Here is a 57,671-nt window from a genome sequence, read left to right as displayed (position 1 = left end):
AAATATTTGTGCTATTACCTCTGTTGATTGATAAACTGACATAAAAAATACTGACGATTTTGGTAATGTAGAAATGAATATTTTATTTGCGTAGTCATATACCCTATTTCCAAAATTATTAGTTTGTCCCCTAGAAATAAGTAATATTATATTTTTTTTACTCATATCTCTACAATCTCCCTTCAAAAATTGATTAATAAAAATTTAAACAAATTTTCATATCAATTTTCCTTTTCTTTTTTAAGTATTGTATAATAAATAAAAACTATTTAAACTTTTGTTGTGAAAGTGGGAAAAATGAAATCTAAACTTGGTCAAACACTTAGAAAAATACGCAAGAGTAAACAAGTAAGTATCTGTGCTATCGCAGACAAACATCTATCAAAATCACAGATTTCCAGATTCGAACGTGGAGAATCTGAGATATCTTGTATTAGACTTATCAACATTTTAGATAAATTACACATCTCATTGGATGAATTTCTTATTCTTCATGATACTGAATATACCCAAACGATATCATTTGGCAACTTAATGCAATATATCCGTAAAGAGTATTCCCTACAAAATGTTGATAACATTAAATCCTTACTCACTAATTCTACAATTTATCAACTCAATTCATTGGAACGAACTATGGTAAAATCAATAATCTATACATTGGATAATAAGATTTCACCATCCGAGGCAGAATTAGAATCTTTGACTGATTATTTGTTCAAAGTTGAAACTTGGGGATACTATGAAATTATATTATTAGCAAATTGTATCCGAACCATTCAATATAATTCTGCTTTTTTATTAACAAAGGAAATGATAAAAAATTTTATTTACTCAACATTGAATAAGACTAATAAAAAACTCGTTACTCAGCTGGCAATTAACTGCTTAATTGTAAGCATTGACAAAAGAAAATTTCAAAATTGTTCTTATCTAATTTACGAGATCAAAAAATTATTAAATAATGAGTTCAACTACTATGAACAAACTGTATTTCTATATGCTACAGGCTACTATGAATTTAAAATAAATAATAGAAGTGGTCTAGAAAAAATGCAACAAGCTCTAAAAGTGTTTGAAATTTTAGGAGAAAATAGTATCAAGTCACAGTATCAGCAACATTACAATGAGCATGTGGAATAATATCTTTTATTTATTAAATAGTTCGCACAGAAATTCTGTACCCATGTCTTAAAACAGGATGTATAATATAGGGTGTAGAAAAACTGTTCTTTTTTTACAAATCCAATAAATTCTATCAAAATAAAAGAATTTATTTGTTAGAATTATTCAACCATCTACAAAAACTTTCCGCCGTGAGAAAAGTGCCTGAAACTATAACGTTTCAGGCACTCGGAATTATTGAGACCTTAGGCTCAATAATTAGTCATGGAACTTCATAGAAGTTCGCTGACGTCCGTACTCACCTAAGGAAAGTTTTTAAGAAGACCTTTTCCTCAATCTGATAATATAAATTACTTTGTCCAATAAACAACTAATCTTAATAAGATTAACATCCATATGACTTTCATTACTTAAAATATAAGTCATAATATTTTCAAGACTCACTTCGGGTAAATTAAATTGTGAATTGGATTATTGTACTGTATCCAAAAAATTTGACAAATACGGTCTGTGTGTTGGCTCGGATAGAAAAAACTTAAATCTTGTTAGTTAAACTTTAATTCAATAGCTATTATGACAGTTAAAGTAGCCATTAAGTTTTTTCGAACCTTTTAAGACACAAAAAAGAAGCCTAGATCCTCTCTAAGCTTCTCTCTTCTGCTATGCTAGTTGCCGGGATTGAACCGGCGACCTCATCCTTACCATGGATGCGCTCTACCGACTGAGCTAAACCAGCAGTACCTATCTACTATATCATGGAGATAGGACTTTTGTCAATATCCTGACTCATTTTTCTGCCAAATATTCTTCCTTCGTGAGGACATAATGAACTCTCGTCACCATTCTCCCTTCTTCATGCAAGTCTAGCATCGCGTAGGGCTCCTCGTGAGAATATTTCATACCTGATTTGGCCATCACCCGTCCAGAAGCTGGGTTGTCCTGATCATGAACAGCAATGAGCTTGTTCATCCCTAACTGTTCAAAAGCCAAGGCAATGACTGCCTTGGTAGCCTCTGTCGCAAGACCCTGGTTCCAATAGTCTTTATTCAGAACATAGCCGATACTCCCCTTCTTCAGAGAAAGATCCAAATCCAGTAAATCAATCGTCCCGATAAATTTGCCATTCTCTTTGAGCTCGATCCCCCATCTTCCAAGTGGGCTCGCTAGGTAAAAGAGGGCAATATTATTACGCGTCTCTTCTAGACTTTGATTAGTTGGAAAAGTGTAGCGCGTAACTGTTTCATCAGAAGCATACTCAAACATAGCCGGTGCATCTTCAAGAGTGACCGGACGCAAGTGCAAACGCTCTGTTTCCACTTCACGATAAGCCGCTAACTTCACATATAAATTTTCCATTTGACACTCCTTCTTTAGGGATTAGTTTAGCAAATAACATAAAGGAAGGCAAGCTCAAATTTTTCTTGCTTTTTAACCCACTTTTCTATACAATAAAATCAATCAAAACAATCAGATAAGGAGTAAAAAGGTCATTGAGTCAAGAGAGCAATCTCACACCAATGGCCTTTTTACACCTAAATCTGAGCAAGGAGGCAAGAATGCTCATTGGAATTCCTAAAGAAATTAAAAACAACGAAAATCGGGTCGGTTTGACACCTGCAGGCGTACAAAGCTTGGTGAGGAAAGGTCATCAAGTTTTGGTGGAAACAAATGCAGGACTAGGTTCTGGCTTTGCGGATGAAGATTACACGAAGCAAGGGGCAACCATCGTTGCGACTGCAGCAGAAGCTTGGGCCACTGAAATGGTGGTCAAAGTCAAAGAACCCCTCGCTGAAGAATATGGCTTCCTTCGCGAAGACCTCTTGCTCTTCACTTACTTGCATATGGCTGCCGCACCTGAATTAGCGGATGCTATGGTCTCAGCTAAAACAACAGGGGTGGCCTACGAAACGGTGCGTGACCTTGATGGACAATTGCCTCTCTTGGTGCCAATGAGTGAGGTGGCTGGACGGATGGCCGTGCAAATCGGTGCTCACTTCCTGACCAAACAAGAAGGTGGATCTGGTGTCCTCCTAGGCGGAGTGCCAGGTGTTCCCAAAGGAAAAGTCACTATCATCGGTGGTGGAGTCGTTGGAACTCACGCAGCTCGGATCGCCCTTGGACTCGGTGCCCAAGTCACCATCTTGGATATCAGCGCCAAACGTTTGGCTGTTCTAGAAGATGTCTTTGGTCATCAAATCCAAACCCTTATGTCCAACCCATTTAATATTGAGGCCAGCGTCCGTGATGCCGATGTTGTCATCGGAGCTGTCTTGATTCCTGGTGCTAAAGCTCCTAAATTAGTGACAGACGATATGGTTAAACAAATGCGTCCCGGTTCAGTCATCGTGGACGTAGCTGTGGACCAAGGTGGGGTTATTGAAACAGCAGACCGTGTCACAACGCATACGGAGCCAGTTTACGAAAAACATGGCGTGCTCCACTATGCCGTTGCCAATATTCCAGGGGCCGTCGCTCGTACCTCTACCATCGCCCTTACCAATGTGACCCTTCCTTATGTTGAATCCCTAGCTGACAATGGCTTCCACAAGGCAATTGCCCTCGACGAAGGCCTGCGCCAAGGGGTCACCACTTACCAAGGTCACATCACAAGCCAACCCGTTGCTACCGGTTTAGAGAGCGACTTCACACCAATTGATGAATTGGTTTAAACTATCATAAAAAAATCACCATCGAAAAAAACAAACAACTTATTTTTTTCATATGAACTAATTAAAAATGTTTTGGAAAAAACAAGTTGTTTTGAATTTTTTAAATCATTTTCAGAGACTTTCCGCCGTGAGAAAATTGCTTGAAACAATTTAGTTTCAAGCACTCGGAATAATTGAGACCTTAGGCTCAATTATTAGTCATGGAACTTCCTGGATTGCTGAAATCATCCACTGGATAATTTCACCTAACCTCCGTTCTCACCTAAGGAAAGGCTAGGAGATGATTTTATCGTCAATTTAAGGCAAAGATCTGATGATCTTTGCCTTTTCTTTTATTCTTCTTCCACATCCAGTTTTTCTTTGACAACTGGATTCGGAATGGGTTCGTAGGCCCGGATAATCTCTGCTACTACTGGATGACGAACGACATCCTTGGCAGAGAAATGCACAAAGTCAATTTGAGAAATGTTCTTCAATTTCTCCTGAGCATCAATCAAGCCGGATTTAACATTTCGAGGAAGGTCAATCTGGCTAGTATCCCCATTGACAATCATCTTAGAGTTAAAACCAAGACGGGTCAAAAACATCTTCATCTGCATGATGGTGGTATTTTGCGCTTCATCGAGGATGACAAAGGCATCGTCCAAGGTCCGCCCCCGCATATAAGCCAAAGGCGCAATCTCGATAATCTCCCGCTCCATCATCCGAGTTGTTTGGTCTTTCCCTAAAATCTGGTAAAGAGCATCATAGACCGGTCGTAGATAAGGGTCCACTTTTTCTTTGAGATCCCCTGGTAGGAAACCAAGGCTCTCTCCAGCTTCTACAGCAGGACGGGTCAAAATGATCCGCTTGACCTGACCACGCTTGAGGGCAGTCACGGCCAAGGTCACTGCTAGGAAGGTTTTCCCAGTCCCCGCTGGTCCAATCCCAAAAGTGACATCATGGTTCTTGACACTATCGACATAGATCTTTTGACCAAGCGTTTTAACCCGAATGGGCTTGCCGTAACTATCCTTGATAATCTCTTCTTCATAGAGAGCGATGAACTTATCCAATTCCCCATTTCTCACCATGGTAATGGCGGTCACCACATCCGGCGTTCCAATGGTCATGCCACGGTTGACGAGGACCAAAAGAGCCTGGATGACTTGACGAACCTGCTCGCAGGTTTCTTCTTCCCCAATGATTTGGACGATTTCTGTCCGGGCGTGAATAGTTACCCCAAATTCTTGCTCCATCAAACGAAGATGGCGTTCGTTAGATCCAAACAAATGAAAGAGATCGTCTGGATGCGTTAATGTAATTTCAACTGAATGTTCTTGCAAATAAAGAACCTCTCTACCTGTGTTTTTCTATTATTATAACAAAGAGGCCGAGAAAAAACCATCCTCGACCTATCCTTCTCTAGTGGGCTTGGTATTCTTCCCAAATCACATCAAAATCACCAAGATTAAAGGAAAAGCTGGCATGCTCTTCTAGATAGCGACTGACCTCGTCGAAGTCATCTGTATGCTTGGGAAAAGCAGACTCGTGAAAAGCAAGATCTGCTAGAATGGCCTTAGGAGCATTGCTTTTAGGATTGCGCTCCGTCATCAGCCAAGTATAAAACGATTTTCGCATAATCCTCCTCTTAGTTCAACTCTGTTCCAAACTGGTCTTGCTTGATTTTTTTGGCCTTCATCAAACCACCCAAAGCCTTTTTGAACTGGCCTTTTGAAATCCCAAAAGTTGCTTTGATTTCTTCTGGAGAGGACTTATCATTCAAGGTCATAAAGCCTCCATTGGCTTCCAAATAGGTCAAAATCATTTGGGCATCGTTTTCCAACATCTCAAAGGAGCGTGGCTTCAGCGACAAGTTCAAGGTCCGATCCACCTCACGGAATCCAATGACCCGAGCATCTAGGACTTGTCCCAAACGAGGTTCTGCATAGCGCTCACTTGGGTGGATAAAGCCCAGCATATTGTTCTCTGGAAGGTAAACAAAGGTTCCAGACAATTTCAAGCGGTAGACAATGGCTGGCCAGTTTTGGTTTTGCATATTGTTATAGGCTGGACGAGCCAAACGCTGGAAATCTTCCTGGTAGGCTAAGATCCCCCAAATCCGATCTTTCTTATCGACTTCTAAGCGAATATAGAGACGATCGCCCTTTTTAGGCCATAGATCTTTGATCTCCGGTAGGATATCTAGTGAGACAACAATCTGCTTATCTGGAAGTCCTGTATCCACGAAGACTCCCAAATCCTTGCGCACCTCCGTGACCGTTCCCCAGCCAAAGCTTTCTTGAGTTGCTGTGACTTCAAGTGTGGTGAGTCGGAGCTTTTGCTTCATATCCGTATAGGCAAAGCCCTTGACACTTTCTCCGACTTGATGTGGGCCTTCTGCTTTATCAAGCGCGTAGGTCTGGCCATCTTTTTGAACAAAATAGAAGTGATCATTTTCATCAATGACCATTCCCATGATGTAGCTTGCTAGATTCGTATTCATGTTTCCTTCTTTCCTCTTGCCTCTTCACAAGAATAATGGAAATAAAACCCAGCCAGCAGTGCCAACTGAGTCTTTCTTTCCTGTAATGGTTGGGATGGATTAAACTTCCATCAATTCTTTTTCTTTGTGCGCTGTCATTTCATCTACATGCTTAACAGCGTCATCCGTAACTTTTTGGATCTCTTTTTCAAGACCTTTCAATTCATCTTCTGTGATTTCTTTTGCTTTTTCTTGTTTCTTCGCTTCATCCATAGCATCGCGACGGATGTTACGGATCGCTACTTTAGCATTTTCACCCACTTTTTTCACTTCTTTTGCCAAGTCACGACGAGTTTCTTCTGTCAAAGCTGGGATAACCAAACGGATAACAGATCCATCGTTGGCTGGAGTGATGCCAAGGTCAGAAGCATTGATGCTGTGCTCGATGTCTTTCAAAGATGATTTATCAAATGGTGTGATCAACAAGACACGTGCTTCTGGAATAGTGATAGATGCCAATTGGTTCAAAGGAGTCTCTACTCCGTAGTATTCTACGAAAATACGATCCAAAAGACTTGCGTTTGCACGTCCAGCACGGATGCTACCAAATTCACGTCCCAAACTTTGGTGAGACTGGGTCATTCTTTCTTTTGCTTTTTCTACGATTGGGTTTGCCATAATCTTCCTCTATTTTCTATTATTTTTCTACGTTATTTGATACGGTTGTACCGATATTTTCACCAAAGACAACGCGTTTGATATTGCCTGGTTCATTCATATTAAAGACAACCAAGTCAATGTCGTTGTCCATGGAGAGAGTAGAGGCTGTTGAGTCCATGATGCGAAGACCTTTGTTGATCACATCACGGTGAGTCAATTCCTCAAATTTCACAGCTGAAGCATCTTTTTTCGGATCGGCATTGTAAACACCATCGACCCCATTTTTAGCCATGAGAATGGCATCTGCTTCAATCTCAGCTGCACGAAGGGCTGCTGTCGTATCTGTTGAGAAGTAAGGAGAACCGATCCCTGCACCAAAGATCACGATCCGATCTTTTTCAAGGTGACGGAGGGCACGACCACGGATATATGGTTCTGCAACTTGTTGCATCGCAATCGCTGTTTGAACACGGGTATCCACGCCAACTTGTTGAAGCGAATCAGCCATCACAAGGGCGTTCATGACAGTACCGAGCATACCTGTGTAGTCTGCTTGGACACGATCCATCCCTGCTTCAGCAGCAGGTTCTCCACGCCAAAGGTTTCCCCCTCCGATCACCAAGGCAATTTCAATTCCAAGTTCATGAACTTCCTTGATTTCTTGGGCCATATTTTGGACAGTTTTGATATCGATTCCGACACCACGTTCGCCAGCAAGGGCTTCACCAGATAGCTTGATTAAGATACGTTTATACTTAGGTTCTACCATTTTCTCTCTCCTTTTTCGATCTGTATTATTTTACCATAAATTACGCTTTTTATATAGTCATATCTATCAAAATTTTTCATTTTTCCAAAGCCCTTTGACAAGTGAAAATCCCAGTCCGAAGACTGAGATTTTAATTTGCTCTCTAAAACATTATAGAAACTTTCCTTAGGTGAGTACGGACGTCAGCGAACTTCTTCGAAGTTCCATGACTTAGTTTTGAACCTAAGGTTTCAAAACTACCGAGTGCTTGAACTATTATTATTTCAAGCACTTTTCTCACGGCGGAAAGTTTCAGAACATGCTTTAACCATTATAAAAAGAATATTTTAATCTTTTGCAAAAAATCTTATTATATTTCTTGTAAAAAAGTTGTCTTTTTCAACAATTTTTTAGGCTTTTTTCTTTTCACGACGGGCGATCCAAGGCAGGATAATCCCTAAGGCAATCAGGACAAGCGGAGTCAAGATATTGGTCAATAGAGAGAATTGCCAAGCAACTGGGTCCACCTTAAAGTCGACTTTTGGAACCATCCCCAAAATACAGGCAAAAGCCGTAAACAGGAAGCACCAAGCCCCTATGATAAAACCAAGATTTGGGCTCTTGGTCATCTTGTATTCTGCATCCTTGTACTTCTTCCAAGCACGATTGAGCATAATATAGGCAAAGAAAACCCAGAGATACCGCATTGGCATCACAACAGAGTTCAGATTGGTCATCCATTTTACCAAGCCATCGATTTCTTGAATCCCAAAGAGGGGAACAATGATGAGGAGACTAACCAAAATCCCTGTCAAGAGGTAACCATTAGTCAAGACACCTTTCTTGCTGCGTTTGCGAAGCCAAGAAGGAATATATTCTTCGTCCGCATTATGGAGCAAGATTTGAAGAGGAGCATCAATCGAAAAGGCCAGGGCTGCGATTTGTCCAATCATATCTGTAAGAGCATAAATAATCACCAAGACATTCCCAACTCCCCAGTGTTTCCCAAGAATTTGGAATGCTTGGAAGGCTCCATTTCGCATCAAATCTTCTGGAATATGTCCACTGTCAAAGAGCATCCCCATAGCTAAGGAACCAAGGATGGCAGAAAGTCCAACCATGATCGCCATGACAATCATTCCTTTCGGAAATTCACGCGCAGGATTACGGGTTTGATTGACGTAAGGCGAGATCTTCTCAGCCCCACCTACCGCAAAGACTAAGAGAGAAATGGTCGTGAAATATGAAAAGTCAAAATTTGGAATATAGGTGCTCACCTGATCCATATGTTGGGTTGCAAACTTCATACCTGGATTGATGAAAGGAACTCCAACTGCCAAAAGGACAAAGAGGAAGGACATGATCAGCATGGCACTACCAGCTAAGCCACCAATGACTTTCAAGGTCGTCAAACCTTTGGTAGAGAGATAGAGAAAAATTCCAAAAATGATCAAGCAAAGGATAACCACCCATTGGATACTTAAGCCACTCACAAATTTGTCATTCCCTTGGAGAACCCAACCGAGAGAGATCAAAATCCGTTGAGGCTTTTGAGCTAAATAGGGAATGTGTACAACCCAGTAGGTCCAGGCCGCGAAATAGGCAAGGCGCTTTGTAGAGGTCTTTTCAACCCACTCGCTGACACCACCCCCACTTTCTTTAAAGGTTGAACCCAGTTGACCAACAATCAAAGCATAGGGGATGAAATAGATGGCCAAAATCAAGATCCAAGAAACAATAACAGAAATGCCTTGGGTCGAATAGTTATTCACGACATTTCCCAATCCCCACACCATATTAAAAGCAATGAGTGAGACCATGAGCCAATTTAATTGGTTGTGATCTTTCTTCATAATAGATCTCCTTATTTTTTGATAGATCTAGTATAACATTTTACTTTAAATTTGTAAGCGTTTTCTGCAATTTTTGTTAAAACTTTTTGATACAAAAAAAGCTACCCGAAGGCAGCTTTTCATTTCAATTAAAGTGAGTTAACATCCACTTTGATACCAGGACCTTGAGTTGTAGTCAAAGTCAAGCTAGTTACGTAAGTACCTTTAGCTGTAGCTGGTTTTGCTTTTTGGATTGTGTCGTTGAAAGCTTTAAAGTTTTCAACCAATTTAGTATCATCGAATGAAACTTTACCGATGATCGCTTGAACGATACCTGCTTTATCAGCACGGTAAGTGATTTTACCACCTTTAGACTCTTCAACTGCTTTCGCAACATCCATTGTTACTGTACCAGTTTTAGGGTTTGGCATCAAGTTACGTGGTCCAAGGACACGTCCAAGACGTCCAACAAGAGCCATCATGTCAGGTGTAGCGATAACAACGTCGAAGTCCAACCAACCATCGTTGATTTTCGCAACAAGGTCATCTTCACCTACGAAGTCTGCACCAGCAGCTTTTGCTTCTTCAGCTTTTGCACCACGTGCAAATACAAGTACGCGAGCTGTTTTACCAGTTCCGTTTGGCAATACCATTGCACCACGGATTTGTTGGTCAGCTTTTTTCACGTCGATGTTCAAGTTGTAAGCAACTTCTACAGTTGCGTCAAATTTTGCAAAGTTAGTTTCTTTTGCAAGAGCTACAGCTTCTTCTACGCTGTAGACTTTTGTGCTGTCGATTTTTTCAAGAGCAGCACGAAGTTGTTTGCTTTTTTTAGCCATTTTATCTTTCTCCTTGTAATGTGGTCATATCGATTTTCATCTCCCACGTCACTCGTCATTTGATCAAGTGTATTGCGGGCAAATAGGATTGTTACAATTAGTCAGTAACAGTGAATCCCATAGAACGAGCAGTACCTTCGATCATACGCATTGCAGACTCAATGTTTGCAGCGTTCAAATCTGGCATCTTAGTTTCAGCGATTTGTTGTACTTGTGCACGAGTTACAGTTGCAACTTTCGTTTTGTTCGGTGTACCTGAACCTTTTTCAACACCTGCAGCTTTTTTCAAAAGAACAGCAGCTGGTGGTGTTTTTGTAACGAAATCGAATGATTTGTCTTCATAAACAGTGATAACAACTGGGATGATCATACCAGCTTGATCAGCTGTACGAGCGTTAAACTCTTTAGTGAATCCCATGATGTTGATACCTGCTTGACCAAGCGCTGGACCAACCGGTGGAGCTGGAGTAGCTTTACCAGCAGGGATTTGCAATTTTACAAGTTTTTCGACTTTTTTAGCCATTTCTTAAATCCTCCTTTGTGGTTTTGGCGGTAATTACAGATTTTTACCTCCCACAAGTATGCTTTGTGCATACCTTTCTATTATACACGATTTCTCTTTTTTTGCAAGAAAAAATTAAAATATAGTAAACTTTTTTTTCGTTTTATGATAGAATGAAGCTATGTTAATCAAAGTTGCTTCTGTATTATTTATTTTTTTAACGCTGATTCTGAGCGGCATCATTGTTCACCTCTTTAAACTCCAAAAAAGAGGATGGCGATCCACCGATATTGCCTTTCCTTTATTTGCATTGGAGTACTACCTGATCTCAGACAGTGCCTTTTACCACAGCCTCTTACCACTGCTAGCCTTGAGCCTTTCGCTTTTGGCCTTGGGGCTAACGATTTATTTCTTAAAAAAGAAAAAGAGTTTTTATTATCCGAAATTTATCAAATACTTCTGGCGCGCTGGATTTCTGGTTACCTTCTTCCTCTATCTGATCCTAACCGCTAGTTTGTTTATCTAATACTGAAAAAGATACCATCTTGCTTCATTTCAAGGTGGTATTTTTTTGACAAACTACGACGATTTGAATAAACTAGGAAGTCTTTACCATTGTTAATGATTCATTTTTATAATTTTATGATCGACAATCTGATAAATAGAATCGTAATCTTCTTTCTGGTATTTATGAGCGATTTCTATTAAGGTACACTTTTGTTGAGCCAATATTTTTCGAATCTCTCTTGCATTTGTTTCATCTAATGCTGCTGTCACCTCATCGGCTAATAAAATCGGTTTTGGTCGGAGAATACACCGTGCAATTTCTAGTTTCATCATTTGTCCTCCAGATAAATTCTGTGGATCTACTTGATACTCTAAATCTCCAGCCAATTCGTCCCAAAGATGAACAGATTCTAAAGCTTTTTGAAGTTGGTCATCTGAGAACTCCTGAAATAGAGTCAAATTTTCTCTTACAGTCCCCTTAAATAGATAAGGTTTTTGATGAATGAGATTGACCCTGTCGTAAGAAGGATAGCAAGATTTTCCTTTTCTATTTATCAATTCAATACTTCCACTATATTCCTTATCTTCTCCACATAATAAGTGAAACAGGGAAGTTTTACCACTTCCACTGGCACCCGTGAGAAGTACTTTCTGACAAGCATCAATTGTCAGGTTTGTATTTCTAAAGATCAAATGGTCTCCAAATGTCTTTGTTAAATCATCGATCTGAATACTTAGCTTTTCTGTCAAAGGTTCTAAAATAGTTGTCGTCTCATTCACTTCAGGCATTTCCAAAATCGACACAACTTTCTTTTTGACAACCGTTGAGCCTTGCAAATTAGATGTCATTTCTAATAATTGTTGCAAAGGGGAGATTAAATTCATAGAAGCCGTCATCATGGCGATGAGTGTTGTCAAAGACAGGGCCGTAGAAGGAAGAAGCAATAAACCCGTTAACAAGGGGGCAATAAGTCCTATTCCTTTTAAGGGACCTGTCCAAAACATGACTAAATTGTGAGTCGTATAGTAGGTATATTGTTGATGCTCCGTTTCACTAATTTCTTTCAGAACATGTTGAGAAAATTCAGTTCCCGCTTGATTGCTTTGGATGGTTTGAATTCCTTTGCTAAAATCGGTGATACTTGATAAACTTTTCTTTCTTGCCTTACTTAGCTCTTCCCCACGTTTTTGTAGGAGTTTGTTAAATACAAACTGAGGAATGATCATCAAGAAACCACCTATTGTAAAGAGACAACCAATAAAAAAGTTCTGCATGATGAGATAGACTATAGATGCTAGAATGGATAAGCCAAATACTGGATAAATGAGCATAGGAGTCAAAAATTCTTGCCAAAACATCGGAATATCCTGTGTTAAAAATGAGTTTAACTCTGCCTCTGTATACTCTAATTTTTTTAGATGAAAGTAGGTTAACGTTCTCTCCGAGATCAATATATTAAATTCTTTGATGATCGATCTAACAAGAAGATTATCGACATACATACATGCATAGATCAATACAAATAGAGCAATTCCTCCTATACCAAAGACAAGTAAAGCGCCCTTATCTCGCGGATTAATCTCACCTGCAAACTGAATAATAAGCGATAACAAAAGCCCTTGAAGTGAGTACAAGACAGCAAATAGCACATATAACATCAATTTCCATTTAGATAAACTTTTTATAATGATTTGCATCTTATTTTTCTCCTTTCCCTTTTTATAGATATAGTATATAATATAAAAAAATAGTATATAAAAAATTACGGAAATCCGAACAAATGGACATTAGAGAAAAATTTAAATTGATTCGAAAACAAAGAAAAATCTCCTTAAGAGAACTTGGGAATATCGCTGGTTCTGCTTCGAGTATTTCTGATTTTGAAAACGGGAAAACCAATCTATCCAATGATATATTGCTTCAATTATTGGGGTACATGATTGTGGAGATTAATGAGATCTTTGATTGGAGTGATTTCCATAGTGCTGAGTTTTTAACCTTGAAAAAAAGAATGGATGAGGCAATGGAAAACTCGGATTGGCCATCACTTCTTCAAATAAAAAATGATTTGCAAGAATTAGCGATCTCAAAGCATCAATACATTTACCACATCCTCTCCCTCGTTTTAGAGATTATCATTGCAGAAAAACAGCACAAAACCGTTTCACAGCAGGCAATAAATGAACTGACGGATTACTTTTTTTCATTAGATTATTGGACCAATCTTGACATTGGGTTAATGGGAAGTGTGGTCTCCTATTTCACAACTGAGGCTATTGTTCTCTTTACGGATACAATTTTGGAAAATACACCGGACAAACTTAAGAACAATCTAGATCGAATCAAAATCGATACGATTTTAAATTTAGTATCTGTCTTAATCAGTAGAAAAGAAAAAAGTGCTAGCAAACAACTGCTAACACTTCTATTTGCAAAACAATTCCCTAACTATTTTGCATTTCAAAAATTATACTTACTAGAATTAAAGGCCATCTATCAAAGTATTTGGGAAGATCCAAAGCAAGGGAGATCTCTCCATGATGATGTTATCCATTCGGTTTCATTGTTACTTTCAAAAGCCGAAGCACAAGAATGGGATGCTTATTTTCTAGAACTAACTAAACCGTAAAAATATCGTCTTCCAATCGAAACTATTTTATCTGTTTTGCTCTTTTCTTTTATTTCTTCCGATGAAAGAACCAGCCCACTAACTTCTTGAAGACTTGGATCAAGATGAGAGCAAGAACGGCCATGATGGCGCCGATAACCAGCGTTTGGATCCTCAAGGAGCCCATGTTAAAGAATTTCCCTAGGATACTACTTGAAACCAGGAAGGCTAGGATATTTCCTAGAAGAACCAGTCTCTTGTAGTGATTGATAGGCTGGGATTCTTGGTAGATAATGGTAAAGCCGACGAAGGCCATCAAGCAGATGGCTGCACTTGAGAGCTCTTCCGATGTCATACCAAATGCTGAAGAGAGCAATACCAGACTGAAGATCAGTATAAAATCCGTCAAGGCAGCAGGTAGCGCATTTTTAAAGACCGTTTCGATAAAGCGCCCTTTGATGCGCTCGCTATTGGGCTCAAGCGCTAGGAAGAATCCTGGAATCCCAATCGTAAAACCACTGATCAAGGACATCTGCGACGGCATGATGGGATAAGTAAAGGCTAAAAGCGTCACTGAGATAGCCAACAAAATGGAAAAGATATTCTTGATCAAAAAGAGACTGGCTGATCGTTGAATATTATTGACCACCCGCCGCCCTTCTGCCACGATGGACGGCATCTTCCCAAAGTCAGAATCCAGTAAGACCACTTGCGCCATCTTTTTAGTCGCATCATTTCCAGATTCCATCGCAATACTACAATCCGCTGTTTTGAGAGCCAGAATATCGTTGACGCCATCTCCAGTCATGGCGACTTTATGCCCCTTTGCCTGCAAGCCTTCTACAAGGCTTTTCTTTTGCTCTGGTGTCACCCGTCCAAAGACCGTATATTGGCTCGCCGCTTGGTGCAAATCTTCTTCCGTCAGTAAGGTTCTGGTATCGATTAGATCCTCTGCTCCTTCAATGCCTGCTTTTTGTGCAATAGCTGAGACCGTTGCTGGGTTGTCTCCTGAAATGACCTTAATGGTCACTCCTTGTTCTTTAAAGTAGGCGAAGGTTTCTTTGGCATTTTTTCTCAAAGGATTGGAGAGAATGATCCAGGCCACCAAGTCTACAGGAGCCTCTAAAGTCTCTCCCAGGTGTTCTCCCTTATATTTCCCAAAGGCCAAGACCCGATTGCCTGCCTGAGTAGCAGGAGCTATCTCTTGTTCAAGCTCAGAGAAGCCCTCTCGTAAAACAAATTCTGGTGCCCCTAATACATAGATCCCAGATTCAAAGACAATGGCCCCATATTTTTTCTTGGACGTAAAGGGCTGAATGTCGAGAGCCTTCCATGGCTGGCTTACTGGTGTCTTGTGAAATTTTCGGATGGCATCCATGGTATCGTTTTGATCCATACTAGCCTCTACATACTGAGCTAGAGCTTCCAAGTCTTGAGCGTCTTTAACTGGACGAATCTCTGTTACTTCCATACCCGGCTCTGTAATGGTCCCTGTCTTATCGACACAAAGAACATCCACGCGCGATAAGGTCTCAATCCCCTTCATGCTATTGAGCAGGACCTTTTCCTTAGCCAATCTGACAGCACCCAGAGCCAGTGCCAAGGTCATCAAGAGATACAAGCCTTCTGGAATCATCCCGATCAAGGCTCCGACTGTTGAAGTCACACTGAGCTTGAGGCTATCACCTAAGCTGATATAGCTGCGAAGAAAAAGGAGCGAACCTAGCGGAATGATAAGGAGACCAATGATCCCCACGATTCGGTTGACCGCATGGACCATATCGGACTCCTCATGAGACTTGACCTGCTTGGCTTCCAGGCTCAATTGGTTGATGTAGGACTCGTTCCCAACTTTTTCCAGTCTCGCTAAACCTTTACCAGCGATCACAAAACTACCTGACATGAGTGCGTCTTGCGCTCCTTTTTTGACCTCATCAGCTTCACCTGTCAATTGCGATTCATCGACTTTTAGCTCGCCCTCCAGCAAAATCCCATCCGCATAGATCTGGTCTCCAGCTTGAAAGCGAACTAGATCGCCCTCCACCAGCTGGTCGATAGGTAGAGCGACTTCTTTTCCTTCACGAAGAACGATCGCCTCACTCATGTGTAGAAATTGCATCTGACGCAAGATCCGTCTAGAGCGGACTTCCTGCACAATTCCAACTAAGGAGTTGACCACGACGACCGGAACAAACAAGAGATTGTTCCAAGACTTCACTGCTACCAGCAAGACCGCTAAGACCAGGAAAATCAGATTAAAGTAGGTAAAGACATTGTCTCGAATGATCTGCCCAATACTTTTTTCTGTCTTAATCGTGACCTTATTTTGCTTGCCCTCTTGGATTTTTTTCGCTACTTCTTCCTGACTGAGTCCTTCTAATCTATCCATTGCTTTCCTCACTCATGTATTTCCAAGGGCAATCCTTCTGGATCGAAGAAAAATGCCATCTTCTTGCCATCAAAATCATCATAGCGAAGGCCTGTATTCTCAATACCTAGCTGATCCAATCTAGCTAGATACGTTTCTACATCGTCCACTTTAAAGGCCAGATGACGCAGTCCCGCATGCTCGGGCAGGGGAAGCTTAGGCCGTTCTGGGGCCGTCGGTTTGATAAAGAGTTCTAAAGTCAGCTCCCCCTGGCGGAGATTGATCAAGATATCTCCCCGTTCGGGACGGTCATACTCACTGACAATCGCAAAGCCCAACTGGTCCACATAAAAATGCAACATAGCGTCGCGATCCCGTCCAATGATGGCAATATGATGAATCGTGTCTAACTTCATCTGGTCCTACTTTCTATTTTCTATAAAAAGAAAAGGGAGTGGGGCATATGCCCTTTTTCCCTATCCTTATGATTGTTGCAATACTTTTCGAGGCTTGGTCCCTTCAGCTGGTCCAATCACACCCGCTGCTTCCAACTCTTCCATGAGGCGAGTCGCCCGATTAAAACCAACCGATAAGCGGCGCTGGATCATGGAAGCACTGGCTTTTTGGGTCTCGATGACGAGCGCTTTGGCCTCTTCAAAGAGAGCATCACCCTCGTCCGAGCCACCCATGCCTCCGTCAAAGTCTGACTCCGATACTTCACCTGGATCAAAGGCATCATCATAATCAGCTTCTGCCTGCTCTTTGACAAAGTTGACAATCCGCTCCACATCGTCATCTGAGATAAAGGATCCTTGTAGACGGATCGGATGATTTTCATCAATCGGTTTAAAGAGCATGTCCCCACGACCGAGCAATTTCTCTGCGCCATTTTCATCCAAGATGGTCCGTGAGTCGGTTCCAGATGATACCGCAAAAGCGACACGGGAAGGCACATTGGCCTTGATCAAACCTGAGATAACGTCAACCGATGGCCGTTGGGTCGCAAGGATCATGTGGATCCCGGCCGCACGCGCCTTTTGTCCAAGGCGAATAATAGCATCTTCCACTTCTTTACTTGCTACCATCATCAAGTCTGCTAACTCATCGACAATGACCACGATCAATGGAAGGGGCACTTGCTTCATCTCAGACTGGGCATTGTACTCCGCCACCTTGGCATTAAAGCCAGCAATATTGCGAGCCCCTACTTTCGAGAAGAGCTCATAGCGATTTTCCATCTCATCAACGACCTTCTGCAGGGCTCGACTGGCCTTGCGTGGGTTGGTCACCACAGGAATCAAGAGATGAGGAATATCATTGTAGACAGAAAGCTCCACCATCTTTGGATCGACCATCATAAACTTGACTTCGTCCGGACGAGCCTTCATCAAGATACTCGAAATAATCCCATTGACCGCTACTGACTTACCAGATCCGGTAGACCCCGCGACCAAAAGGTGGGGCATCCGGGCCAAATCAAAGGTCCGAGCCGAGCCATCTACAGCCTTCCCAAGAGGAATCTCAAGGAGTTTAGCCGGATCTGTTTTGGACTGCTCCCACAATTCACGGAAGGAAACGGTCGCTATCTCTGAGTTGGGCACTTCAATCCCGACCAGAGACTTCCCTGGAATCGGTGCTTCAATCCGCACATCCTTGGCAGCTAGGGCCAAGGCCAAATCATCTGCTAGGTTAGAGATGCGGTTGACCCGCACACCAACCGCTGGCTTGACTTCATATTTGGTAACAGAAGGACCGATTTCCGCCCGCTCCACTGTTGCCTTGATGTTAAAGCTTGCAAAGGTTTCTTCCAAAATGCGGATATTCTGGCGGACGATGTTTTTCTCTTTTGATTGATTTTTAGGCTTGTCAGGTGCAAAGAGATCAATGGTTGGAAGTTTGTATTGAAGGAGTTCCTTAGGTGTGAAATCCACTTGAACTTCTTCCCCATCGTCCTCGAATTCTTCAGCTTCCGGAAGCTCTTCGTATGCTTCAGGCTCTTCAGGCCATTCTTCATCTGGCAGGTAGATCTCTGGTGTTGCTGGTGCGACAATTTCGGCTTCTGGGAAGGACTCTGTGAACGGCTCTTCCGCCAGCACCTCTCCCGTTTCAGGGTCTACAGGATGCCCTTCCATTGAAAGGGGAGTTGGAAGAACTGCACTTGCTTCTTCTTGCTCTCTTTCAGCTGCAGCAGCTTCCTCGGCAACTCTCGCTTCCTTTTCAAGGAATTTCTGCTCGCGACGTTCCTTGCGTTTTTCCATAGAAGCGTGGAAGGCTTCCGATCCCTTTTCAAACAAATCATAGATGGAGTAAGGACTCATCAAGAGAATCCCCAATCCAATAAAGAGAAGGCCAATAAAATAAGAGCCAATATTTGAAAAGAGGAAGGAAATCGGAGCATAAAGAAGGGCACCGATCATACCACCACCAGCAAAACTCTCCACTCGCAGATGAATCAAGTCTGCCATGATTCTTGAAAAAGTGACCTTGATTCCATTATTGTCTAAATGAAGGGAGGATACAAAGAAGGCCTGAAACATCAAGAGAGCCCCAGCAAAGAAGCTTAGGAATCCTGAAATAACCCCTTCGTGTTTGTCCAGCCATTTAAAGGCATAGAGGTAGAAAAAGGTCGCTAAAATAGCCAAGTAAGCCAAACTCCCAACAAACAGTCGGATTAAGTTGTAGGCCAAGACCCCTACCGCTCCCAATTTCAAGGCCGCAAAGACTAAAACCAGACTAATCAGAATGGTCACAATCATGCGGTGAATTGCTTTTTTTCTTTCTAATTCTGCTTTGGACAGTCGTCTCGTCGACCGTGTTTTATTTGATTGATTATTGTTTGCCATAACCTTTATTATATCACATTTCCAAGCCAGTTCTCTAGTAAAATCATTTCCAAACATTTGAAACATAAAGCACAAAACAGCACCGAGTAGGCGCTGTTTTTATAAGTTTTCTTAAGCTAAACCTTTGTTAAAATATCGTATTTTTCTTTGTATTGTTCGTAGTACAAAAATAGGTAGTAACCCCCTACTATTTCTAAAAAGAAGACATAAAGAGCGACAGCCATAATAGCGGGACAGAATGGCATTAAGATGGCATCAATGCTCCCTCTTACATTTGTATGATTTGAACGATCAAACAATACCAAACTTGCTGTAACTCCACTTCCGCCCCAGATTAATAATTGATCTGTCATTTTTTCTGTTGATAGGGCAGCCAAGGAAGCATAGGGTTTTCTTTCTTCAACTGCAGTCTTTATCTTTTTAGGGACCTTCCTAAAGAGATATATCACAACAACTATCGTTAATCCAGCTGATAAAAAAACCGAGAAGTTTTCTGCAAAAAATCCCAATTAATACAAATCCTAATTCCATAAATAGTAATAGAAGGTACATATAACAATAAGTGATATATTTCAAGATCATTTTTTTCTTTCGATATTTAAACGAATAGAAAATGTAGACCAAATAAAATAAAAGTAGAACAAACAAAAGAGGTAAATTTAACCATTGATAGGCAACATCCCCATCCCCATCTCCATCTAATCTTATTCCCTTAAAGACTGCTGGAAGAAGGATATAAAGTAGATAGACTATTGCAGAAAATAAAGGCATTCCAATAAATCTTTTCCAATTTCCCTTATCGTTAAAGCGATTAATAATGGTCTCATTTACGAAAGATTGACTTTCTTCAAATGAGTAAGTAAAAAGTTTCATATATTCCCCTTTTTAGATTCAATCTGTCACTTACTAGTCCTGACTATCACTCGTAGACACTTCAATATCAGGCACATCGATTACATTATGGACTTGGATATTATCTTGTTGATCCTTCAGATTTGTCTGCTGGACTTGTGGTTTGAATGACGAAGCAAATCCTACTCCAATTACCAACAAACTCGCTCCAAGGACGCAAAGTCTTTTGACATGCCAAGCTATCGGTAAGGGAATTTTCGCTCGAATCCCTGATTTCTTGACCCAATCCGGGTGGTCTCGCATGACACGATTTGCTGCCATCAGAGGCATCAGGTAGCCAAAGAGCGCAATGACCGTTGTCAACCCAATCACCCGAAAACGATTCTGATTGGACGGAGAAACATGGTTCACTTCCATCAAGACCATTCCCGTAATCACTAAAGTAATGACCAGTAATAAGCCCAAAGATCTCCATAGACCTTCCCTACGGTAGCATTTCAATTCATCAAACGGCATCTCGTTAAAATTCTTATCCATTTTTTAATAACTCCTTGTGTTTCTTTAAGTACTTTTTCCCATACCACTCTTCCAGTGATTTTCCTTCGAACTCGCGGTATTCTTCTGAATATTTGTTTCGGTAGTAGCCGTAAAGTGAATATGGTAACAGCATCACTACTATCATACCCAAAGTGATAAGATTTCCAAAAAATATCATTCCTATAAATGAGATGGTTCCTAAAAAATCAGCTTTCACTTCCCCAACTTGGGGGAAAAGAAATTTTAAAGCTAACCAACCTACTATAATTATCCCACCTAGTCCAGTAATGACTTCTATAAACTTTTTCTGTCTAGCAGTTACACTAGGATCCTGCACTCCATAAAGACGAGTTTTTAGCGATTTCATTCTAGATTGGATAATCATAAACAATATGATTCCGGTAAGAACATAGAATAAAACCAACCCCAAAATCGTAAGGTATCTACCTATGATGGTGATAAAAAACAAATTCAGAGCAAGCACCATCCAAATCAGATACAGATTCGAATTCAAGATACTAGTATAAGGAATCTTTGCATCATATTTTCTACGCAGATTTTTTCTGCAAGCAAGAAACCACAAAAACCAGCACAAGAAAAACAGCCAAAGTGGATAGAAATTGATCCCCCAGGTTTCAAATGGTGTATCAGGATCAGGATGGTGAATTTCCGACTCCATTAATGCAGAAAATCCAAACATGAACAGCATCCCCATAAATGAAAAAAGTTTCCTCGCAATACTAAATGGCTTTGTGTAGATTTTGCGACTATTTGTGTCCTTGACCATATAATCGATAAAGCCATCATGACGCAAACGACGGCTTTCATAAAAATTGGCTTTAAAGATTGATTTCTTCATTCTTACCTTCCAATAACTCCTTATATTTTTTCAGGCTCTTTCAATTAATCTCTATTTCGATTAGAGGATTTACAGATGACTGCCCTCATCCTCCAAGTATTGTTTAGCCTTTCGAACGATATAGAGTGACTCATCTTCTGAAATCAACTTACGAAAAAGCTCTTTCGCTCTATCCTTATCACCTTTAAGAGTAGCATTCAAGGCTTGGTAGTAGATAATTTCCAACTGTTGATACTTGAAGTCATTGCTTAAGTCTTCGAAATAGTCATTGCTTTGATGCGCAATGGTTAAATCATAAAGAGCGAGACAGACTTTTTTTGTTTTCTCAGCTGGTGTAGGGTCTGTGATAGTCAATTCATTCAACCGATCCTCCAGCTCTTCCCTAGACAAATCAGTATCTGTCAGCACGATCGAGCGAATAAGATAACTCTCAAAAAAATTCTTATATTTCTGCGGATAATCCGTCTGACTAAGTGCTTCCCTAGATTCTTTTATGACAGTATCAAAATCTCCCATCATAAAAGAATAGGCAACCGATGTCAGCTTAATATCTATCTGTGAAATAGCTTTTTCACATTCTTGTTCAACTGAAGGTATTGCTGCCAAAAAGCTAAATCTAAGTCTACATGGAGCAAGGTGTTGCACTTGTTGGTGTAGCTTTTCTTGAGCAATTGGATGAATAAAATCAAGCATGCAATAACCAATAAAACGCCAGCAGTCTGAAGAAGAGTATCCCTGACCACTAATCCAATGCAAAAGATCAGAAGCATTGCTAACAAGCCTGCAGATCTAATATAGAGTCTATAGTTTTTGCGTAGAGTTTTATAATCCAATTTGTAGCCTCCTATTCATGATACGGTTTTTGAGGGAATTCGTTCATTTCCCAACAAATTAACATATCTCCCATCATACCGAATTTTCCATCTCTGCGCAACTTCCTTCTTAACTAGTAATTTTGTCCAAAAAGAAAACACCCGCGTGGGTGTTAGCATTGATAGACTGAACCGCAATATCATGGTTTAAGTTCTACTTTTCTACCACGATCTATTCTGAAGAAGTCATCAGACTATTTCCCACTATACCGACGATCACAATGAAAACCCCTAAAAATCCTAGTGGGGTTGGGATCTGATCTCCCAGAAAGAGACAGCCTCCAAATAGGGTGAAGAGGACCTCGCCGGCCTGGGTAGCTTCAACAACGGCTAACTGCTGATGGTTGTGTTTCACCAAGTTGGTTGCTTCAAAGAAGAGCATGGTCGCGATGACTCCTGAAAATACAGCTACGATCAAGGATTGGAGCATTTGCTCACCTGATGGCAAGCCTGCATCAAGTCCTGCAAAGACGGATAAGAGCAACCAAAAAGGAACACTCATTAAGGTCATCCCAAAGACCCGTTGGGTCGTTGATAATTGTTCTTCTTTACAATGAACCAGCATCTTGCGATTTCCCAATGGATAGGAAAAAGCTGCGATCAAAATTAAGATACTTGCTCTCACCACACCTTCTCCGAGCCCTCGTCCAAAATATGGAATTTGAATCAATACGATTCCTAACAAAATCAGCAAAGTCATTCCTAACTGTTTTCTTGGAATCTTTTGGCCAAAAAGTGGGGTCAGAAGGAGACCTGCTAAAATCGTAATCTGCCAGGTCGCAGCCACAAACCATGATTCTCCATAGATAGAAGCCATCGATAAGGGCGCATAAAAGAGACCAAAGCCGACCGTACTCCAGAGCAACCAAGTCCACGGGGCTCGTGCAATTGCTGACAAGACCCCCTTCAACTCGCCTTTCTGCCAGACTAAAACAGCCATCATGGGCAAACTAAAAAGGTAGCGCAAACTAGCACTCCACATCCAGGAACCACCTGCCAGGTTCATGCTTCGATTAAAAATAAAGGTAAATGCAAAAAAGAGAGCACCTAGGATACCAAACCAAAGGGCTCTCGCAAAATGTGATGATTTCATTTTTTGATGATCGTTCTCCTGTAGTCATCCTATTATACAGGAATTCGGAATTACTTTCATCTATTTTCTGCAAATTCTCATAATAGTGTTTTCGCCTTAAATTTTATCCAGATTTGAAAGTATCGTAAAATTAAGGTACAATAGAGAGAGACAACTATGTTGGAAAGGAAGAATATGAAAAAATTAATCGCACTACTATTATTTTCCGGCTTGGCTTTGACAGCTTGTTCGACCAATCAGAAAGACGCTAGCTCTTCAAGTTCAAGCAAAGAAAAGACAGAGCAGACAGCAACTTCTAGCTCTAGAGAAAAAGATCAAAAGAAAATTGAAGAAGAACAAAAGAAATTAGAACAACTGCGCAAAGATTTTAACGATGCCATGACCAATGAAAATGCAGTTTTTCCACAGCTCTCAAATGAAGTGGCTGAAGACGAAGCAGAAGTTAAAGTCACGACAACTGAAGGCGACATCACTGTCAAGCTCTTCCCTAAATATGCGCCCCTTGCAGTTGAAAACTTCTTGACCCACGCAAAAGAAGGCTACTACAATGGCTTACTTTTCCACCGTGTTATTAACAACTTTATGATCCAAACTGGGGATCCTAAAGGAGACGGTACGGGTGGCGAATCTATCTGGAAGGGCAAAGACAAATCCAAAGATTCAGGTACTGGTTTTGAGAATGAGTATTCTCCATACCTTTACAACCTTCGTGGAGCCCTTGCCATGGCCAATTCTGGTCCAAATACCAATGGTAGTCAATTCTATATCAACCAAAATAAGGATGATATTTCAAGTAAACTCCCAACTGATCGCTTCCCAGCTAAGATCATCGATGCTTATAAAAATGGTGGAAATCCAACCCTTGATGGGGGCAACTACACTGTCTTTGGACAAGTAATCGATGGCATGGATGTAGTCGATAAAATTGCGTCTGCCGAAACTGATGATAAGGACAAACCAAAAGCAGACATCAAGATTGAAAAAATCGAGATCTTAAAAGACTATAATTTCAAAAAATAATGAAAAGAGAACCAAACGGTTCTCTTTTTAAGATATTGATAAACATTTTACATAAAATTAGCTAATAGATTCATTGGTAAAAAAATGAATTCTAATTATTTAAGTCATTCATCTACTGAAACTTTCCGCCGTGAGAAAAGTGCCTGAAACAGATTTGTTTCAGGCACACGGAATTATTGAGACCTTAGGCTCAATAATTAGTCATGGAACTTCCTGGATTGCTGAAATCATCCACTGGATAATTTCACCTAACGTCCGTACTCACCTAAGGAAAGTTTCTAAGAAGAATCTTAAAAGAGAACCATGCGGTTCTCTTTTTGTCTTTAAGTCAATTCATTAAAGTCCCAGATTTGGTCCATCCATCCTTCATAGAAGTCTGGCTCGTGGCAAACCATGAGGATCGATCCCTTGTACTCTTTCAGAGCCCGTTTCAATTCTTCTTTGGCATCCACATCCAAGTGGTTGGTCGGCTCGTCTAGTACCAAGACATTATTTTCACGATTCATCAAGAGACAGAAGCGTACCTTGGCTTGCTCTCCACCGGATAACACTTGGATTTGGCTCTCGATATGTTTGGTGGTCAAGCCACAGCGGGCAAGGGCGGCACGAACTTCTGCTTGGTTGAGAGATGGAAAGGCATTCCAGACTGCTTCAAGCGGTGTCTGGCGATTGCCCCCTTCGACCTCTTGCTCGAAATAGCCAAGCTCTAGGTAATCTCCCCGCTCGACTTCACCAGCGATTGGTGGGATGATTCCCAGCAAGCTCTTCAAGAGAGTGGTTTTTCCGATCCCGTTAGCCCCGATGATGGCAACCTTTTGATTGCGTTCAAACGTTAGGTTCAAAGGCTTGGTCAAAGGACGGTCATACCCAATCTGGAGATCCTTGGCCTGGAAGATAAAGCGACCAGGAGTCCGGGCATTTTTAAATTCAAAGGATGGCTTTGGTTTCTCACTTTGTAACTCAATGAGTTCCATCTTGTCCAACTTCTTCTGACGAGACATGGCCATATTCCGTGTAGCCACACGCGCCTTATTGCGGGCTACGAAATCTTTCAAATCAGCAATCTCCTTTTGCTGACGCTCATAAGCCGCTTCCAATTGCGATTTCTTCATTTCATAGACTTCAAGGAATTGGTAGTAGTCTCCTGAATAGCGGGTTAACTGCTGATTTTCCACATGGTAGACGATGTTGATCACATCATTCAAGAATGGAATATCGTGGGAAATGAGGACAAAGGCATTTTCATAATTCTGCAAATAGCGTTTAAGCCAATCGATGTGCTCTGCATCCAAGTAGTTGGTTGGCTCGTCTAGTAGCAAGATATCTGGTTTTTCTAGCAAGAGTTTGGCCAAGAGGACCTTGGTCCGTTGCCCACCTGACAAGGAGGTCACATCCGTGTCCATGCCAAAGTCCATGACCCCAAGAGCACGCGCCACTTCATCAATCTTGGCATCCAAGGTATAAAAATCACGACTTTCTAGACGCTCTTGGAGTTCTCCTACTTCTTCCATCAAAGCATCGACATCGGCTCCCTCTTCCGCCATGGCCATATAGAGGTCATTGATGCGAGCTTCAGCTGTGAACAACTCATCAAAAGCGGTCCGTAAGACATCGCGAACCGTTTGTCCTTCTTCTAAGACCGAATGCTGATCCAGGTAACCTGCCGTCACATACTTAGACCACTCAACCTTCCCTTCGTCGGGTTGCATCTTGCCGGTCACGATGCTCATGAAGGTGGATTTCCCTTCACCATTGGCTCCAACCAAACCGATATGCTCTCCCTTTAACAAGCGGAAAGACACATCCTCAAAAATAGCCCGGTCTCCAAAGCCGTGGCTTAAATTTTTCACCTCTAAAATACTCATGATTGACTCTCTTTCATTGATTTCACTCGTATGATTATATCATCTTCACAGCAAAAATTAAAGGGACTTCAACTTCCTTTAGAAATTTAAAAAAATATTTTTTAAGTAAAATATGTTAAGCGATTTTGTAAAGAAATCAACATAAGATCTAACTTTTAAATTTGATTAAGAATATACCGAAATTTTCTGCCGTGAAAAAAATCAGAGTTTTTGCGGGTAGACGAGGATGGGGTTAAGATCTTCAAATCTATGCCCTGTCCATTTTTAGGAGGTGACAATCTCTGATCTATCTATGATATCCGTTCCAAATCCTGTCATGAGTTCTCACATACAGATCGTTAAAAAATCTATCAAATTAATAATCTGATGATCAAAAACACTTTAACCTGTCCAGCAGCCTATCTCTTTGTTGAGAAATTAAAAGAAAATATTGAATAAAAGAGCCTTAATTCGTTTTTTCTATATTTTATGATAGATTATTTGTGGATTTTACGCGTTTTTTAAATAAAAAACGAATAATTTCTTAATTTATTAGGAAATCGCTTGCAAACTAAGCGCTTATATAGTACAATGTATGTGAAAATAATATCAATGACTAGGATTTTGCTTATGCATGAGCCCTTTCATATTAAGGAGAAAAAGTGTATGAAAAAACTCACTAAATTTGGCATCATTACAATGTCTGTCTTTGTTCTAAATTTGGTTTCACAGTCAGTAGTTCAAGCTGATGAAACTAATAGCGAACCAGCAAATGTTTCAGTGACATCAGGTATTACTAATTCAACTGATGCTGAGAACACTTCTTCAGTAGACAATAAGGTTGCACCAGACCCTACTAGTGACACCTCACTAAAATCAGACGAAGAGGGTGCCAATGCTTCCTCACCAAAAACTGAAGAAATCTCAACTAATAGCGAAGCTACAACTGGCGGGAAAGAAGATTCAACTGGTAGCAATATCATTGATGAGGGTGGTTACGTCAATGTTGAAGGACTTCCAGCACATTTTAGTGAAGATGGTAAAAGTGTAGTCTATAATTACACTGTAGCCTTCAAAGGAATGCACTCAAGTGATCGCGGACAAACAGTCCGTGATATTCGTATTCGTATTCCTAAAATTGCAGGTGCGAAGGCCGATTTCACTTTGATTGGAACACGTGATGCTAATGGAAATCCTGTAGATGTCAATGTTCCAATGAAAGAGCGTTCGCATAATTATAATGAATATGTTGAGTCGTCTTCTCATGGAGAAGATGCTATTATTCCAACTGCTGAGGAACTAGCGGCTGGTAAGAAACCAACTATTGTAAATATGGAAGATCATGATTTCGATTATGGAACTGTTAATATATATGCTGTCAGTTCAAAAACATTGAGATCAACTGCTCTTCGGGTATCTGTAACCGTACCGTTGGAGGAAGCTAAGAAGATCAAGTACTTACCAATCGACGCGAGATTTGCTTGGAAATGTTCTCAAGAAGGTGGGATTGGTTCATATGAAGAAGGTTGTCAAAGTCTAGATGAGTATCATCAAATTCAAGCATATTATGTAGACAGCAATGGAGAAGCCAGTAATTTGGCCCTAGGTAATCCAAGCTTAGTAGATGATACTTATGTTCAGAATGACCATCTAATTAGGTCAGTTTCAAATCCAGCTACTCATATCACACCAAATAACGGTGACTGGAAAATTATTCCTCATGATGTTCATATTAATCCTGAGACCTTCTTTAATTATGTTAAAATTTTTAGTTTGAAATACAATCGTGCTGTTAAATACTATGCTTCAGAATTTGAAGATATGGCTGACCAGGATGTTTCTACGCTTCACTATGGAGATGTAGTGGTGGATTATGTTATTAAGGGAACAAATCAATCTATTAAGGAAACTTACAAAGACACACCATTAACTTCTATTTATGGATCTGATGGAAATCTTGTGACCTATAATGCTGCTGAAAACGCAGATGAGCGTCCGTCTTCTATCACTGTAGGTGGTCAAAAATATAATCTAGTTGGTGTTTCTTCAACATCTGCACCAGAAACAGGTCAGTTAAAAGAAGGTACAACTCATGTTATCTATGAGTATGAGAAAGAAGTAGATCCAAAACCAACTCCAGATCCAAAACCAACTCCAGATCCAAAACCAACTCCGGAGCCAAAACCAACACCAGATCCAGAGCCAGCTCCAAATCCTGTTCAACCAGAAAACGTTCAATCTACTGAGCAAAAATCAGCTCCAAAAAAAGCTCAGTTGCCAAATACAGGAACTTCTGATTCGCCATTAGCTATGGATCTTCTTGCTATTTTAGCTGGAATCTTTGGTATTTCACTTTTCAAAAAAAGTAAAAAATCAGAGAACTAAGTAGATAGTTTTACAAAAGAGTCCGGGACAATAATCTCTTGGCCCCCCAAAAAAGCAACTGATTGTACTGCACCCCAAAAGTTAGACAGAAAAAATCAAACTTTGGCACTGCACCCATAAAACGAGACACAAGAAAACACTCCTGTTGAAATCTGGTAAACTAGAAACAGGAGTGTTTTGTTATGGTCAAAGAAGCATATTCGGTAGAAACTAAGCTAGCCTGTATCGAAATGAAGAAGGCAGGTAAATCAAATAAGGTTATCATGGATACCCTCGGTATCAAAAATGCTACTCAGGTGAAAACCTGGTGGCGTTGGTATCAGAATGATGAATTGTACTGTTTCCACCAACCTGTGGGGAAACAATATACTTATGGTAAAGGGATGAAACAATTATCTGAAGTAGAACAGTTACGTTTGCAGGTAGAATTACTAAAAAAGTATCAGAGCTTGGTAAGAAAATCGACAAAGTAAGTCTTATCAAGCTAGTGGAAGAGTATAAGAAAACGTGCCCTGTATCTATTATTTTAGAGTGTTTCGGCGTCAAACGCTCCACCTTTTATCGCTGGAAACAGGAGTGTAAGAATTCTCAGAAAAGAGACGAAATAGCAGATAAAATCGAACAACTCTGTATGGCAAATCGCTTTATTTACGGCTATCGAACCATCACTCGCTTACTAAAGAAAGTTTATAACCTCGCCGTTAATCGCAAGAAGGTCTATCATATCATGAGGGAAAAGGGCTACCTTTGCCGTGTCCGTCCCAAGAAGGGACCTAAATTAGGGAAGCCTTACCATGTAACAGACAATAAGCTGGATCGTGATTTTCAGGCAGACAAGCCGATGGAGAAGCTTGTCACAGATATCACCTACCTCTACTTTGGAAACTGTAAACTTTATCTATCTTCAATCATGGATCTCTATAATCGTGAAATAGTAGCTTATAGCATCTCCGAGTGTCAAGATACGGACTTTGTGCTCGACACACTTCATCAACTTGAGCTACCTCAAGGAGCACTTTTACACAGCGACCAGGGATCTGTCTACACCTCAAAAGCCTACTATCAAGCTTGTACAGAAAAAGGCATCACCCGCTCTATGTCCCGAAAAGGAACACCAGCAGATAATGCACGTATCGAATAGTTCCATTCTGTTCTCAAGTCTGAAACCTTCTATCTCCATAAGTGGAGAAACCTAACTAAAGATAGTATAATAGATATTGTCAAAAATTACATCATATTTTATAATGAAACTAGAATTCAACAAAAATTAAATGACCAGTCTCCTGTAAATTACAGAAAACTGGTCGCATAAGAGGGGGTCTCTTGTCCCATTATTGGGGTGCAATGCCTCCAACTCCCTTTTCTTTTACAAACCTAAGTCTGCGTATGGTTTCCGGTAGCCCACTTGAATAACTTTTCCGTCTTTGACAAGCAGAGGCCGCTTGATCAGCATACCATCTGAAGCAAGGAGATCCGCCGCTTCTTTCACTGTCAGTTGATCCACCTTATCCTTCAAACCGAGTTCTCGGTATTTCATTCCGCTAGTATTGAAGAAAGACTTGATCGGTAGGCCAGAAGCTGCCATCCATTCTTGCAATTCTTGGCTAGTCGGTGTTTCTGTGACGATGTTTTGGCTTTGAAACTCACATTGGAGACCGTCCAATTCTGATTTAGCCTTTCGACAAGTCGAACATTTTGGGTATTCAATAAAGGTATACATCGGTTTTATTTCTCCTTCCAGATAATTCCTTCATGGTGTAAGAGCCAGCGTTTGCGATCGAGTCCAGACGCATAGCCCGTCAGTTGTCCATCTTTTCCCATCACACGGTGACAAGGGACTAAGATCGTCAAGGGATTGCGTCCGACAGCCTGTCCTACGGCCTGGGCTGAACCACAAGAAAGAACCTGGGCAAGCTGGCCATAGGTCCTGGTCTCACCATATGGGATCTCTCGCAATAACTGCCACACCCGCTCTTGGAAGGCTGTTCCTTGCGGTGCTAGTGGAAAACTGATAGCGATTGGATCTCCCGCAAAATAGTGGTCCAACCACTCCTTCACCTTCTCATGGTAGGGATGGATCTGCTCCAGCGCCCCATAGGGATCAGGCGCCTCCTCTTTCGGATCATAAAAATCAAGCTCTACAAGGCCTTCCTTACTGACAATGATCGAAAGAAGCCCCATAGGGCTTTCATAGAATTGTTTAAGATAGAGAGTCATTGTAGGCCGCTTCTGCTCTTTGGTCCCAGCGGTCCTCTTCTGAGACCACTTGGAATAGACTCGTTTCTGCTTTTCGTTTGATCTTTTGATAAGCCAGACGGACTCCATCAATAGGGACCTTTCCACAATAATGGTAGCCCAATTTTTCAAGCAAATGTTGCATCACCAGATTATCCGGATGGGTATCGCAACGGAAATCCGGCCCTTTTTCCCCTTCGATTAAACCTTGAAGGAAGGTCTGAGCCACCCCTTTGCCAGCAGCTTCTTTGGCTACAGCGACGCGGTGAAAAGTGACATACATATAGTTGTCATGCTCCCACTTGCCATCGTAAATCTCATTATAGGCCGCTTCGTTGCCCTTGTAGACAGCTGCATAGGCGACAACTTCCTGATCTTCAACGGCCACATAGCCACGACTTTCTAGAATATCCTCAAAAATGATCTCTTCATCTGGATAGCCATCCTGCCACTGGTCGACCTGTCTTTGAGCCAGGCTTTCCTTGGCATCTTGGATGATTTCCATAATTCGCTTGATCTCGTTGGGATAAGCCATTCTAATTTCCATCCTGCTTCCAACCTTTCCTAGTCTTGATGGTAACGAGCATAGAGCTCACTCTTTTGCAGGCCGTATTGTTTGGCGACCTGTTTAATTGCTTGATTCTTCTTCATCCCCTCTTGGACCAAGGTATCGATCTCTTGGATCAAGTCGACCTCTTCTAGGTCTAGCTCTTCTTCCTTGGCTCCTTCGACGATCAAGAGACACTCCCCTTTGAGAGGATTTTCTTCAAGAAATGCGACTAACTCAGAAATACTGCCACGAGTATATTCCTCGTAGATCTTGGTTAATTCACGAACCAGGACGACAGGACGATCCCCATAGACAGCCAACATATTCTCTAAGGTTGCCTTTACCCGATGGGGCGACTCATAAAAGATCTGGGTCTCCGGATAGGCCACTTTTTCTTGGAAAAAGGCCTTTTGTTGCCCCTCTTTGCGAGGCAGAAATCCATAAAAAATATGAGGTTGAGGGGCTAGGCCACTGGCAATCAAACCCGTTATACCTGCACTCGGACCAGGCACAGCTACGACAGGAATCTCGCGTTCAATCGCTGCCTTGACCAAATCATGACCAGGGTCAGAAATACTAGGGAGTCCTGCATCTGAGACTTGCGCTAAGTCTTTTCCAGATTCTAAATGGGCGATCAGATCTGGAATTTTCTCCATGGCATTGTGCTCATGAAAGCTGGTCTGGGGTGTCGCAATCTCAAAATGCTTGAGCAAGAGGCCTGTATTTCTAGTATCCTCAGCTGCGATCAAGTCCACATCCTTTAGGGTCTGGACCATGCGGTAACTCATATCCTCCCGGTTACCGATCGGTGTTGGGACCAAGTAAAGCACCCCAGTTTTCTTTTCCCCTTTAAAACTTCGTTGGATCTGCATGCTTACTCCCTAAATAACAACTCGTCACAAAACATACACTCTTCATCGTTCTCACGGCGTTGACCATAGGAATAAGTGCAGATATGAAAACCATCGTTGTAAATACGTTGCAAATTTTCACGACCATGGTGTTGGGACTTTGCGGATGAAGTCTTCTCAACTTCCCCCAAACGCTCTCTCAATTTATCATTTTCTAAGCGAAGAGCTGTATTTTCTTCGATGACTTGTTTCAAATTTTTCTTGATGGCTTCGACTTCAGCCAAGGTGACCAACAAATTCTGAGAAAAGCCGTCTAAAGCATCAAATAATTCTTTTTTATTCATTCTGACTCCTTAACTTTCTAAGCTCAAAACCATATATTCTAAAGTATTCTGAAAAGAAACATTGGCCTTCCACATCCTGCGAGCAAGACTCAATTTCTCAAGCAACTGCTGGGATCTACTCAAGCGCAACTGCTCTTCTAAAGCCAACTCCATCAAACGAAAGGCCTGGCTTTGTTTTTCCTTATCATCTGCTAGACTCACCAAGCGGGTCACTTCCAAATAAGCACGATTCAAATTAGATTGACAACGTTCGATGAACTGATCACAAACTTTGGCCAGTTCAAAAAAAGTAGCATTCTTTTTTTGCTGCTCTGCTTCTTCGAGACTAAAACTAAAACGAGCTACTAAATTTGCCTGTGATTTGATCAAACCTTCTTTTTCTAACAGTTCGGTTAGGTAGGCTTGCTTTTTAGGAAAATGAACCTGCTGGGCCCGACTCTTGATGGTCGGTAAGATCAAGTTTTCATCAGATGTCAACAAGAAGAGATAGATCTCACTCTGGGGTTCTTCCATGACTTTTAAGAGAGAGTTGGCCGCATTGGTATGCATCTTATCCGCATCTTGGACGATAAAGACCTGGCGACTGCCTTCAAATCCTGATTGAGAAAAGTCTTGAACCAGCGAACGAATGCGGTCAGTCTTAATGATCTGGTTGACTGGACGCACGATCTTCACATCTGAGAATTCTTCTTCTTCAATCAAACGACAGGACCTGCATTTGCCACAAGGCCAGACTCCCTGCAAATCTTCGCAAAATTGACTTTGAGCTAGCAAGAGGGCCATCTCAAAACTGGCAAAAGAACCCGTAAAGAGATAAGCATGACTAAGCTGTTTGTGTTCCAAGATCTGGGTGAAGCGCTCCACCAATTCTGGCTGGAGCTGTTGGATCTCTTCTAGCTTCATTTCAATATCCCCAAGCGATTTTCTAAAACAGCCAAGACATCTGCAAAGACTGCTTCAAAGGATTGACTGGCATCGATTTTCACAATGCGCTCTGGTTCCTTTTCATACAAGGCCAAATAACCTTGTCTGACTTTTTGGTGAAGCTCCAATCCTTCCAAATCCAAACGATTGACTTCCCGCTCTTGGTTTTTGGCAATTCGAGCGAGCCCTTCTTCGACATCCAGATCAAAGTAAAGGGTGAGATCTGGTTTAAGACCATCTGTCGCGAATTGATTGAGCCACTCGATATCTTCCACACTCAGACCGCGACCATACCCTTGATAAGCGACCGAGCTATCAATAAAGCGGTCCATCAAGACAACCTTCCCAGCTGCAAGGGCTGGCAAGACACGTTCCACCAAATGCTGCCGGCGACTAGCAATATAGAGCAACAACTCGGTCTTGGCATCCATACTAGTATGGTCTGGATCTAAAATGACTTGGCGGATCTTTTCTGCAATGTCTACACCGCCTGGTTCACGGGTTGTAATAAAAGGAATTCCTTTTTCTTCAAGTAGAGGCAAAACGGCTTCTAGGACCGATGATTTCCCCGCTCCTTCTGGACCTTCAAATGAAATTAATGTACCGTTTACCATAGTATCCTCTTTCTAGTTTTCTTCTTTTTATTTTACCAAAAATAAGGGTAAAAATCTTGTATTTTAGGAGAGAAAATTTTTCAAAGTCATTTTCATTTTTTCACTTTTTTGTTACAATGATCTTATAAAGTTTTAGGAGACAACCTATCATGTTTAAATTTAAAGATATTCTGGCTATCATCTTGGGGGCCGGCATTTTTTCATTTGGGATCTATTTTTTGGTCATTCCTTTTCACTTCTATGAAGGAGGAGCAACAGGGATTACCTTGATCACCTATTACCTCTTAAAAGTCCCCGTATCCCTGATGAACTTACTGATCAATATCCCTCTCTTCATTCTGGCTTGGAAACTTCTGGGTAAGAAATCTCTTTATCTAAGCTTACTGGGGACCTTTTCGGTTTCCGCTTGGATGGCAATTTTTGAGGCCATGCCCCTCAGTCACCGCTACCATCACTTCATCTTTGAAGCCTTTAAAGGAGATATTCTGCTTGCCTGTATTGCCTCAGGGGTTGTGCTTGGTTTGGGGCTAGGGATCATCTTCAATGCTGGAGGAACCACGGGAGGAACAGATATCCTCGCTCGCATCTTTAACAAATACACTTCCCTCAGTATGGGGAAACTCATGTTGATTGTAGATGCCATTGTTCTGACAACTGTGGTCGTTGTCTTCCAAGATGTCCGTACGGCTATGTATACCCTCTTCTTTATCCTGATTGACACCCTTGTGATCGACTTGATTGGAGAAGGTGGTTTTGCTGGAAAAGGCTTCCTTATCGTCACCTCTAAACCAGAAGAAATTGCCAAAAAGGTATCTGATGATCTAGGTCGCGGGATTACCTTTATCCGCGGGATGGGCTATTACAGCCGTAAAGATCTGGATATCGTCTACTGTGTCGTTTCGCGGAATGAGATGAAACAAATGAAAGACATCATCAATCAGATTGATCCATTCGCCTTCATCACCATTTCTGAAGCCCATGAAATTCTCGGCGAAGGCTTCACTTTAGATAAAGAAAAACAACCCATTAACCGTTAATAGAAAAAATCAGACTGGATTGTCATCCAGCCTGATTTTTTTATTAAATAGCTTTTGCGATTGTTCGAGTGATTTCATCAACTTTCAAACCGTTGGCTTCAAATTTACTACGGATTGTTTCTAGATCTGTCACCCCATCAATTTGGACTTCGATAACCACACGATCGTCTTTGGTTGGGATATTGACTGTATTGGCGATGTTATACCCCTCTTCTACAATCAAGTGAATGATTTGTTCTAGAACGCCAACCTTATCTTCTGTCACAAAGCGAACACGAACTCCTTCTTCTCCATAGCCCGATACTTCAAGGAAGGCACGGAAAATATCACGGTCTGTGATGACACCAGATACTTGGTCATTGTCCACGACTGGAAGAATTCCCACCTTGTTCTTATACATGAGGTAGGTCGCATCTTCTAAGCTGGCAAATTTAGAGACGGTAATGACATCGCGAAGCATGACATCTTTAACCTTGGTCTTGTTCAACAGATAGTTCATCTCGAAAATAGACAAGCTTGTTGCTTTAGATGGACTTGCTTCTGCAATCGTACCTTCTGTCACCAACCCAACCAATTTATCGTTTTCAATGACTGGCAAACGGTGCAAACCTTGTTCGCGCATCAAATCTGCCGCATGGGCAATTGTAGTATCTGGACTAATGTAAACCACCTTACGTGTCATAAAATCTTTAACAGCCATAACAAGTTCTCCTATGCTTTTATTAGTTTTATTATACTTGATTTTAAGAATGATTTCAAACGCTTTCAGCAGTTTTCTCTTGTTTTCAAAATTTAGAAAAATCAAACAAGAGGGATGAAAAAAGAAAGGTCTTCAGGACCTTTCTTTTTAATATTCTAGTGAACTTTAGAAATCTTATCCACCAAGGTAGGCCTTGCGGACTTCTTCTGAGGCTAAGAGTTCTTTTCCTGTTCCGGTAAGAACGACTTTCCCTGTTTCCAAAACATAACCGCGGTCTGCGATGGCAAGAGCCTTGTTGGCATTTTGTTCGATCAAGAGAACAGTTGTTCCTTGTTTTTGGATATCTTGGATGATATCAAAGATTTCTTGGATAAAGATTGGAGCCAATCCCATAGAAGGTTCATCCAGAAGCAAGAGTTTTGGCGTTGACATAAGTGCACGACCCATTGCTAGCATTTGTTGTTCCCCACCAGATAGGGTTGCTGCATCTTGGTTCTTCCGTTCTTCCAAACGTGGGAAACGAGAAAAGACTTTCTTCAAGTTAGCTTGGTTTTCTTCTCGATCTTTCTTCAAGAAAGCTCCCATCTCCAAGTTTTCCATAACAGTTAAGCCTGGAAAGACGTGGCGGCCTTCTGGAACTTGAGAGAGTCCTGCTGCTACAATCTTTTGAGCCGGAACCTTTTGAATCTCCTGACCTAAAAACTCGATTTTCCCAGCACTTGGACGCACCAAACCTGAAATGGTACGAAGAATAGATGTTTTCCCAGCACCGTTAGCACCGATAAGAGAAACAACTTCCCCTTCGTTTACCTCGAAACTGACATCACGGACAGCCTGGATCATGCCATAGTGTACAGAAAGATTTTCAACTTTTAACATAGACATTAGGCTTCACCTCCTAGATAGGCTTCGATTACGCGTTTGTTGGTCTTGATTTCATCTGGCGTACCATGGGCAATCAAGCGACCATATTCCAATACATAAATCCGTTCTGTTACTTCCATGACCAAGCTCATATCGTGCTCGATCAGCATAATCGTAATATTAAATTCTTTTTGAATGCGACGGATCAATTGGGTCAATTCTGCTGTTTCTTGAGGGTTCATCCCTGCAGCAGGTTCATCCAAGAAGAGGATTTTTGGCTCTGTAGCAAGGGCACGAACGATCTCCAAGTGACGTTGTTGTCCGTAAGCTAAGTTTTTGGCCAAGGTATCTGCTTCTTTTTCCAGACCAAAAATCGCTAACAATTCAAGGGCTTTCGCTTTCAAAGCTTCTTCATTCTTGTAATAGCTTGGCAAGCGGAAAAGACTCGCAAAGACATGTGGTTTGTGGTGATTGGCAAAGGCAATCAAGACATTGTCCAAAACGCTCAAATCTTTAAAGAGACGAATATTTTGGAAAGTTCGTCCCAGACCACCAGCAGCGATTTTATAGGGTGCTTTTCCATTTAGCAGCTGACCATCTAAGGTAATGGTCCCTTCACTTGGTTCATATACCCCTGTTAGGAGGTTGAAGAGGGTTGTTTTCCCGGCACCGTTGGGTCCGATCAAACCAACCAATTCCCCTTCATTAAGTTCCATGGTCACATCCCCAACGGCTGTCAAACCACCAAAGTTTTTTGTTAAATTTTTTACTTCAAGAAGTGCCATTAGTTAGCCTCCTTTTTTGAGAGTAGTTTTTTCAAGCTGAATTCCCATGTTCCAAGAAGACCACCTGGACGGAAGATCATCACGAGAATCAAAGCCAATGAGTAAATGATCATACGTACACTTGAGAAGTCTTGAAGCACCATATTCAAGATACCCAAGACGATGGCTGCCACAACTGTTCCTGACATTGATCCCAAACCACCAAATACGACAATGATCAAGACATTAATGGTATTGGTGAAAGAGTAATCTTTAGGAACAACAGAGCCGATAAAGCCAGCTTGGAGAGATCCAGCAATCGCCGCTGTGATCGCACCAAATACAAAGGCGATGACTTTGACTTTGGTCGTATTGATCCCAACAGATTCTGCTGCGATTTCATCTTCACGAACAGAAAGGGTAGAGCGTCCAATTGGACTGCGTAAGAAGTTAATCGTAAAGATCGTTGTAATGACAACAAAGAGGTAAACCAATTGCCAAGTTGTAAAGGCTGGCAAACCAAGGATCCCAGCAGCACCATTTGTTAGAGTACCACCATTGACGATCAAGATCCGAATGATTTCAGAAACCCCAAGTGTCGCAATAGCGAGGTAGTCCCCTTTCAAACGAAGGGTTGGAACCCCAACGATCAAGGCAACGACACCAGCAATCAAAGCCCCTAAAACCATCGCACCAAAGAAAGCCCCATAGGTTGGTGATTTAGAACCGAGAATAGCTGCAGAGTAGGCACCAATCGCCATAAATCCGGCATGCCCAAGTGAGAATTGACCTGAGAAACCAACAATGAGGTTCAAGCCAACTGCAAGGATAATATTAATTCCGATTTGTTCTAAAATTTGGATATAGAAGAGGTTGAGCACACCCGCTGCAACCAAGACTTGGATCAAGGCAAAACCTGCGACCAAAAGACCAAGCCAGACTAAATTCACTTTTAAATTTTGTTTCATGGCTTACACCTTCTCTTTCACATTTTTACCGAGGATACCTGCTGGACGGATGAGCAAGATCACAATCAAGATGGCATACACAATGGCATCACGGAAGTCTGAAAGACCGATCGCTGTAGCGAAGGTTTCCAACAAACCGATCACAAATCCACCTAGGGCAGCACCTGGAATGATTCCGATTCCTCCAAGAACGGCTGCGACAAAGGCTTTGATCCCTGGTGTCATCCCCATCAAAGGCTCGATCGAGTTGTAATACAAACCAATCAAGACACCACCAGCACCTGCCAAGGCTGATCCCAAAGCAAAGGTAAAGCTGATCGTACGGTTTACGTTAATCCCCATCAATTGAGCGGCATCACTATCGACAGATACAGCCCGCATGGCTTTCCCCATCTTTGTCTTTTGAATAATAAATTGAAGAGCGACCATCAAGAAAACAGACACTCCCAAGATCATCAACTGAATATTGGAGATTGAAATAGGACCGAAGTTGTAACGAACCGTTTTAATCACTTGCGGGAAGGAACGGGTATTGGCACCGACGAAGAAGACCATCCCATATTCGAGCAAGAAGGAAACCCCGATGGCTGTGATCAAGGCTGCAATCCGAGTCGAATGACGAAGCGGACGATAAGCCAGGTATTCAATTACAACCCCTAAAATAGCTGTCCCAACCATGGCTAGGAGCAAGGCTACAAAGAAGTTCACTTTCCATGAGTTCAATAAGAAATATCCCATAAAGGCACCTACCATGTAGATATCCCCATGGGCAAAGTTGATCAATTTGATAATTCCATACACCATGGTATAACCAAGGGCCAAGAGTGCATAGACACTTCCCAAGATTAGACCGTTCACTAATTGCTGGAGCATTTGAACCATCCTTTCTAACAATAAAGAGCGAGGCCAGGAATTTTCATTCTCCCAGCCTCTTGTACAAACAACAAATGATAATTATGGTTTAACAGACTCAACAGATTTGACTTTACCATCTTTCAAGCCAATCATAAGAGCTGATTTAACCGGGTTGTGGTTCTTGTCAATTGACATTGTACCAGTCACACCTTCCAAGTCTTTCAACTTCGCAAGGTTATCTTTCAATTCGACAGAGTTCTTAGCACCTTTAGATGCTTCTGCAACCATGTAAACTGAATCATAAGCCAAAGCTGCGAACATTGAAGGTTCTTCATTGTATTTCGCTTTGTATGCTTCTACGAATTTCTTGGCTTTATCAGTCATTTCACCTTCAGTAGAGAATCCAGCTACGTAGTAGATATCTGTAGCTGCAGCAGGTGTTGCTTGTTCAACGAACTTAGCATCGCTAAATCCATCCCCACCAATGATTGGTTGTTTGATTCCCATACCACGCGCTTGGTTTACGATCTTACCAGTTTCTGTGTAGTAACCTGGAAGAACAATCGCATCGAAGTCTTTATCTTTGATTTTTGTAAGAGCAGCTTGGAAGTCTGTATCCTTAGATTGGAATGTTTCTGTTGCTACGATTTCACCTTTGTAAGATTTCTTGAAGGCTTCAGCAATCCCTTTCGCATAGTCAGATGAGTTATCGTAGTAAAGAACGACTTTCTTCGCTTTCAAGTTATCAGTTGTGTATTTGGCAATGATTTTTCCTTGGAAGCTATCGATGAAGGTAGCACGGAAGAGGTAATCTTGACCTTTTGTCAAATCATCTTGAGTTGCAGATGGTGTTACCAATGGAACACCTGCTTTACCAGCATTGGCAACGGCTGCTGCAGTAGCACCTGAAGTCGCAGGTCCTACAAGTGCGTTCACTTTTGATTGAGTGACAAGGTTTGTAGTGACTGTAGCTGCTTCAGCTGTTTCAGATTTGTTATCTTTATCTGTGACAACGATCTTCTTACCGTCAGCTCCACCCTTAGCGTTGATTTCATCAACGGCCAATTGAGCACCTTTTTGTTCAGCGCTACCGTAGGCTGCTACTTCACCAGTTTTTTCAAAGTTAAAACCGACTTTTAGTTCTTTGCCGATTTCGTTACCAGTTGTGTTTGAACCTGAAGTAGAAACTTCACCACAAGCAGCAAGAAGAGCGACACTTGCAATGGTTAAAAATGAAAGAGCAAATTTTTTCTTCATTTGTAATGATCTCCTTAAATGAATCTTAAAATAAATACATTAAGAATATACCGAATTATCTGACAATTGTCAATAAAAAAAGCGCAATCCATCAAATGATTGCGTTTTCTAAACTTCTGTGACCACAGATGGGGTCTCCAATCGTTGTAAACTCCCCACAAAATCTGTATCTAAATCTTTGAGATGGCAAGGCAAGACCTTTTTGACATAACGTTCTTTCTTTAAGTCTTCCATGACTTGATCGGCCTTGTCACTGTCCACATACAATTGGACATAACGGCATTTCTTGGAATGGTACAAGACATCTCCTACAGATTGTAATTTTTTCCCGTCTCGATTGTAATATAATTTAACAATCAAGCCTGTTCTTTCTTGTTTCTCAAACATGGTCAATCCCTTTCTCGTTCTGTTACTAGTATATCAAATTTCAAGAAAAAGAACTACTCTTTTATGAGAGCCAAAAAGAGAGTGAGACAGAAATCGGTCATTCGTTAGAATTCGATTTCGTCGTCCCACCTCCGCACAGTTGAGTAGGGCTGTAAAAGCTGATGAAATCAGCGTAGTAGAGCCTACTCAACCACTGCGTCTTGCTCGACAATCCAAAAATCAATTAAGAGGCTAGGACTTTTGTCCCAGCCTCTTGACGGACCTTCCCATAGGATGGTTTAGTCCAATTTATTATTGGCCATGATTTCATCAATAAAGCCATATTCAAGTGTTTCTTGCGCGCTCATCCAATTGTCACGTTCCGCATCAGCATGCACTTTTTCGATCGATTGACCTGAATTTTCCGCAAGGATTTTTTCCAAGTTATTCCGTGTTTTGAGCAAGTGTTCTGCTGCAATCGCCATATCGGTTTGTTGGGTACCACCACCAGTACCACCCATTGGTTGGTGAATCATGTACTCGGCGTTTGGCAACATGAAGCGTTTGCCCTTCGCACCGCTTGAAGCGATAATAGTTCCCATAGATGCTGCCATCCCCATGACAATGGTTTGGACATCTGACTTGATAAAGTTCATAGTATCTACAATGGCAAGACCTGCAGAGACAGAGCCACCTGGGGTATTGATATACATATAGATATCTTTTGTATTATCTTGGGCATCCAAGAAGAGCAATTGAGCGATAATGGAGTTAGCCATTTGGTCCTCAACTGGTCCTGTTACCATGATAATTCGATCTTTCAACAGACGGGAATAAATATCGTAAGAACGTTCTCCACGACTGGTTTGTTCAATAACTACTGGAATCATCTATTCTTCTCCTTTAGTATCCATTCATTCTCACGATTCGTGAGGTTCAAAGTATATGTGCTATTATAAACCAATGGTCAAAAAAGGTCAAATCTTAAGCACCTTTCGGACGAATCATGAATGGTTTCTTATTTGGTACCGAATAAACGGTCGCCTGCATCCCCAAGACCAGGCACAATATAGCCATGTTCATTCAAATGATCATCGAGGGCTGCTGTAAAGATATCAACATCTGGGTGAGCTTCTTGAAGAGCTTTAACTCCTTCTGGCGCTGATACCAAGCAGACAAACTTGATATGGCTAGCGCCACGTTTTTTCAAGGAATCAATAGCTAGAATAGCGGATCCACCCGTAGCAAGCATCGGGTCTACTACAAAGATACGGCGTTGATCAATATCTTCTGGCAATTTCACCAAGTATTCAACTGGTTTCAAAGTTTCTTCATCACGGTACATTCCGATATGGCCAACCTTAGCAGCTGGTACCAAACTCAAGAGACCATCAACCATCCCAATCCCTGCACGAAGAATTGGGACAATAGCCAATTTCTTCCCTGCGATTTGTTTTTGAACGGTTTTGGTAATAGGAGTTTCAATTTCAACATCCTCAAGAGGCAATTCACGCAACACTTCGTAGCCCATCAACATAGCAATCTCATCTACCAATTCACGAAAGGCCTTCGTAGAGGTATCTGTACGACGAAGAATAGACAATTTGTGTTGAATCAGTGGATGTGTAATAACTTCTAATTTTCCCATTTTGAGATCCTTCTTTCTAAGCTGTTATTATTCAAAAAAGAGCTATGATAAAAGTGGAGTCAAGCTCTACTCTTTCTTTCAGTCCCTCTTTGATACTCACAGCACATGGAAATCTTCATTTCCAACTTTACATTCTTCTTATTATACCAAATTTTACAAAAAAAAGAGAGCCCTTACACTTAATTTTTTAAGTTCGGACTCACTCTTTCTATCAATCAATTACAACCATTCTTTGTATTTCTTAATATAGATACGTTTGACAACCGTCACACTCAGCATATAGAGGACGATAATCGCAAACAATAGAACAAAGTACAATCCATTTAGTTGGCTCAACTTCAAGATAGAAGCCAAAGGACTATATGGAAGGGAGGTTACAAAGAAGGCTGCTGCTAAGGTCGTCACCACGACTGAGAAGGCTGGACGACTTTGGATAAATGGCAGTTTTGGTGAACGCAACATATGAATAACCATGGTTTGAGACCACATAGATTCGATAAACCATCCAGTTTGGAATACCATGATAAAGGCTGCTGCATCTGCTGCTCCATGGTTGTAGCCATGACCTAAAATCATAGGAACAACAAGGAAGTAAAGAAGCATGTAGGTAATAATATCAAAGACAGATGAAATTGGACCAATCCAGGCCATAAAGCGCATGATAGAGTTTGCTTCCCAGATACGAGGTTTCTTGAGAAATTCCTTGTCGACATTGTCAAAAGGAAGGGCGATACAAGAAAGATCATAGATAAGATTGAGCACAATCAAATGAACGGGCGCCATTGGAAGGAAAGGCAAAAAGATGCTGGCAAAGAGAAGAGAGAAGATGTTCCCGAAGTTAGAAGAGACCGTCATCTTGATGTACTTGGTCATATTGGCATAGACCTTGCGGCCTTCAACCAAACCTTTTTCAAGGACCATCAAGTCCTTATCCAGAAGGATGACATCTGCCGTTTCTTTGGCAATATCCACAGCGGTATCCACGGAGATCCCAACGTCTGAGACCTTCATAGATGGAGCATCGTTGATCCCATCTCCCATGTAACCAACCTTGTGGCCATTCTTCTTGAGGCAGAGGATGATCCGCGCTTTTTGATCTGGTGATAGTTTGGCAAAGACCGTTGTTGTTTCCACAACTTGTGCTAACTCTTGGTCTGTCATCGTATCGATTTCGCTTCCCAAAAGAATCCGCTCGACATCTAGTCCTACTTTTTCACAGACAGCTTGGGTGACCTTTTCATTATCCCCAGTTAAGATCTTGGTGGTTACCCCATATTCTGCAAGAGCTTTGATCGCTGGAGCTGCAGAAGGTTTTGGTGGATCAAGAAAGGCAAGGTAACCAGTTAGGATCATGTCTCGTTCATCTTCAACACTAAAGATGTCATTTTCGTCCAAGTCGGTTTTGTAGCTAACACCCAAAACACGAAGTCCTTGTTCATTTAACTGAGCAACTTCAGCGAGGACCTCTTGACGAACTTCATCTGTCAGGCGTTTAATCTCTCCCTTGTACTCAACATAAGTCGATACAGAAAGCATTTCTTCCAAGGCACCCTTGGTCACCATGCTGACCACACCGTCTTCGTCTTTGACAATGACACTCATGCGACGACGTTCAAAATCAAAGGGCAATTCATCAATCTTATGGAAGGTTTGATCCAGGTCGCGAACAATTTCATGTTTCTTGGCTTCTTTCTGGGTCCGATTGATAATCGCTCGGTCCATCAAATTTTTTAGCCCGGTTTGGAAATAGGAATTCAAGTAAGCCCGGCGAAGGACTGATAGATCCAACTCGCCATGGATATCAAGCGGATACTCCAAAACGATTTCATCTTGGGTCAAGGTTCCTGTCTTATCAGTACACAAAATATCGATAGCGCCGAGGTCTTGGATGGCATTGAGTTTTTTGATAACGACTTTTTCCTTGGCCATGATGATGGAGCCCTTAGCGAGACTCGCTGTAATAATCATCGGTAGCATTTCCGGAGTCAAACCAACCCCAACGCTGAGGGCAAAGACACCCGCTTCTAACCAGTCACCATCTGTGAGGCCATTGATCACAAAGACAACGGGCACCATCACTAACATGAGCCGAATCAAGAGCCAAGAGATGGTATTCATTTCTCTCTCAAATGAGGTTGGTTCGTCATAAGTGTTGATGGTTTGCTCAATAGCTCCCATCATGGTTTCATCTCCCACGACCAAGACCAAGGCTGTCGCCCGTCCGGAGATGACATTGGTTCCCATGAAGGCCAAGCTTTCACTTTCCAAGAGACTATCTAGATTTTGACTGTCGGCTTTTCTGAGACAAACCTTTTCAACAGCATCACTTTCCCCTGTGAGGCCAGATTGTTGGACAAAGAAGTCACGGGAATCAATCAAGACCACATCTGCTGGAATCATATCGCCGGCACTTAGTTTGATCACATCTCCTACGACGATTTCATCGATCGGAATTTCTTGTTCTGATCCATCACGAAGAACGGTCGCTGTATTGACAATCATACGTGATAAGTTGCTGGCAGCTTTGTCGCTCCGCAATTCTTGAATGAAGCGGATACCACCAGAGATCAAGACCAAGGTCACAATGATGATAGAGGTCGTTGGATCCTGTTCACCTGGTTTTGCTAGCCAGACATTAGTGATGAAGGAAACCAGCGCAATGACCAACAAAATCACCGTAAAAGGATTGATGATCGATTCGTAGATCTTTTTGATCATGGAATCTTCTTGACCTTTTGTGATGACATTTTCGCCATAAGCATCGCGGTTTTCTTCTACTTGATCGTCAACTAGACCAAGGGCACTGGTTTGGTAGTTGGCAAAGGTGCTTTCAAGTGGTTCTTGAAGAGCGTTAATAAGTCTTTCTTTATTTGTTTGCATTGGTATCTCCTTTTTCAATCAGGAGCCAATCACTTTTGGAGTCCCTACGACACAAATCAGCGATTGGCTGGTTCGGTGCGGTTCGGGATGATCGTCGATTTGTATCATAGCTCTCTCCTTTCTCTTTTCTAGGTAAGGCATAAAAAAGAGTCCTACCCTCGATCGGTAGGACTCATGAAACTCGTCATTTATTTTTCAATCAAAACTCTCAAAAAACTGACCGTCCAAGCTTTAGCTCCACAAGGCAATGAAATGAGCTTAGTCTTGACCTTTGCGATCAGGACTGTTGACCAACGAGTAGTGTCTCCACTGCTTTGCGGTAGTCATCCGTATCCTTGTGGTAGCCTCACCTACCGTATTTCGAGTTTATTGTACTCCTTCACTTACAGAAAGTCAACACTTATTTGTGAAAAGTTTCCACCAAGCGTTTGGTAATTTCTTCAATGAGGGTGAAGGGAGCTGCCACATTGAGGCGGGCATGCAAGTTTCCTTCTTTTCCAAAATCTGTTCCACGGTTCAAAATCAATTTGGCTTGGTCATGAATTTTAGCATGCAGCTCATCATCGGTATAAGGATAGGCTGAAAAGTCCAACCAAAGAAGATAGGTTCCTTGGGGCTTCATGACACGGATTTTGGTCTTTTCATGCAATTCATCTACAACATAGTCGATGTGTTTTTCAAAGACTTGCTTGAGCTCTGTCAACCAAGGTTTACCATGGCGATAAGCCGCTTCTGTTGCAATATAGCCCAAGCCTGAAATTTCATGTTGATTATTAGCCAATTGCCGTTGTTTAAAAGCCGTACGAAGCTTTGGATTTTCAATGACCACATAGGAATTTTTTGTTCCTGCAATATTGAACGTCTTGGTTGCACTGGTTAAGATCAAGCTGAAATCTTTAAAGCTTGGATCAACTGTGTTAAAGCTGGTATGACGGTGGCCAAACAAGGCCAAATCTTGGTGGATCTCATCTGAAACGAGAAGGACACCATGTTTTTGACAGAGGTGGCCGATTTTTTCCAAGACTTCACGATCCCATACACGGCCTCCAGGATTGTGCGGATTACACAAAACATAGAGTTTAACCTCTTGCTCCACAATGTCTTTTTCGAGCTGATCAAAATCAATTTGGAAAAGACCGTCCTTTTCAACTAATGAATTTTCGATCAATTTTCGACGATTGAGCTTGACGCTTCTGGCAAATGGAGGATAGACCGGCGTATTGATTAAGACAGCATCCCCTTCCTTGGTGAAGGCTTGAATAGCTGTTGAAATGGCTGGAACAACACCTTCGATAAAGACGACAGCTTCCTTGTCAAAAGAATAGCCATGCTCTTCTTTTTCCCAATCAAGGATAGACTGGTAGAGGCTATCCGATGCATAGGTGTAACCATAGACCATTTGGTCAGCATAGCCGATAACAGCTTCTCGTACTTCTGGAATGACATTAAAATCCATATCCGCGATCCAAGCCGGAATGATTTCTGGATCTGTCTCTGTTTCTTTCCACTTGTAAGTATGGTGGGTCAAGCGATTCGGTAAAGTCGTGAAATCATATTTGGTCATCTTAAGCCTCCAATGCTTGTTTCAAATCTTCAATCAAATCATCCGCATCTTCGATTCCGATGGACAACCGAAGAAGATCATCTGTCAAACCATATGAATGGCGAACTTCTGCAGGAATGTCCGCATGGGTTTGAGTGGTAGGATAAGTGATCAAACTTTCAACTCCGCCAAGGCTTTCTGCAAAGGTAAATACTTGAAGGGAATTCAACAAGTTAGGAATTTTTTTCTCATCTTGAATTTTAAAGGAGACCATTCCACCTTTTCCAGTGTAGAGGACTTCTTTGACCTGAGGGGAGGTTTTCAAAAACTCGACCACCTTGCGGGCATTCTCAGTGGAGCGCTCCATCCGGATAGAGAGCGTCTTGAGACCACGGATCAAGAGATAGCTGTCAAATGGGGAAAGAACAGCACCTGTCGTGTTCAAATTGTAAAAGAGTTTGTCATACAAGTCTGCATCATTTGTCACGACAACACCAGCCAAGACATCGTTGTGACCAGCCAGATACTTGGTTGCTGAATGAAGAACAATATCTGCTCCCTCTTCAATTGGGCGTTGATAGATCGGGCTATAGAAGGTATTGTCCACCACAACTTTGGCACCTTTTGCATGGGCCAATTTGGCTAAATGATCAATATCAAATTCCAACATCAATGGATTAGTTGGTGTTTCAATATAGAGGACATCTACTTGATCCTTTTCTAGGTATTGGAGCAGTTCTTCTTCTGTATTGGCATAGGTGAAAGAGAAGCGGCCTTCTTGCTCTTGTTGGTTAAACCAGCGGAAAGAGCCTCCATAAAGGTCACGAACGGCTAAGACTTTTGTACCAACGGGGAAAATGCTAAAAGCAAGCACAATAGCTGACATTCCAGAACTTGTCGCCAAAGCATAGTCTGCACTTTCGATAGCTGCCAAAGTCTTCTCAGCTGTTGCGCGTGTTGGATTTTTTGTACGGGTATAGTCAAAACCTGTAGACTGACCAAATTCTGGGTGTTGGTAAGTTGTTGAAAAATGCAACGGAGTCGTCAAAGCTCCCGTCGCTTGATCTGACTTGATTCCTGCCTGTGCCAAAATCGTATTGATATTGCGTTTTTTACTCATATTGCCCTCCGATAATCAATTAATCTAACTGCTTACTATTTTATCACTATTATGAGGAGAGTGGTTTTCCCATTTTCAAGACCCAGCTATAGTTTCAAACTATAAGAAAAGAGAGTGGGACAGAAATCGGTCATTCGTTAGAATTCGATTTCGTCGTCCCACCTCCGCACAGTTGAGTAGGGCTGTAAAAGCTGATGAAATCAGCGTAGTAGAGCCCACTCAACCACTGCTTCTTGCTCGACAATCCAAAAACAAGAAGAGGCTAGGACTTTTGTCCCAACCTCTAATTTATTTAATCCGGAATTTTTGTCTGAGACGTGCTGCTTGCCCTCCGATAAAGCGGTCAAAATACCGTAGCCATAATCCTAAAGCTCCGTAAATAGCAACACCTAAGCCACCAATGACGATGATATAAATCATGCTCGATACACGGCCATTTGGTGAGAAAATCCAGCCCAAAATCAAGCCTGCGATCAAGACTCCAAGTAGCATCACCACCGTTAGAATTGAGCCAAGTAATGTGCGCTTGAAGACGATGGTCCGATTAAACTGAGTAATGCTTTGGATCTCCCGATACATGAGTACGATTGGTACCAGTAAGGCGATAGTTGTTGACAAAAGCGGCCCATAAGAACGAAAGACCAGAATAAATGGAATTTGGAGGACCAATTTCACCACTACTCCATAGAGGAAGTAGCGAATAGCTTTGCGGTTTTGGAAGAGAGCTTGAATCATTGGGGACAAGACTGTGTAAAGACCCAAAATCACCGTCTGCAACATCGCTACGATAAAGAGTCCCAAAGCCAAGCCATCTGGTTGTCCATAAAATACTGTATAAAGTGGTTTTGCGACTGCAACTGCACCAAAGGTAGCTGGAAGCAAGAAGGCTAGCAACATGGTCAAGTTATCCTGTACAAGCTTGCCTGCAGCTTTTAAGTCGCCCTTGACATAATTCTCAGTCAACAGAGGAATCCCAACTCCCCCAATCGAAGTCGCTACTGCGATCAAGATCATGGTGATTTTGTTTGGATTAGCAGAGAAATAACTAAACATGACCAAGAGCTGTTTCTGACTATAATCTGTAAACCAAGACATGACATTGATAAAGGTCATCTGGTCGACAATTTGGAAGAGCTGAATGGCGGAACCTGTGATGATAAAAGGAATGGCCTCACGGATAGTATCCATGAGAAGCGCACGAGTATCGATTCCTTCACTTCCCTCTTGCTTTCTCAAAATAGATGAGAGCAAGCCTGTTTTTGCAAGGTAATAAAAGAGAACCAGAAGGCTCGCTCCCATCCCGATAAAGGCAGCAAAGGTCGACTGCGTAACAGCCTGCACATAATCTCCTGAGCCAATCTTCATAATGAAGAAGGTCGTAAGCAACATCCAGATGACCCGGATGACTTGCTCTGCAATCTGGCTAATGGCGTAAGGTTTCATGTTGTTAAAACCTTGGAAAAATCCACGAATGACACTCATCGAAGGAAAGATCAAGACAGCCCAAGAAAGGCTCTGCATGATCGGAATCAACTCTTTTCCCCCACCTGAAAGGCTCGCAAAGACAGGAGATAAAAGATACATGAGAATGGCAAATCCAAGGCCTAGAATTCCCATGAATTTCAAGAAGCCCCGAATCAAAGCAAAGCTATGATCGGCTTGGTCCCGGGTATTGTATTTGGCTACTTGCTTGGCAACAGCTACAGGTACCCCAGCTGTTGAAATCAAGAGAAACCAAGCGTAGATATTGTATCCCATTGTAAAAAGACCATTGGCTTGTGGCCCATATTTTCCCATCCAAATATACCAAGGAATAATATAAGCGGCTCCTAGCAAACGGCTGATAAAATTGCTGGCTGTCATCCAGGCAGTCCCGCGTAGCATCTGGGCTTGCTGGTCATTTTGTTCGTGACTCATAAACGTCCTCTTTCGTTTCTTCTTCTCTTCATTATAAACTTTTCCATGTTACTTGTAAAATTCAGACTTTCGGTTTACAATAGTTTTATGATTACAATTGAACAAACCCTCAACATTTTAAAACATGACCAAAATTTCCGAGAAGTTCTAATGAATGGTGAATACCATTACCATCTAGAAGGAACAAGTTTTGATGCCATTAGCTATGATAGCCGTAAGGTGTCTGCTAGCACCCTCTTTTTTGTCAAAGGGGCCAATTTCAAAAAAGAATACCTGGAACAGGCTATTTCTAATGGGCTCGGCTTTTATGTCTCTGAAAAAGATTATGAAGTTGGTATCCCTGCCATTCTTGTCAATGATATCAAGCAAGCCATGAGCTTAATTGCCATGGAGTTTTATGGGCACCCTGAGAAACAATTAAAATTATTAGCTTTCACAGGGACCAAGGGAAAGACAACAGCGGCCTACTTTGCTTACCATATTTTGGAACAAAGCTACCGACCAGCTATGCTGTCTACCATGAATACGACACTGGATGGTAAAAACTTCTTTAAATCAGCCCTGACAACACCAGAGAGTTTGGATCTTTTTGCTATGATGGCTCAGGCAGTAGCGAATGATCGGACCCACCTCATTATGGAAGTTTCCAGTCAAGCTTATCTGGTGAAACGGGTTTACGGTCTTACTTTTGATGTTGGTGTTTTCCTCAACATCAGCCCTGATCATATCGGACCGATTGAACATCCAACTTTTGAGGATTATTTCTACCACAAACGTCTCCTCATGAAGAATAGCCAAGCTGTTGTCATCAATAGCGATATGGATCATTTCCAAGTTTTAGCGGACCAAGTCGCGAACCAAGACCACGATTTTTATGGAAGCCAGTCTGAGAATCAAATTGAAAACTCCAAAGCTTTCAGCTTCTCAGCCACTGGTAAGCTAGCAGGCGACTACGATATCCAACTGATTGGTCACTTCAACCAAGAAAATGCTGTAGCAGCAGGTCTTGCCTGTCTTCGTCTAGGTGCGAGCCTTGAGGATATTCAAAAAGGGATTGCTAAGACGCGCGTTCCAGGCCGAATGGAAGTCTTGACTCAGAAAAACGGCGCTAAGGTCTTCATCGACTACGCCCATAATGGTGATAGCTTGAAAAAACTGCTTTCAGTTGTCGAAACCCATCAAACGGGAACCATTTCACTAGTTCTCGGATCAACTGGGAATAAAGGAGAGAGCCGCCGCAAAGACTTTGGCTTACTCTTAGAAGACCATCCTGAGATCCAAGTCTTCCTCACAGCGGATGATCCCAACTATGAAGATCCTTTGGCTATCGCTGAAGAGATTAGTAGTTACATCACGCGCCCTGTCGAAAAAATCGCAGATCGCGAAGAAGCCATTCAACTGGCCATGGCAACAACCAGCAAGCCTGAAGATGCCGTCATTATCGCCGGAAAAGGAGCTGACTGCTACCAAATCGTCAATGGCGTAAAAGAAGAGTATCCAGGTGACGCCGCTATTGCTGAACGTTATCTATGATCAAATGAAAAAAGGCTAGGAAAATTCCTAGCCTTTATTTTTTTATAAAAATGAATCGTTCTATATCAAATTCGACAGCTAACTCATACTTTCCATCTTCATTTTGAATGATGTAGCCCAATAAAACTAAACTGTCGACAAAGATATCTCGACGTTTCTGCATGAGCTGATCTTTTTTAAGAAATTTAAGCAAAAAGCTGGTCATATACTTGAGGGCATACTCGGGGTTGACATCTCCCAAAATAGCGTAGAGCTTCTCTTGCTCCTCCGTCAATGGATATTGGTGAGCCACCTTGTAGAAGTAATTGGAAAGGGTCTGTGCATTTCGTTCGAAGTCCGTCTCCTCTATCAAAATCGCTTCGTTTGTAGTATTGCGGAGTTCCGTTTGGAAGACTTTGGCTTTTAGTTCCTGATAAAGTTCACTATCCTCTCGGACAAAGACCTCTTGATCCAAGTCGACTATTTCAGCAGATTCCAAGAAAGGAAGGTTGAGGGTGTAGCGTTTATTTTCCCTTAGGATGAAGCCCGCTTTGATATATTCCTCCATGAGCTTGTCCACTGGTTGATCAGGAAATTGTGCCTTGATATGCCGCAGGATCACATCGTTATGCTGATCCAAATAGTTGATCAAGTCCTTGAAAAATGGCTGACGTGTCAAACGTGTGGGATTAATGATTGTAATCATCCAAATACCTTTCTTTAAACTGTAGACGCGGAGACTGGGCTAGTTGACTTGGGTTGGTCCCAGGCTGATCCAGAGGAACGGCTAAACCTAGTTCTTTATAGTATTTACTCCAGAAATCACTGATTTCCTGTGTATCATTCCCAAACTTCATGGGAATGGTCTCAAAAATAGGAAGTAGTTCAGCGATGAACTGGGAACAGTAATAACCATCTCCATCCGGGTAAAAGGAAGCATTGTAGGGAGCCCCTAAAAGACTCTCTGCTCGCTTTTTGACCTCTTTGAGAATGATTTTCGGATAGCGATAAAGGTCATAGACTTTCCCATCTTCAAAGAAATCTTCAGGGGATTGGGCAAGGACGCCACCTTCTACAGTGGCATGATAAATGAATCCGTCCAAAAAGATAGCTACATGGCAATAGTTGCCAGTAGAAGCCTGAATAGCCTGTCCCATTTCTGTATTTTCACTGACAAAAATCAAATCGCCCGTCTCTAACATGATCTTCTCCTAGCAAAAAAGGAGCCGAAACTCCTTTTTAATAATGGGTTTCCCCATTTATCATTATGCATTAAAGCTTTCAGTCAATTGAGGAACCACTTGTTTCTTACGTGAAACGGCACCTGGAAGGAAAGCATGATTGTTTTCAAGTTTGAAGTTGAAGGCTGCTTCTACCTTGTCCATGTTGGCACCAAGAGCCAAAATTTCTGAGTTTGAGTTGACAATATCTGTAATCATCAAAACAAAGTCTGAGTATCCGTTAGCTGCATTTGCTGCTTGGATGGCTGCTTCGATTTCAGCTTGGCGTTCCAAGACTTCAGCGATATCAACTGTATTGACTTGAGCCACACGAACGTTGTTTCCGTCCAATTCAAAAGTCTTGGCATCGATGTCGATCAATTCTTCTGCTGATTTACTTGCCAAATTAGTACCAGCCTTGAGCATGGCAAGACCGTATTCTTCCAAGTTAACTCCAGCCAATTCAGCCAATTCAGGCGCAATCACTTTATCAGATGGATGAGTTGTTGGAGATTTCAAAAGAAGAGTATCTGAAATCAAACCTGAAAGCATCAAACCTGCCAATTCTTTTGGCACTGCTACACCGTGTTCTTTGAACATACGGTAAACGATAGAAGATGCTGATCCAACTGGTTCCAAACGCATGTAAAGTGGGCTAGCAGTTTCAAAGTTAGCCACACGGTGGTGATCCACTACACCATAAACTTCAACTTCAGCAATATCTGAAACAGATTGTTGGAATTCATTGTGGTCCGTCAAGATGACTTGTTCTGCACCTTCTGCTTTAGCTGATGTGATGACGCGTGGTGCTTCCACACCAAAATAGTCCAATACGAAAGCTGTTTCTTCATTTGGAGTTCCAAGAGCCACTGCTTCTGTATCCAAACCATAAGCTTCTTTTGCAAGATAAGCAAAAGCTACAGATGAGCCGATAGCATCTGAGTCAGGATTTTGGTGACCAAAAACGAGAATTTTTGACATGTTTCTACCTCTTTATTTCATTTATAGATTCACTCTATTTTAGCACGTTTTGCCATTTAAAGAAAGGGAATAGTTGTGCATTTCAATAGAAAAGACAGCTGGAGTGACCAACTGTCTATACTTTTTATCCTTTGACCCGTTTCAGGTAATCTTGGTAACTTTCTGTTTCCATCAAATCTTTTGCATTTTGGACCCGTTCTTTTGTCGGTGGTTTCACACCCTCCAATTTGTACGGAATGCCCAATTCACGCCATTTGAATTCCCCCATAGTATGGTAAGGCAGGATCTCAAATTTATCGACATTTTTAAGGGTTTTAACAAATTTTCCAAGTTCGATCAAGTCGTCATCTCGGTCTGTAAGCCCAGGAACCAAAACGTGACGAATCCAGACTGGTTTTCCAATATCAGATAAATACTTGGCACAAGCTAAAATCGTTTTATTGGTATGACTGGTCACAATTTTGTGTCGTTCATCATTGATTTCCTTGATATCCAGAAGCACCAAGTCTGTCACCGCCATCAAGCGGTCGAATTTTTCCAAATAACGAGGTGTATTCCGGAAAGGAAGGGCACAGGTATCCAAGGTACAATGAATGCCCAACTCTTGAGCCTTGGTGAAGAGGGCAATCAAAAAGTCAATCTGCAAGAGGGCTTCTCCTCCACTGACAGTGATTCCCCCTTTTTCGCCCCAAAATCCACGATAACGGAGGGCTTCTTCTAGGACATCATCCACTGTCCGTTCACGGGACTTGTTGGTTTCCATTGCCCAAGTATCTGGATTGTGGCAGTATTGACACCGCATTTGACACCCTTGAAGGAAGACAATAAAGCGGATCCCAGGCCCGTCTACTGCCCCAAAACTTTCTGTTGAGTGTACCATTCCTGTTACTTTTCCATAGTCAACTGTTTCATTTTCCATTGAGGAACCTCTTCTCTTGAAAACGTTTTATGATTTTATTATAACACGATTCCATCTATTTTAAAGAGTTTAAGCTTCTTTTTGAAAAGAAACTGTTCTTTTCAGTAGTTTTCATTGTCCTAGTACAGTTTCCAATATGGGACTATCTGTCCTGTATTTTAGGAGAAAAAAAGGAGCCAGCGACTCCTTTTTTAGATCTTTCTTATGAAACACGTTAGTGAGTCATCCTTTTCTTCTTGTAGAAGACAAGACTCATCGTAGCTATTGCCACTCCAAAAAGAGCTAGATAGCTTGTTTCTTGTCCAGTAGATGGAAGGATTTTCCGTTTACCTGGTGTCTTGGTTTCTGTTGTTGCCTCTTCCTTGTCTTCTTGCTTCTCATCTTCGTTCTTGTCCTTCTCTTTATTTTCAGCTGTTGAACTCTTTTGTTCATTGGCTTGAGTCTGATGAGGAACTAGTTGAGATCCTGTATTCGATGAAGAAGGGCTGGTTTGATCCGTTGGTTGTCCTGTATTTCCTTGTTGATCATCTGTCGGCGTTCCTGGAGTTTGTGCTCCACTAAAGTCGATTTGGACCAAGACAGGATCATGGTCTGATGCACGACCGTGTTCCTTCATAAAGGAAGCATTGATATGGACTGGTTCAAACCTTGCTTTAGCTGCCATGTTGTTTGAGATAAAAATGTTATCCAAAACTTGATTGCTTCCACGGTAGAAATAAGAATAGCGATCGCCTGCATCATGTTGGGCCATTAAGTTGGTTAGTTCATTGCCCGCAAGGATCTGTGCCGTGGTTGAGAAATCGTAATCATTAAAATCACCCGTCAAAACAAAGGTGGTCTTCGGATTTTGCTTCAAGCCTTCTTGGACGAATTGATGAATGACACTGGCTTGTGCTTCACGAGTTGGCAAGGTATGTTCCACTGCTGGTTGGCTTGCCCCATAAATAGCATCATCTCCGATTTTTGATTTCAAGTGATTAGCAATCACCACAACTGGTTGGCCTTTGAATTCAAACTCAACGGCTAAAGACTTGCGAGTATGATCAAACGATGGGTCATTAGGGGCAATCCGAGCTGGATTTTTAACCAGGTGTCCCTTGTCAAATTGTGCTGCTTCGTTGCTAGTTGCTGCCTCTTTTTTGGCTAAGCTCACGCGTTCTGGATTGTAGAGGATTCCCAAACGAATATTAGAACCAGGCTTTCCTCCGTCAGCGCCATCTACTGGAGCAACCTCCGTATACTCATAGCTCTTGCCACCCAATTCCTTGATCCGATTGGCTAGTTTGCGTCCACTTTCAACACCACTGGTCGTCCCGTCATCCACACTACCATTATTGTCCTGCACTTCGATCAAAGTGATAATATCTGGATTGTGAATTTCATGGATAAAGGAATTGGCAATCAGCGTCACCTTATCCTCTGGGGTTTCATTTTTGGCATTGTTGGCCGAGAAATTTTCAATATTGTAGGAAGCGATGGTCAGCTTGTCCTCACTTGGTTGGGTTTGAGCTGCTTGACGCTGCAAGCCACCGTCTTGGACCATCAACTGTTGAGTGGGCTCTAATTTATAGAAGCTATTTCGATACGTTACCACTCCTGTCACATCTTCTGTAAAGTAATCCTTGGCTTTTGCGACAAACTGATTCCCAACATAAATCGGGATTGTCGCTGTATTTTGCGCATGTGGCCGTAGATTCAGACCCCCAATATTGTTAAAAGGAAGGCCTGTAAAATCTTCTCCCAATACATAGATATCTCCTTTGTACTGGGGACCAAGGACATGCGGTTTCTTCACCACCGTGAGCATTCCTTCCAGGCTTTCCCAATAATCGAGGGCATCGGTTTCTGGAGCATAAGCAGTCGGATTAGGCTTCACATCTGCTGGCATGTCCGCAGTGATATTCACAGCTTCTGGAAGAGGGGCTGTCCCGTCTTTGGTGATCCAAGCATCGACCAGCATGGTCACCGTTAAACTATTCGTTGGTTCCTTAAAGGTCTTCCCAGCTCCCAAGGTGACTTCTTCCATATAGCCTTCCTTGACAGTACCTGTTATTTTAACCTTGTCGCCGACCTTGACCTTGTATTTGGAAACTACATAAATCCCATCTGAAGTCCGACTATTCCCATCCGATTCAATATCTTGGGCATAAAAACCATAGCGGTCTGTCTTGGTCACCACTACATTTTTGATGGCTACCTTTTGGCCTTCCAGTGGAGAGCGTTGCGATTCCCCTTGAATGTCCCCGATCTTAACCGTTTTCTCCTCAGTAGCGTCTGAGGAATTGCTAGATGTCTCTTCTTTATCACTCGAAGCTCTCGTCGTAGCGTCTGTAGTTGTTGTTGTAGCGAAAGTCGAATGATTTGTCGAGCTTTCCTCGCTGCTAGTATTCGTCACAAGCGCTGGCTCTGAAGTCGAAGCTGTGGTCTCGTCTGCAACTACCGTGAGGGCACTGCTAAAGACCCCCAACTGACTAGCCAATAAGGTGGCTACTCCCAGTAGGCGAATCTTTTTACCGTTTTTTCTCATGCGTTTCTCCATCCCTAAAAAGTTTTCCTCTTTTATTATAAGGGAATGACTTTGCATTTTCAAGCGCTTTCAAAAATATTTTTCAAAAAGAAAAACACTTCGACCCAAAAAGATCGAAGTGTCAAGAACTTAAGCTAAAATTGCCAGTGTCTGATACGGTTTCAGAATTACTTTTTCAGAAAGCTTTACATTCTCATAGTTGGACAAGAGCACGCGCCATGCTTGGTAGTCTTCTGGAATCGCTACTTCAACTTCACTTCCATAGAAATGATTGAGTACCAAGAGTTTTTGACCGTCTAAGTGGCGTTCAAAAGCATAGACTTCTTGACTATCTTCCAGTGCTGGCTGGTAGCTTCCTTCTGAAATGATCCGCATTTCTTTGCGCAAGCGAATCAATTCTTTATAGAAGGTAAAGATTGGTCCATCCATCTCCTTTTCAACGTTGAA

The 57,671-nt window shown here is 41.8% G+C and carries 52 protein-coding genes, 1 tRNA gene, 5 pseudogenes and 1 riboswitch (2 of these 59 running past the window's edge); of the genes and pseudogenes, 10 read left to right on the top strand and 48 right to left on the bottom strand.

Annotated features, from left to right (window positions below):
* Positions 1-165 carry the start of an MFS transporter gene (locus HMPREF2926_RS07075; RefSeq protein WP_049472915.1) on the bottom strand. The gene continues 1,050 nt to the left of window position 1, outside the view, so only the first 165 of its 1,215 coding nucleotides appear in the window; it begins with the start codon at positions 163-165; its stop codon lies beyond the left edge, outside the window.
* Between the two features lie 132 nt (positions 166-297).
* On the opposite strand from HMPREF2926_RS07075, the gene HMPREF2926_RS07070 reads away from it, so the two are divergent.
* Positions 298-1,143: a helix-turn-helix domain-containing protein gene (locus tag HMPREF2926_RS07070; protein ID WP_049472913.1), complete on the top strand. Its 846-nt coding sequence runs from the start codon at positions 298-300 to the stop codon at positions 1,141-1,143.
* A gap of 645 nt (positions 1,144-1,788) precedes the next feature.
* Here HMPREF2926_RS07070 and HMPREF2926_RS07065 read toward each other — a convergent pair.
* Positions 1,789-1,861, bottom strand: a tRNA-Thr gene (locus HMPREF2926_RS07065).
* Positions 1,862-1,911: 50 nt separating this feature from the next.
* The gene (locus HMPREF2926_RS07060) at positions 1,912-2,481 is read right to left on the bottom strand and encodes a GNAT family N-acetyltransferase (protein ID WP_049496009.1); all 570 of its coding nucleotides are present in this window, start codon (positions 2,479-2,481) and stop codon (positions 1,912-1,914) included.
* A 200-nt stretch (positions 2,482-2,681) separates the two neighbouring features.
* Here HMPREF2926_RS07060 and ald point away from each other — a divergent pair, with 200 nt between their 5' ends.
* Positions 2,682-3,794 (top strand): alanine dehydrogenase, encoded by a 1,113-nt coding sequence (gene ald / locus HMPREF2926_RS07055; protein ID WP_070587072.1) that lies wholly within the window; start codon positions 2,682-2,684, stop codon positions 3,792-3,794.
* 332 nt (positions 3,795-4,126) lie between these two features.
* Here the strand turns inward: ald and HMPREF2926_RS07050 are convergent, their stop codons facing one another.
* The 8 genes from HMPREF2926_RS07050 to rplK all read right to left on the bottom strand — a co-directional run bounded on the left by HMPREF2926_RS07050 (position 4,127) and on the right by rplK (position 10,860).
* On the bottom strand, positions 4,127-5,119 hold the full coding sequence (locus tag HMPREF2926_RS07050; protein ID WP_049472909.1) for a PhoH family protein: 993 nt from the start codon (positions 5,117-5,119) through the stop codon (positions 4,127-4,129).
* A gap of 79 nt (positions 5,120-5,198) precedes the next feature.
* Positions 5,199-5,414, bottom strand: a complete 216-nt coding sequence (locus tag HMPREF2926_RS07045) for a YozE family protein (RefSeq protein ID WP_031576407.1) — start codon at positions 5,412-5,414, stop codon at positions 5,199-5,201.
* Positions 5,415-5,424: 10 nt separating this feature from the next.
* The gene (gene cvfB, locus HMPREF2926_RS07040) at positions 5,425-6,279 is read right to left on the bottom strand and encodes an RNA-binding virulence regulatory protein CvfB (protein WP_070587071.1); all 855 of its coding nucleotides are present in this window, start codon (positions 6,277-6,279) and stop codon (positions 5,425-5,427) included.
* A gap of 99 nt (positions 6,280-6,378) precedes the next feature.
* Complete coding sequence (frr, locus tag HMPREF2926_RS07035; protein WP_003005165.1) at positions 6,379-6,936, bottom strand: ribosome recycling factor; 558 nt, start codon at positions 6,934-6,936, stop codon at positions 6,379-6,381.
* A 19-nt stretch (positions 6,937-6,955) separates the two neighbouring features.
* Positions 6,956-7,687 carry a UMP kinase gene (gene pyrH / locus HMPREF2926_RS07030; RefSeq protein ID WP_003005706.1) on the bottom strand — a complete coding sequence of 244 codons (732 nt, stop codon included), beginning with the start codon at positions 7,685-7,687 and terminating at the stop codon, positions 6,956-6,958.
* A gap of 389 nt (positions 7,688-8,076) precedes the next feature.
* Entirely contained in the window at positions 8,077-9,519 is a 1,443-nt protein-coding gene (locus HMPREF2926_RS07025) for an APC family permease (protein WP_070587069.1), read from the bottom strand.
* A gap of 128 nt (positions 9,520-9,647) precedes the next feature.
* Positions 9,648-10,337: a 50S ribosomal protein L1 gene (gene rplA / locus HMPREF2926_RS07020; RefSeq protein ID WP_003005355.1), complete on the bottom strand. Its 690-nt coding sequence runs from the start codon at positions 10,335-10,337 to the stop codon at positions 9,648-9,650.
* A 97-nt stretch (positions 10,338-10,434) separates the two neighbouring features.
* Positions 10,435-10,860: a 50S ribosomal protein L11 gene (rplK, locus tag HMPREF2926_RS07015; RefSeq protein WP_003005369.1), complete on the bottom strand. Its 426-nt coding sequence runs from the start codon at positions 10,858-10,860 to the stop codon at positions 10,435-10,437.
* Positions 10,861-11,020: 160 nt separating this feature from the next.
* Here rplK and HMPREF2926_RS07010 point away from each other — a divergent pair, with 160 nt between their 5' ends.
* On the top strand, positions 11,021-11,365 hold the full coding sequence (locus HMPREF2926_RS07010) for a DUF3397 family protein (RefSeq protein WP_070587068.1): 345 nt from the start codon (positions 11,021-11,023) through the stop codon (positions 11,363-11,365).
* A gap of 92 nt (positions 11,366-11,457) precedes the next feature.
* On the opposite strand, the gene HMPREF2926_RS07005 is transcribed toward HMPREF2926_RS07010, so the two are convergent.
* Positions 11,458-13,044, bottom strand: a complete 1,587-nt coding sequence (locus tag HMPREF2926_RS07005; RefSeq protein WP_070587066.1) for an ATP-binding cassette domain-containing protein — start codon at positions 13,042-13,044, stop codon at positions 11,458-11,460.
* 83 nt (positions 13,045-13,127) lie between these two features.
* Here HMPREF2926_RS07005 and HMPREF2926_RS07000 point away from each other — a divergent pair, with 83 nt between their 5' ends.
* Positions 13,128-13,976, top strand: coding sequence for a helix-turn-helix domain-containing protein (locus HMPREF2926_RS07000; RefSeq protein ID WP_070587064.1), 849 nt, complete (start codon positions 13,128-13,130; stop codon positions 13,974-13,976).
* Positions 13,977-14,025: 49 nt separating this feature from the next.
* On the opposite strand, the gene HMPREF2926_RS06995 is transcribed toward HMPREF2926_RS07000, so the two are convergent.
* The 9 genes and pseudogenes from HMPREF2926_RS06995 to HMPREF2926_RS06955 all read right to left on the bottom strand — a co-directional run bounded on the left by HMPREF2926_RS06995 (position 14,026) and on the right by HMPREF2926_RS06955 (position 23,379).
* On the bottom strand, positions 14,026-16,344 hold the full coding sequence (locus HMPREF2926_RS06995) for an HAD-IC family P-type ATPase (RefSeq protein WP_070587063.1): 2,319 nt from the start codon (positions 16,342-16,344) through the stop codon (positions 14,026-14,028).
* Between the two features lie 8 nt (positions 16,345-16,352).
* Positions 16,353-16,739: an SMU1112c/YaeR family gloxylase I-like metalloprotein gene (locus HMPREF2926_RS06990; protein WP_003015549.1), complete on the bottom strand. Its 387-nt coding sequence runs from the start codon at positions 16,737-16,739 to the stop codon at positions 16,353-16,355.
* A 66-nt stretch (positions 16,740-16,805) separates the two neighbouring features.
* Positions 16,806-18,260: pseudogene (locus tag HMPREF2926_RS11440) on the bottom strand (DNA translocase FtsK); the annotation flags it as partial.
* Positions 18,261-18,409: 149 nt separating this feature from the next.
* A pseudogene (locus HMPREF2926_RS11435) lies at positions 18,410-19,166 on the bottom strand (DNA translocase FtsK); the annotation flags it as partial.
* A 116-nt stretch (positions 19,167-19,282) separates the two neighbouring features.
* Entirely contained in the window at positions 19,283-19,675 is a 393-nt protein-coding gene (locus tag HMPREF2926_RS06980) for a hypothetical protein (protein WP_141751783.1), read from the bottom strand.
* Positions 19,676-20,072: 397 nt separating this feature from the next.
* Entirely contained in the window at positions 20,073-20,555 is a 483-nt protein-coding gene (locus HMPREF2926_RS06970; protein WP_070587057.1) for a hypothetical protein, read from the bottom strand.
* Positions 20,548-21,414, bottom strand: a complete 867-nt coding sequence (locus tag HMPREF2926_RS06965) for a hypothetical protein (RefSeq protein ID WP_070587056.1) — start codon at positions 21,412-21,414, stop codon at positions 20,548-20,550. The genes HMPREF2926_RS06970 and HMPREF2926_RS06965 overlap by 8 nt, the downstream gene beginning before the upstream one ends.
* 69 nt (positions 21,415-21,483) lie before the next feature.
* The gene (locus HMPREF2926_RS06960; RefSeq protein ID WP_256263022.1) at positions 21,484-22,107 is read right to left on the bottom strand and encodes a hypothetical protein; all 624 of its coding nucleotides are present in this window, start codon (positions 22,105-22,107) and stop codon (positions 21,484-21,486) included.
* A gap of 351 nt (positions 22,108-22,458) precedes the next feature.
* On the bottom strand, positions 22,459-23,379 hold the full coding sequence (locus tag HMPREF2926_RS06955; protein WP_070587055.1) for a DMT family transporter: 921 nt from the start codon (positions 23,377-23,379) through the stop codon (positions 22,459-22,461).
* A gap of 174 nt (positions 23,380-23,553) precedes the next feature.
* On the opposite strand from HMPREF2926_RS06955, the gene HMPREF2926_RS06950 reads away from it, so the two are divergent.
* The gene (locus tag HMPREF2926_RS06950) at positions 23,554-24,399 is read left to right on the top strand and encodes a peptidylprolyl isomerase (protein ID WP_070587054.1); all 846 of its coding nucleotides are present in this window, start codon (positions 23,554-23,556) and stop codon (positions 24,397-24,399) included.
* A 323-nt stretch (positions 24,400-24,722) separates the two neighbouring features.
* On the opposite strand, the gene HMPREF2926_RS06945 is transcribed toward HMPREF2926_RS06950, so the two are convergent.
* The gene (locus HMPREF2926_RS06945; RefSeq protein WP_070587052.1) at positions 24,723-26,264 is read right to left on the bottom strand and encodes an ABC-F family ATP-binding cassette domain-containing protein; all 1,542 of its coding nucleotides are present in this window, start codon (positions 26,262-26,264) and stop codon (positions 24,723-24,725) included.
* Between the two features lie 207 nt (positions 26,265-26,471).
* Here HMPREF2926_RS06945 and HMPREF2926_RS10670 point away from each other — a divergent pair.
* From HMPREF2926_RS10670 to HMPREF2926_RS10665, 3 genes and pseudogenes are all read left to right on the top strand, one after another.
* Positions 26,472-26,702, top strand: a pseudogene (locus tag HMPREF2926_RS10670) (YkgJ family cysteine cluster protein); the annotation flags it as partial.
* 207 nt (positions 26,703-26,909) lie between these two features.
* Positions 26,910-28,628 carry an LPXTG cell wall anchor domain-containing protein gene (locus HMPREF2926_RS06940; protein WP_070587049.1) on the top strand — a complete coding sequence of 573 codons (1,719 nt, stop codon included), beginning with the start codon at positions 26,910-26,912 and terminating at the stop codon, positions 28,626-28,628.
* A 182-nt stretch (positions 28,629-28,810) separates the two neighbouring features.
* Positions 28,811-29,940 (top strand): annotated as a pseudogene (locus HMPREF2926_RS10665) (IS3 family transposase).
* Between the two features lie 54 nt (positions 29,941-29,994).
* On the opposite strand, the gene HMPREF2926_RS06925 reads toward HMPREF2926_RS10665, so the two are convergent.
* The 7 genes from HMPREF2926_RS06925 to tmk are packed head-to-tail and all read right to left on the bottom strand — an operon-like array spanning position 29,995 to position 34,146.
* Positions 29,995-30,348, bottom strand: coding sequence for an arsenate reductase family protein (locus HMPREF2926_RS06925; RefSeq protein WP_049518306.1), 354 nt, complete (start codon positions 30,346-30,348; stop codon positions 29,995-29,997).
* Between the two features lie 5 nt (positions 30,349-30,353).
* Positions 30,354-30,845, bottom strand: a complete 492-nt coding sequence (locus tag HMPREF2926_RS06920) for a methylated-DNA--[protein]-cysteine S-methyltransferase (protein WP_003017529.1) — start codon at positions 30,843-30,845, stop codon at positions 30,354-30,356.
* Positions 30,829-31,410: a GNAT family N-acetyltransferase gene (locus HMPREF2926_RS06915; protein WP_003008260.1), complete on the bottom strand. Its 582-nt coding sequence runs from the start codon at positions 31,408-31,410 to the stop codon at positions 30,829-30,831. Before HMPREF2926_RS06915 ends, HMPREF2926_RS06920 begins: the two co-directional genes overlap by 17 nt.
* Positions 31,411-31,427: 17 nt before the next feature.
* Positions 31,428-32,285, bottom strand: coding sequence for a 16S rRNA (cytidine(1402)-2'-O)-methyltransferase (gene rsmI, locus HMPREF2926_RS06910; RefSeq protein WP_070587045.1), 858 nt, complete (start codon positions 32,283-32,285; stop codon positions 31,428-31,430).
* A gap of 2 nt (positions 32,286-32,287) precedes the next feature.
* Complete coding sequence (gene yabA / locus HMPREF2926_RS06905) at positions 32,288-32,608, bottom strand: DNA replication initiation control protein YabA (RefSeq protein WP_003005416.1); 321 nt, start codon at positions 32,606-32,608, stop codon at positions 32,288-32,290.
* A gap of 9 nt (positions 32,609-32,617) precedes the next feature.
* Complete coding sequence (locus HMPREF2926_RS06900; protein WP_070587043.1) at positions 32,618-33,511, bottom strand: DNA polymerase III subunit delta'; 894 nt, start codon at positions 33,509-33,511, stop codon at positions 32,618-32,620.
* The gene (gene tmk, locus HMPREF2926_RS06895; RefSeq protein ID WP_003004942.1) at positions 33,508-34,146 is read right to left on the bottom strand and encodes a dTMP kinase; all 639 of its coding nucleotides are present in this window, start codon (positions 34,144-34,146) and stop codon (positions 33,508-33,510) included. The genes HMPREF2926_RS06900 and tmk overlap by 4 nt, the downstream gene beginning before the upstream one ends.
* Positions 34,147-34,295: 149 nt before the next feature.
* On the opposite strand from tmk, the gene HMPREF2926_RS06890 reads away from it, so the two are divergent.
* The gene (locus HMPREF2926_RS06890; RefSeq protein ID WP_070587041.1) at positions 34,296-35,183 is read left to right on the top strand and encodes a YitT family protein; all 888 of its coding nucleotides are present in this window, start codon (positions 34,296-34,298) and stop codon (positions 35,181-35,183) included.
* Between the two features lie 43 nt (positions 35,184-35,226).
* On the opposite strand, the gene HMPREF2926_RS06885 is transcribed toward HMPREF2926_RS06890, so the two are convergent.
* The 13 genes from HMPREF2926_RS06885 to HMPREF2926_RS06825 all read right to left on the bottom strand — a co-directional run bounded on the left by HMPREF2926_RS06885 (position 35,227) and on the right by HMPREF2926_RS06825 (position 50,065).
* The gene (locus tag HMPREF2926_RS06885) at positions 35,227-35,883 is read right to left on the bottom strand and encodes a CBS domain-containing protein (protein ID WP_037608021.1); all 657 of its coding nucleotides are present in this window, start codon (positions 35,881-35,883) and stop codon (positions 35,227-35,229) included.
* Positions 35,884-36,057: 174 nt separating this feature from the next.
* Complete coding sequence (locus HMPREF2926_RS06880; protein ID WP_003005434.1) at positions 36,058-36,768, bottom strand: ABC transporter ATP-binding protein; 711 nt, start codon at positions 36,766-36,768, stop codon at positions 36,058-36,060.
* On the bottom strand, positions 36,768-37,532 hold the full coding sequence (locus HMPREF2926_RS06875) for an ABC transporter ATP-binding protein (RefSeq protein ID WP_003005595.1): 765 nt from the start codon (positions 37,530-37,532) through the stop codon (positions 36,768-36,770). The genes HMPREF2926_RS06880 and HMPREF2926_RS06875 overlap by 1 nt, the downstream gene beginning before the upstream one ends.
* Entirely contained in the window at positions 37,532-38,479 is a 948-nt protein-coding gene (locus tag HMPREF2926_RS06870; protein ID WP_003008278.1) for a branched-chain amino acid ABC transporter permease, read from the bottom strand. Before HMPREF2926_RS06870 ends, HMPREF2926_RS06875 begins: the two co-directional genes overlap by 1 nt.
* A 3-nt stretch (positions 38,480-38,482) precedes the next feature.
* The gene (locus tag HMPREF2926_RS06865) at positions 38,483-39,352 is read right to left on the bottom strand and encodes a branched-chain amino acid ABC transporter permease (RefSeq protein ID WP_021153669.1); all 870 of its coding nucleotides are present in this window, start codon (positions 39,350-39,352) and stop codon (positions 38,483-38,485) included.
* 81 nt (positions 39,353-39,433) lie between these two features.
* The gene (locus HMPREF2926_RS06860; RefSeq protein ID WP_023918808.1) at positions 39,434-40,591 is read right to left on the bottom strand and encodes an ABC transporter substrate-binding protein; all 1,158 of its coding nucleotides are present in this window, start codon (positions 40,589-40,591) and stop codon (positions 39,434-39,436) included.
* Between the two features lie 108 nt (positions 40,592-40,699).
* Positions 40,700-40,978: a DUF2129 domain-containing protein gene (locus tag HMPREF2926_RS06855; RefSeq protein WP_023918810.1), complete on the bottom strand. Its 279-nt coding sequence runs from the start codon at positions 40,976-40,978 to the stop codon at positions 40,700-40,702.
* A gap of 278 nt (positions 40,979-41,256) precedes the next feature.
* Positions 41,257-41,847, bottom strand: coding sequence for an ATP-dependent Clp protease proteolytic subunit (locus tag HMPREF2926_RS06850; RefSeq protein WP_003008286.1), 591 nt, complete (start codon positions 41,845-41,847; stop codon positions 41,257-41,259).
* 128 nt (positions 41,848-41,975) lie between these two features.
* The gene (gene upp / locus HMPREF2926_RS06845) at positions 41,976-42,605 is read right to left on the bottom strand and encodes a uracil phosphoribosyltransferase (protein ID WP_003005574.1); all 630 of its coding nucleotides are present in this window, start codon (positions 42,603-42,605) and stop codon (positions 41,976-41,978) included.
* Between the two features lie 219 nt (positions 42,606-42,824).
* Positions 42,825-45,485 (bottom strand): magnesium-translocating P-type ATPase, encoded by a 2,661-nt coding sequence (mgtA, locus tag HMPREF2926_RS06840; RefSeq protein ID WP_021153674.1) that lies wholly within the window; start codon positions 45,483-45,485, stop codon positions 42,825-42,827.
* Positions 45,486-45,692: 207 nt separating this feature from the next.
* Positions 45,693-45,850: riboswitch (M-box (ykoK) riboswitch) on the bottom strand.
* A 35-nt stretch (positions 45,851-45,885) separates the two neighbouring features.
* Positions 45,886-47,049 carry a MalY/PatB family protein gene (locus HMPREF2926_RS06835; RefSeq protein ID WP_070587039.1) on the bottom strand — a complete coding sequence of 388 codons (1,164 nt, stop codon included), beginning with the start codon at positions 47,047-47,049 and terminating at the stop codon, positions 45,886-45,888.
* 1 nt (position 47,050) lies between these two features.
* Complete coding sequence (locus HMPREF2926_RS06830; RefSeq protein WP_070587038.1) at positions 47,051-48,148, bottom strand: cystathionine gamma-synthase; 1,098 nt, start codon at positions 48,146-48,148, stop codon at positions 47,051-47,053.
* A gap of 288 nt (positions 48,149-48,436) precedes the next feature.
* Entirely contained in the window at positions 48,437-50,065 is a 1,629-nt protein-coding gene (locus HMPREF2926_RS06825) for a putative polysaccharide biosynthesis protein (RefSeq protein ID WP_070587037.1), read from the bottom strand.
* 87 nt (positions 50,066-50,152) lie between these two features.
* On the opposite strand from HMPREF2926_RS06825, the gene HMPREF2926_RS06820 reads away from it, so the two are divergent.
* The gene (locus HMPREF2926_RS06820) at positions 50,153-51,598 is read left to right on the top strand and encodes a UDP-N-acetylmuramoyl-L-alanyl-D-glutamate--L-lysine ligase (RefSeq protein WP_070587035.1); all 1,446 of its coding nucleotides are present in this window, start codon (positions 50,153-50,155) and stop codon (positions 51,596-51,598) included.
* A 34-nt stretch (positions 51,599-51,632) separates the two neighbouring features.
* Here the strand turns inward: HMPREF2926_RS06820 and HMPREF2926_RS06815 are convergent, their stop codons facing one another.
* From HMPREF2926_RS06815 to HMPREF2926_RS06790, 6 genes and pseudogenes are all read right to left on the bottom strand, one after another.
* The gene (locus HMPREF2926_RS06815; protein WP_070587033.1) at positions 51,633-52,283 is read right to left on the bottom strand and encodes a DUF1803 domain-containing protein; all 651 of its coding nucleotides are present in this window, start codon (positions 52,281-52,283) and stop codon (positions 51,633-51,635) included.
* Positions 52,267-52,779, bottom strand: coding sequence for a YiiX/YebB-like N1pC/P60 family cysteine hydrolase (locus tag HMPREF2926_RS06810; protein ID WP_070587032.1), 513 nt, complete (start codon positions 52,777-52,779; stop codon positions 52,267-52,269). Before HMPREF2926_RS06810 ends, HMPREF2926_RS06815 begins: the two co-directional genes overlap by 17 nt.
* Positions 52,780-52,842: 63 nt before the next feature.
* Entirely contained in the window at positions 52,843-53,778 is a 936-nt protein-coding gene (locus HMPREF2926_RS06805; RefSeq protein WP_070587030.1) for a manganese-dependent inorganic pyrophosphatase, read from the bottom strand.
* 124 nt (positions 53,779-53,902) lie between these two features.
* Entirely contained in the window at positions 53,903-54,697 is a 795-nt protein-coding gene (gene pflA, locus HMPREF2926_RS06800) for a pyruvate formate-lyase-activating protein (protein ID WP_003005017.1), read from the bottom strand.
* Positions 54,698-54,911: 214 nt separating this feature from the next.
* Complete coding sequence (locus HMPREF2926_RS06795) at positions 54,912-57,224, bottom strand: endonuclease/exonuclease/phosphatase family protein (RefSeq protein WP_070587029.1); 2,313 nt, start codon at positions 57,222-57,224, stop codon at positions 54,912-54,914.
* Between the two features lie 129 nt (positions 57,225-57,353).
* Positions 57,354-57,671, bottom strand: a pseudogene (locus HMPREF2926_RS06790) (alpha-amylase family glycosyl hydrolase) (its annotated part continues 448 nt past the right edge of the window); the annotation flags it as partial.

Source organism: Streptococcus sp. HMSC078D09, assembly GCF_001813675.1.
Lineage (GTDB): Bacteria > Bacillota > Bacilli > Lactobacillales > Streptococcaceae > Streptococcus.
Note: the sequence above shows the minus strand (reverse complement) of the source record. Positions and strands in the feature narration are given on the sequence as shown.

Coding starts and splice junctions, on each gene's coding strand:
- HMPREF2926_RS07070 (WP_049472913.1), top strand. CDS start 298: ATGAAATCTAAACTTGGTCAAACACTTAGAAAAATACGCAAGAGTAAA.
- HMPREF2926_RS07060 (WP_049496009.1), bottom strand. CDS start 2,481: ATGGAAAATTTATATGTGAAGTTAGCGGCTTATCGTGAAGTGGAAACA.
- ald (WP_070587072.1), top strand. CDS start 2,682: ATGCTCATTGGAATTCCTAAAGAAATTAAAAACAACGAAAATCGGGTC.
- HMPREF2926_RS07045 (WP_031576407.1), bottom strand. CDS start 5,414: ATGCGAAAATCGTTTTATACTTGGCTGATGACGGAGCGCAATCCTAAA.
- cvfB (WP_070587071.1), bottom strand. CDS start 6,279: ATGAATACGAATCTAGCAAGCTACATCATGGGAATGGTCATTGATGAA.
- frr (WP_003005165.1), bottom strand. CDS start 6,936: ATGGCAAACCCAATCGTAGAAAAAGCAAAAGAAAGAATGACCCAGTCT.
- pyrH (WP_003005706.1), bottom strand. CDS start 7,687: ATGGTAGAACCTAAGTATAAACGTATCTTAATCAAGCTATCTGGTGAA.
- HMPREF2926_RS07025 (WP_070587069.1), bottom strand. CDS start 9,519: ATGAAGAAAGATCACAACCAATTAAATTGGCTCATGGTCTCACTCATT.
- rplA (WP_003005355.1), bottom strand. CDS start 10,337: ATGGCTAAAAAAAGCAAACAACTTCGTGCTGCTCTTGAAAAAATCGAC.
- rplK (WP_003005369.1), bottom strand. CDS start 10,860: ATGGCTAAAAAAGTCGAAAAACTTGTAAAATTGCAAATCCCTGCTGGT.
- HMPREF2926_RS07010 (WP_070587068.1), top strand. CDS start 11,021: ATGTTAATCAAAGTTGCTTCTGTATTATTTATTTTTTTAACGCTGATT.
- HMPREF2926_RS07005 (WP_070587066.1), bottom strand. CDS start 13,044: ATGCAAATCATTATAAAAAGTTTATCTAAATGGAAATTGATGTTATAT.
- HMPREF2926_RS07000 (WP_070587064.1), top strand. CDS start 13,128: ATGGACATTAGAGAAAAATTTAAATTGATTCGAAAACAAAGAAAAATC.
- HMPREF2926_RS06995 (WP_070587063.1), bottom strand. CDS start 16,344: ATGGATAGATTAGAAGGACTCAGTCAGGAAGAAGTAGCGAAAAAAATC.
- HMPREF2926_RS06990 (WP_003015549.1), bottom strand. CDS start 16,739: ATGAAGTTAGACACGATTCATCATATTGCCATCATTGGACGGGATCGC.
- HMPREF2926_RS06970 (WP_070587057.1), bottom strand. CDS start 20,555: ATGGATAAGAATTTTAACGAGATGCCGTTTGATGAATTGAAATGCTAC.
- HMPREF2926_RS06965 (WP_070587056.1), bottom strand. CDS start 21,414: ATGAAGAAATCAATCTTTAAAGCCAATTTTTATGAAAGCCGTCGTTTG.
- HMPREF2926_RS06960 (WP_256263022.1), bottom strand. CDS start 22,107: ATGCTTGATTTTATTCATCCAATTGCTCAAGAAAAGCTACACCAACAA.
- HMPREF2926_RS06955 (WP_070587055.1), bottom strand. CDS start 23,379: ATGAAATCATCACATTTTGCGAGAGCCCTTTGGTTTGGTATCCTAGGT.
- HMPREF2926_RS06950 (WP_070587054.1), top strand. CDS start 23,554: ATGAAAAAATTAATCGCACTACTATTATTTTCCGGCTTGGCTTTGACA.
- HMPREF2926_RS06945 (WP_070587052.1), bottom strand. CDS start 26,264: ATGAGTATTTTAGAGGTGAAAAATTTAAGCCACGGCTTTGGAGACCGG.
- HMPREF2926_RS06940 (WP_070587049.1), top strand. CDS start 26,910: ATGAAAAAACTCACTAAATTTGGCATCATTACAATGTCTGTCTTTGTT.
- HMPREF2926_RS06925 (WP_049518306.1), bottom strand. CDS start 30,348: ATGTATACCTTTATTGAATACCCAAAATGTTCGACTTGTCGAAAGGCT.
- HMPREF2926_RS06920 (WP_003017529.1), bottom strand. CDS start 30,845: ATGACTCTCTATCTTAAACAATTCTATGAAAGCCCTATGGGGCTTCTT.
- HMPREF2926_RS06915 (WP_003008260.1), bottom strand. CDS start 31,410: ATGGAAATTAGAATGGCTTATCCCAACGAGATCAAGCGAATTATGGAA.
- rsmI (WP_070587045.1), bottom strand. CDS start 32,285: ATGCAGATCCAACGAAGTTTTAAAGGGGAAAAGAAAACTGGGGTGCTT.
- yabA (WP_003005416.1), bottom strand. CDS start 32,608: ATGAATAAAAAAGAATTATTTGATGCTTTAGACGGCTTTTCTCAGAAT.
- HMPREF2926_RS06900 (WP_070587043.1), bottom strand. CDS start 33,511: ATGAAGCTAGAAGAGATCCAACAGCTCCAGCCAGAATTGGTGGAGCGC.
- tmk (WP_003004942.1), bottom strand. CDS start 34,146: ATGGTAAACGGTACATTAATTTCATTTGAAGGTCCAGAAGGAGCGGGG.
- HMPREF2926_RS06890 (WP_070587041.1), top strand. CDS start 34,296: ATGTTTAAATTTAAAGATATTCTGGCTATCATCTTGGGGGCCGGCATT.
- HMPREF2926_RS06885 (WP_037608021.1), bottom strand. CDS start 35,883: ATGGCTGTTAAAGATTTTATGACACGTAAGGTGGTTTACATTAGTCCA.
- HMPREF2926_RS06880 (WP_003005434.1), bottom strand. CDS start 36,768: ATGTCTATGTTAAAAGTTGAAAATCTTTCTGTACACTATGGCATGATC.
- HMPREF2926_RS06875 (WP_003005595.1), bottom strand. CDS start 37,532: ATGGCACTTCTTGAAGTAAAAAATTTAACAAAAAACTTTGGTGGTTTG.
- HMPREF2926_RS06870 (WP_003008278.1), bottom strand. CDS start 38,479: ATGAAACAAAATTTAAAAGTGAATTTAGTCTGGCTTGGTCTTTTGGTC.
- HMPREF2926_RS06865 (WP_021153669.1), bottom strand. CDS start 39,352: ATGCTCCAGCAATTAGTGAACGGTCTAATCTTGGGAAGTGTCTATGCA.
- HMPREF2926_RS06860 (WP_023918808.1), bottom strand. CDS start 40,591: ATGAAGAAAAAATTTGCTCTTTCATTTTTAACCATTGCAAGTGTCGCT.
- HMPREF2926_RS06855 (WP_023918810.1), bottom strand. CDS start 40,978: ATGTTTGAGAAACAAGAAAGAACAGGCTTGATTGTTAAATTATATTAC.
- HMPREF2926_RS06850 (WP_003008286.1), bottom strand. CDS start 41,847: ATGATTCCAGTAGTTATTGAACAAACCAGTCGTGGAGAACGTTCTTAC.
- upp (WP_003005574.1), bottom strand. CDS start 42,605: ATGGGAAAATTAGAAGTTATTACACATCCACTGATTCAACACAAATTG.
- mgtA (WP_021153674.1), bottom strand. CDS start 45,485: ATGCAAACAAATAAAGAAAGACTTATTAACGCTCTTCAAGAACCACTT.
- HMPREF2926_RS06835 (WP_070587039.1), bottom strand. CDS start 47,049: ATGACCAAATATGATTTCACGACTTTACCGAATCGCTTGACCCACCAT.
- HMPREF2926_RS06830 (WP_070587038.1), bottom strand. CDS start 48,148: ATGAGTAAAAAACGCAATATCAATACGATTTTGGCACAGGCAGGAATC.
- HMPREF2926_RS06825 (WP_070587037.1), bottom strand. CDS start 50,065: ATGAGTCACGAACAAAATGACCAGCAAGCCCAGATGCTACGCGGGACT.
- HMPREF2926_RS06820 (WP_070587035.1), top strand. CDS start 50,153: ATGATTACAATTGAACAAACCCTCAACATTTTAAAACATGACCAAAAT.
- HMPREF2926_RS06815 (WP_070587033.1), bottom strand. CDS start 52,283: ATGATTACAATCATTAATCCCACACGTTTGACACGTCAGCCATTTTTC.
- HMPREF2926_RS06810 (WP_070587032.1), bottom strand. CDS start 52,779: ATGTTAGAGACGGGCGATTTGATTTTTGTCAGTGAAAATACAGAAATG.
- HMPREF2926_RS06805 (WP_070587030.1), bottom strand. CDS start 53,778: ATGTCAAAAATTCTCGTTTTTGGTCACCAAAATCCTGACTCAGATGCT.
- pflA (WP_003005017.1), bottom strand. CDS start 54,697: ATGGAAAATGAAACAGTTGACTATGGAAAAGTAACAGGAATGGTACAC.
- HMPREF2926_RS06795 (WP_070587029.1), bottom strand. CDS start 57,224: ATGAGAAAAAACGGTAAAAAGATTCGCCTACTGGGAGTAGCCACCTTA.